This is a genomic window from Rhizomonospora bruguierae (assembly GCF_018397995.1).
GTDB classification, from domain to species: Bacteria; Actinomycetota; Actinomycetes; order Mycobacteriales; family Micromonosporaceae; genus Rhizomonospora; species Rhizomonospora bruguierae.
In genome coordinates this window covers 1-56,054 of the sequence record NZ_BBQH01000025.1, presented here as the reverse complement: position 1 = coordinate 56,054, position 56,054 = coordinate 1, and the positions used below count along the sequence as shown (strand labels likewise).

The 56,054-nt window shown below is 73.2% G+C and carries 55 protein-coding genes and 2 tRNA genes (1 of these 57 running past the window's edge); 34 read left to right on the top strand and 23 right to left on the bottom strand.

Going from position 1 to position 56,054, the window contains the following annotated elements:
• On the top strand, positions 1 to 357 hold the 3' portion of the coding sequence (locus KJS59_RS14470) for an ATP-dependent DNA ligase (RefSeq protein WP_213453388.1). 1,272 nt of this gene lie to the left of the window's left edge; the window shows 357 of its 1,629 coding nt (coding positions 1,273-1,629); its start codon lies off the left edge, out of view; its stop codon occupies positions 355 to 357.
• On the opposite strand, the gene KJS59_RS14465 is transcribed toward KJS59_RS14470, so the two are convergent.
• On the bottom strand, positions 340 to 684 hold the full coding sequence (locus tag KJS59_RS14465) for a hypothetical protein (protein ID WP_249714122.1): 345 nt from the start codon (positions 682 to 684) through the stop codon (positions 340 to 342). The two genes, KJS59_RS14470 and KJS59_RS14465, sit on opposite strands and share 18 nt — an antisense overlap.
• A 573-nt stretch (positions 685 to 1,257) precedes the next feature.
• Positions 1,258 to 2,091, bottom strand: coding sequence for an SURF1 family cytochrome oxidase biogenesis protein (locus tag KJS59_RS14460; RefSeq protein WP_249714120.1), 834 nt, complete (start codon positions 2,089 to 2,091; stop codon positions 1,258 to 1,260).
• A gap of 152 nt (positions 2,092 to 2,243) precedes the next feature.
• Here KJS59_RS14460 and KJS59_RS14455 point away from each other — a divergent pair, with 152 nt between their 5' ends.
• Both KJS59_RS14455 and KJS59_RS14450 read left to right on the top strand, forming a co-directional pair.
• Positions 2,244 to 3,749 (top strand): cobyrinate a,c-diamide synthase, encoded by a 1,506-nt coding sequence (locus KJS59_RS14455; protein ID WP_213453387.1) that lies wholly within the window; start codon positions 2,244 to 2,246, stop codon positions 3,747 to 3,749.
• Entirely contained in the window at positions 3,749 to 4,318 is a 570-nt protein-coding gene (locus tag KJS59_RS14450) for a GNAT family N-acetyltransferase (protein ID WP_213453386.1), read from the top strand. Before KJS59_RS14455 ends, KJS59_RS14450 begins: the two co-directional genes overlap by 1 nt.
• A gap of 186 nt (positions 4,319 to 4,504) precedes the next feature.
• Here the strand turns inward: KJS59_RS14450 and KJS59_RS14445 are convergent, their stop codons facing one another.
• Positions 4,505 to 6,571 (bottom strand): transglycosylase domain-containing protein, encoded by a 2,067-nt coding sequence (locus KJS59_RS14445; protein ID WP_213453385.1) that lies wholly within the window; start codon positions 6,569 to 6,571, stop codon positions 4,505 to 4,507.
• A gap of 146 nt (positions 6,572 to 6,717) precedes the next feature.
• Here KJS59_RS14445 and cobC point away from each other — a divergent pair, with 146 nt between their 5' ends.
• Genes cobC through cobA form a run of 3 tightly spaced genes read left to right on the top strand, consistent with a single transcriptional unit; the run spans position 6,718 to position 10,138 of the window.
• A complete protein-coding gene (gene cobC, locus KJS59_RS14440; RefSeq protein WP_283775781.1) occupies positions 6,718 to 7,842 on the top strand; it encodes an Rv2231c family pyridoxal phosphate-dependent protein CobC in 1,125 nt (374 codons plus the stop codon).
• Between the two features lie 2 nt (positions 7,843 to 7,844).
• Positions 7,845 to 8,891, top strand: a complete 1,047-nt coding sequence (cobT, locus tag KJS59_RS14435) for a nicotinate-nucleotide--dimethylbenzimidazole phosphoribosyltransferase (RefSeq protein WP_376771177.1) — start codon at positions 7,845 to 7,847, stop codon at positions 8,889 to 8,891.
• Between the two features lie 23 nt (positions 8,892 to 8,914).
• Positions 8,915 to 10,138 (top strand): uroporphyrinogen-III C-methyltransferase, encoded by a 1,224-nt coding sequence (gene cobA, locus KJS59_RS14430; RefSeq protein WP_213453446.1) that lies wholly within the window; start codon positions 8,915 to 8,917, stop codon positions 10,136 to 10,138.
• Here cobA and otsB read toward each other — a convergent pair.
• Entirely contained in the window at positions 10,107 to 12,662 is a 2,556-nt protein-coding gene (otsB, locus tag KJS59_RS14425; protein ID WP_213453382.1) for a trehalose-phosphatase, read from the bottom strand. The genes cobA and otsB overlap by 32 nt on opposite strands.
• Positions 12,663 to 14,057, bottom strand: a complete 1,395-nt coding sequence (locus KJS59_RS14420; protein WP_213453381.1) for an alpha,alpha-trehalose-phosphate synthase (UDP-forming) — start codon at positions 14,055 to 14,057, stop codon at positions 12,663 to 12,665. It abuts the gene before it with no gap.
• 236 nt (positions 14,058 to 14,293) lie between these two features.
• On the opposite strand from KJS59_RS14420, the gene ettA reads away from it, so the two are divergent.
• The 4 genes from ettA (at position 14,294) to KJS59_RS14400 (ending at position 17,927) form a co-directional block, all read left to right on the top strand.
• Entirely contained in the window at positions 14,294 to 15,970 is a 1,677-nt protein-coding gene (gene ettA / locus KJS59_RS14415) for an energy-dependent translational throttle protein EttA (protein ID WP_213453380.1), read from the top strand.
• Positions 15,971 to 16,062: 92 nt separating this feature from the next.
• On the top strand, positions 16,063 to 16,470 hold the full coding sequence (locus KJS59_RS14410; RefSeq protein WP_213453445.1) for an acyl-CoA thioesterase: 408 nt from the start codon (positions 16,063 to 16,065) through the stop codon (positions 16,468 to 16,470).
• Positions 16,467 to 17,129 carry a hypothetical protein gene (locus tag KJS59_RS14405; RefSeq protein WP_213453379.1) on the top strand — a complete coding sequence of 221 codons (663 nt, stop codon included), beginning with the start codon at positions 16,467 to 16,469 and terminating at the stop codon, positions 17,127 to 17,129. Before KJS59_RS14410 ends, KJS59_RS14405 begins: the two co-directional genes overlap by 4 nt.
• A 177-nt stretch (positions 17,130 to 17,306) precedes the next feature.
• A complete protein-coding gene (locus KJS59_RS14400; RefSeq protein WP_249714118.1) occupies positions 17,307 to 17,927 on the top strand; it encodes a type III secretion system chaperone family protein in 621 nt (206 codons plus the stop codon).
• A gap of 78 nt (positions 17,928 to 18,005) precedes the next feature.
• Here the strand turns inward: KJS59_RS14400 and KJS59_RS14395 are convergent, their stop codons facing one another.
• The 4 genes from KJS59_RS14395 to KJS59_RS14380 form a co-directional block, all read right to left on the bottom strand.
• Positions 18,006 to 19,346, bottom strand: coding sequence for a PKD domain containing protein (locus tag KJS59_RS14395; protein WP_213453377.1), 1,341 nt, complete (start codon positions 19,344 to 19,346; stop codon positions 18,006 to 18,008).
• A gap of 138 nt (positions 19,347 to 19,484) precedes the next feature.
• Entirely contained in the window at positions 19,485 to 19,886 is a 402-nt protein-coding gene (locus tag KJS59_RS14390; protein ID WP_213453376.1) for a globin, read from the bottom strand.
• A gap of 18 nt (positions 19,887 to 19,904) precedes the next feature.
• Entirely contained in the window at positions 19,905 to 21,299 is a 1,395-nt protein-coding gene (locus KJS59_RS14385; RefSeq protein ID WP_376771175.1) for an MFS transporter, read from the bottom strand.
• A gap of 273 nt (positions 21,300 to 21,572) precedes the next feature.
• Positions 21,573 to 22,640 (bottom strand): mechanosensitive ion channel family protein, encoded by a 1,068-nt coding sequence (locus tag KJS59_RS14380; protein WP_376771174.1) that lies wholly within the window; start codon positions 22,638 to 22,640, stop codon positions 21,573 to 21,575.
• A 279-nt stretch (positions 22,641 to 22,919) separates the two neighbouring features.
• On the opposite strand from KJS59_RS14380, the gene KJS59_RS14375 reads away from it, so the two are divergent.
• Complete coding sequence (locus KJS59_RS14375; protein WP_213453374.1) at positions 22,920 to 23,447, top strand: HNH endonuclease; 528 nt, start codon at positions 22,920 to 22,922, stop codon at positions 23,445 to 23,447.
• A gap of 12 nt (positions 23,448 to 23,459) precedes the next feature.
• On the opposite strand, the gene KJS59_RS14370 is transcribed toward KJS59_RS14375, so the two are convergent.
• Positions 23,460 to 24,713 (bottom strand): kynureninase, encoded by a 1,254-nt coding sequence (locus KJS59_RS14370; RefSeq protein WP_213453373.1) that lies wholly within the window; start codon positions 24,711 to 24,713, stop codon positions 23,460 to 23,462.
• Positions 24,714 to 24,839: 126 nt separating this feature from the next.
• Here KJS59_RS14370 and ctaJ point away from each other — a divergent pair, with 126 nt between their 5' ends.
• The gene (gene ctaJ, locus KJS59_RS14365) at positions 24,840 to 25,133 is read left to right on the top strand and encodes an aa3-type cytochrome oxidase subunit CtaJ (RefSeq protein ID WP_213453372.1); all 294 of its coding nucleotides are present in this window, start codon (positions 24,840 to 24,842) and stop codon (positions 25,131 to 25,133) included.
• Positions 25,120 to 25,533 carry a DUF5130 family protein gene (locus KJS59_RS14360; RefSeq protein WP_213453371.1) on the top strand — a complete coding sequence of 138 codons (414 nt, stop codon included), beginning with the start codon at positions 25,120 to 25,122 and terminating at the stop codon, positions 25,531 to 25,533. The genes ctaJ and KJS59_RS14360 overlap by 14 nt, the downstream gene beginning before the upstream one ends.
• A gap of 177 nt (positions 25,534 to 25,710) precedes the next feature.
• Here KJS59_RS14360 and pepN read toward each other — a convergent pair whose 3' ends face one another.
• On the bottom strand, positions 25,711 to 28,257 hold the full coding sequence (pepN, locus tag KJS59_RS14355) for an aminopeptidase N (RefSeq protein ID WP_213453443.1): 2,547 nt from the start codon (positions 28,255 to 28,257) through the stop codon (positions 25,711 to 25,713).
• 260 nt (positions 28,258 to 28,517) lie between these two features.
• On the opposite strand from pepN, the gene KJS59_RS14350 reads away from it, so the two are divergent.
• From KJS59_RS14350 to KJS59_RS14335, 4 genes are all read left to right on the top strand, one after another.
• Positions 28,518 to 29,123, top strand: a complete 606-nt coding sequence (locus KJS59_RS14350; protein WP_213453442.1) for a mycothiol-dependent nitroreductase Rv2466c family protein — start codon at positions 28,518 to 28,520, stop codon at positions 29,121 to 29,123.
• Positions 29,124 to 29,228: 105 nt separating this feature from the next.
• Positions 29,229 to 29,420 carry a hypothetical protein gene (locus KJS59_RS14345; protein ID WP_213453370.1) on the top strand — a complete coding sequence of 64 codons (192 nt, stop codon included), beginning with the start codon at positions 29,229 to 29,231 and terminating at the stop codon, positions 29,418 to 29,420.
• Between the two features lie 122 nt (positions 29,421 to 29,542).
• Positions 29,543 to 30,745 (top strand): DUF1015 family protein, encoded by a 1,203-nt coding sequence (locus KJS59_RS14340; RefSeq protein ID WP_213453369.1) that lies wholly within the window; start codon positions 29,543 to 29,545, stop codon positions 30,743 to 30,745.
• A gap of 20 nt (positions 30,746 to 30,765) precedes the next feature.
• Positions 30,766 to 31,233, top strand: a complete 468-nt coding sequence (locus KJS59_RS14335; RefSeq protein WP_213453368.1) for a ribose-5-phosphate isomerase — start codon at positions 30,766 to 30,768, stop codon at positions 31,231 to 31,233.
• A 14-nt stretch (positions 31,234 to 31,247) separates the two neighbouring features.
• Here the strand turns inward: KJS59_RS14335 and KJS59_RS14330 are convergent, their stop codons facing one another.
• Together KJS59_RS14330 and KJS59_RS14325 are read right to left on the bottom strand one after the other, a co-directional pair.
• The gene (locus tag KJS59_RS14330; RefSeq protein ID WP_213453367.1) at positions 31,248 to 31,583 is read right to left on the bottom strand and encodes a hypothetical protein; all 336 of its coding nucleotides are present in this window, start codon (positions 31,581 to 31,583) and stop codon (positions 31,248 to 31,250) included.
• A gap of 21 nt (positions 31,584 to 31,604) precedes the next feature.
• Positions 31,605 to 32,876, bottom strand: coding sequence for a GNAT family N-acetyltransferase (locus tag KJS59_RS14325; protein WP_213453366.1), 1,272 nt, complete (start codon positions 32,874 to 32,876; stop codon positions 31,605 to 31,607).
• A gap of 164 nt (positions 32,877 to 33,040) precedes the next feature.
• On the opposite strand from KJS59_RS14325, the gene KJS59_RS14320 reads away from it, so the two are divergent.
• Entirely contained in the window at positions 33,041 to 33,589 is a 549-nt protein-coding gene (locus KJS59_RS14320) for a hypothetical protein (protein WP_213453365.1), read from the top strand.
• A 179-nt stretch (positions 33,590 to 33,768) separates the two neighbouring features.
• Complete coding sequence (locus KJS59_RS14315) at positions 33,769 to 34,086, top strand: hypothetical protein (protein ID WP_213453364.1); 318 nt, start codon at positions 33,769 to 33,771, stop codon at positions 34,084 to 34,086.
• A gap of 39 nt (positions 34,087 to 34,125) precedes the next feature.
• On the opposite strand, the gene KJS59_RS14310 is transcribed toward KJS59_RS14315, so the two are convergent.
• From KJS59_RS14310 to KJS59_RS14300, 3 genes are all read right to left on the bottom strand, one after another.
• Positions 34,126 to 34,638: a DUF1990 family protein gene (locus KJS59_RS14310; RefSeq protein WP_249714116.1), complete on the bottom strand. Its 513-nt coding sequence runs from the start codon at positions 34,636 to 34,638 to the stop codon at positions 34,126 to 34,128.
• A gap of 245 nt (positions 34,639 to 34,883) precedes the next feature.
• On the bottom strand, positions 34,884 to 35,045 hold the full coding sequence (locus tag KJS59_RS14305) for a hypothetical protein (protein ID WP_213453362.1): 162 nt from the start codon (positions 35,043 to 35,045) through the stop codon (positions 34,884 to 34,886).
• A 59-nt stretch (positions 35,046 to 35,104) separates the two neighbouring features.
• Positions 35,105 to 36,103 (bottom strand): hypothetical protein, encoded by a 999-nt coding sequence (locus tag KJS59_RS14300; protein ID WP_213453361.1) that lies wholly within the window; start codon positions 36,101 to 36,103, stop codon positions 35,105 to 35,107.
• A gap of 102 nt (positions 36,104 to 36,205) precedes the next feature.
• Between KJS59_RS14300 and KJS59_RS14295 the strand changes: the two genes are divergently transcribed.
• Entirely contained in the window at positions 36,206 to 36,859 is a 654-nt protein-coding gene (locus tag KJS59_RS14295) for a MerR family transcriptional regulator (RefSeq protein ID WP_213453360.1), read from the top strand.
• A gap of 91 nt (positions 36,860 to 36,950) precedes the next feature.
• Here KJS59_RS14295 and KJS59_RS14290 read toward each other — a convergent pair whose 3' ends face one another.
• Complete coding sequence (locus KJS59_RS14290; protein WP_213453359.1) at positions 36,951 to 37,772, bottom strand: GNAT family N-acetyltransferase; 822 nt, start codon at positions 37,770 to 37,772, stop codon at positions 36,951 to 36,953.
• Between the two features lie 104 nt (positions 37,773 to 37,876).
• Between KJS59_RS14290 and KJS59_RS14285 the strand changes: the two genes are divergently transcribed.
• Both KJS59_RS14285 and KJS59_RS14280 read left to right on the top strand, forming a co-directional pair.
• Positions 37,877 to 40,978, top strand: coding sequence for a putative bifunctional diguanylate cyclase/phosphodiesterase (locus KJS59_RS14285; protein ID WP_213453358.1), 3,102 nt, complete (start codon positions 37,877 to 37,879; stop codon positions 40,976 to 40,978).
• A 17-nt stretch (positions 40,979 to 40,995) separates the two neighbouring features.
• Positions 40,996 to 42,252, top strand: coding sequence for an aminotransferase class I/II-fold pyridoxal phosphate-dependent enzyme (locus KJS59_RS14280; RefSeq protein ID WP_249714114.1), 1,257 nt, complete (start codon positions 40,996 to 40,998; stop codon positions 42,250 to 42,252).
• 154 nt (positions 42,253 to 42,406) lie between these two features.
• Here KJS59_RS14280 and KJS59_RS14275 read toward each other — a convergent pair whose 3' ends face one another.
• Positions 42,407 to 42,667 carry a Rho termination factor N-terminal domain-containing protein gene (locus KJS59_RS14275; RefSeq protein WP_213453357.1) on the bottom strand — a complete coding sequence of 87 codons (261 nt, stop codon included), beginning with the start codon at positions 42,665 to 42,667 and terminating at the stop codon, positions 42,407 to 42,409.
• A gap of 210 nt (positions 42,668 to 42,877) precedes the next feature.
• Here KJS59_RS14275 and KJS59_RS14270 point away from each other — a divergent pair, with 210 nt between their 5' ends.
• From KJS59_RS14270 to KJS59_RS14260, 3 genes are read left to right on the top strand one after another with little or no spacing between them, the layout of a single operon-like run.
• Positions 42,878 to 43,309, top strand: a complete 432-nt coding sequence (locus tag KJS59_RS14270) for a hypothetical protein (protein ID WP_213453356.1) — start codon at positions 42,878 to 42,880, stop codon at positions 43,307 to 43,309.
• Between the two features lie 41 nt (positions 43,310 to 43,350).
• On the top strand, positions 43,351 to 43,887 hold the full coding sequence (locus KJS59_RS14265) for a DUF6886 family protein (RefSeq protein ID WP_213453355.1): 537 nt from the start codon (positions 43,351 to 43,353) through the stop codon (positions 43,885 to 43,887).
• A gap of 60 nt (positions 43,888 to 43,947) precedes the next feature.
• Entirely contained in the window at positions 43,948 to 44,640 is a 693-nt protein-coding gene (locus tag KJS59_RS14260) for a M23 family metallopeptidase (RefSeq protein WP_213453354.1), read from the top strand.
• Between the two features lie 76 nt (positions 44,641 to 44,716).
• Here the strand turns inward: KJS59_RS14260 and KJS59_RS14255 are convergent, their stop codons facing one another.
• Positions 44,717 to 45,151, bottom strand: a complete 435-nt coding sequence (locus KJS59_RS14255; RefSeq protein ID WP_213453353.1) for a PASTA domain-containing protein — start codon at positions 45,149 to 45,151, stop codon at positions 44,717 to 44,719.
• Positions 45,152 to 45,612: 461 nt separating this feature from the next.
• Between KJS59_RS14255 and KJS59_RS32500 the strand changes: the two genes are divergently transcribed.
• The gene (locus KJS59_RS32500) at positions 45,613 to 46,029 is read left to right on the top strand and encodes a MerR family transcriptional regulator (protein ID WP_249714112.1); all 417 of its coding nucleotides are present in this window, start codon (positions 45,613 to 45,615) and stop codon (positions 46,027 to 46,029) included.
• Between the two features lie 360 nt (positions 46,030 to 46,389).
• Here KJS59_RS32500 and KJS59_RS14240 read toward each other — a convergent pair.
• A tRNA-Gly gene (locus KJS59_RS14240) sits at positions 46,390 to 46,463 on the bottom strand.
• Positions 46,464 to 46,563: 100 nt separating this feature from the next.
• On the opposite strand from KJS59_RS14240, the gene KJS59_RS14235 reads away from it, so the two are divergent.
• From KJS59_RS14235 to KJS59_RS14210, 6 genes are all read left to right on the top strand, one after another.
• A tRNA-Pro gene (locus KJS59_RS14235) sits at positions 46,564 to 46,637 on the top strand.
• Positions 46,638 to 46,795: 158 nt separating this feature from the next.
• Positions 46,796 to 48,142 (top strand): trigger factor, encoded by a 1,347-nt coding sequence (gene tig, locus KJS59_RS14230; protein ID WP_213453352.1) that lies wholly within the window; start codon positions 46,796 to 46,798, stop codon positions 48,140 to 48,142.
• A 113-nt stretch (positions 48,143 to 48,255) separates the two neighbouring features.
• Positions 48,256 to 48,894, top strand: coding sequence for a ClpP family protease (locus tag KJS59_RS14225; protein ID WP_213453351.1), 639 nt, complete (start codon positions 48,256 to 48,258; stop codon positions 48,892 to 48,894).
• A gap of 11 nt (positions 48,895 to 48,905) precedes the next feature.
• On the top strand, positions 48,906 to 49,571 hold the full coding sequence (locus KJS59_RS14220) for an ATP-dependent Clp protease proteolytic subunit (protein ID WP_213453350.1): 666 nt from the start codon (positions 48,906 to 48,908) through the stop codon (positions 49,569 to 49,571).
• 257 nt (positions 49,572 to 49,828) lie between these two features.
• On the top strand, positions 49,829 to 51,127 hold the full coding sequence (clpX, locus tag KJS59_RS14215; protein WP_213453349.1) for an ATP-dependent Clp protease ATP-binding subunit ClpX: 1,299 nt from the start codon (positions 49,829 to 49,831) through the stop codon (positions 51,125 to 51,127).
• On the top strand, positions 51,124 to 51,747 hold the full coding sequence (locus KJS59_RS14210) for a GNAT family N-acetyltransferase (RefSeq protein WP_213453348.1): 624 nt from the start codon (positions 51,124 to 51,126) through the stop codon (positions 51,745 to 51,747). Before clpX ends, KJS59_RS14210 begins: the two co-directional genes overlap by 4 nt.
• Here KJS59_RS14210 and KJS59_RS14205 read toward each other — a convergent pair.
• Positions 51,744 to 52,433 (bottom strand): helix-turn-helix domain-containing protein, encoded by a 690-nt coding sequence (locus tag KJS59_RS14205; RefSeq protein WP_249714110.1) that lies wholly within the window; start codon positions 52,431 to 52,433, stop codon positions 51,744 to 51,746. The genes KJS59_RS14210 and KJS59_RS14205 overlap by 4 nt on opposite strands.
• A 41-nt stretch (positions 52,434 to 52,474) precedes the next feature.
• Here KJS59_RS14205 and KJS59_RS14200 point away from each other — a divergent pair, with 41 nt between their 5' ends.
• Together KJS59_RS14200 and KJS59_RS14195 are read left to right on the top strand one after the other, a co-directional pair.
• Positions 52,475 to 53,305: an EamA family transporter gene (locus tag KJS59_RS14200; protein WP_213453346.1), complete on the top strand. Its 831-nt coding sequence runs from the start codon at positions 52,475 to 52,477 to the stop codon at positions 53,303 to 53,305.
• Between the two features lie 133 nt (positions 53,306 to 53,438).
• Positions 53,439 to 54,236, top strand: coding sequence for a carbon-nitrogen hydrolase family protein (locus KJS59_RS14195; RefSeq protein WP_213453345.1), 798 nt, complete (start codon positions 53,439 to 53,441; stop codon positions 54,234 to 54,236).
• On the opposite strand, the gene KJS59_RS14190 is transcribed toward KJS59_RS14195, so the two are convergent.
• Both KJS59_RS14190 and KJS59_RS14185 read right to left on the bottom strand, forming a co-directional pair.
• Positions 54,233 to 55,129: a GNAT family N-acetyltransferase gene (locus tag KJS59_RS14190; protein ID WP_213453344.1), complete on the bottom strand. Its 897-nt coding sequence runs from the start codon at positions 55,127 to 55,129 to the stop codon at positions 54,233 to 54,235. The genes KJS59_RS14195 and KJS59_RS14190 overlap by 4 nt on opposite strands.
• Positions 55,130 to 55,281: 152 nt before the next feature.
• On the bottom strand, positions 55,282 to 55,500 hold the full coding sequence (locus KJS59_RS14185; RefSeq protein WP_213453343.1) for a hypothetical protein: 219 nt from the start codon (positions 55,498 to 55,500) through the stop codon (positions 55,282 to 55,284).
• Positions 55,501 to 56,054 lie beyond the last annotated feature (554 nt).

The following is a 56,054-nucleotide window of genomic DNA, read 5'->3' as shown; positions in this document are numbered from 1 at the left end:
GGCTTCGTCATGCTCGGCAAGACGTTCAAGGGGCTCACCGACGAACTGCTGCGCTGGCAGACCGAGCGGTTCCTGGGGTTGGCCGTCGAGCGGAACGAGTGGCTGGTCAAGGTCCGGCCGGAGCAGGTCGTCGAGGTCGCCTTCGACGGCGTGCAGAGCAGCCCCCGCTACCCCGGCGGCGTGGCGCTGCGGTTCGCCCGGGTCATCCGCTACCGGCACGACAAGAGCGCCGCCGAGGCGGACACGATCGACATGGTGCACGCGATCCACCGCGGCCGGCCCTCCGAGGCGGCCGAGGGCGGCTCACCCGGCGGGCCGGAGAGCAGACCACACGGTGGCTCACAGGGCGGCGAGTGACCGCACATAGTTCACCTGCTGGTGGACCTGCTGCACTCCGGCCGGCGCGGCGACAGGGATCCGCGCCACGTACTGGCGCTGGCCGTTGGTGAGCACCACCTGCACGGTTCCGCGGTAGGTGCTCTGCCTCACGAGCAGGAACAGGAGGCTGAACGGGCCAACCACGCAGAAACCGAGGATCGCCACGACAACCGCCCAGGTCGCCGTCTTCTGCTCGGTCATCCATTGGTCGCTGACCTGCCACGTCGAGCCGGCCAGGGGAATCGGGCCGGCCGGCGTGTACACCGTGGACGAGGTGACCGCGAGTTCGCCGATCCGGGCAATCACCGGGCCGTCACCCGCCGGAGGCGCGGACGCGGCGCCGCCAGGCGCGCCCGCGGCCCCGGGCACGCTTCGGGGTCCAGGCACGCTTGGAGCCCCGGGCACGCCCGCGGCGCTGGGCGCGCCCGCGGCCCCGGGCCCGCCCAAAGTGCTCGGAAGCACGGCCGGGGCCGGCACCACCGGGGCGGGCGGGATCGGGGGCGCGTCCCACAGGGGGCCACCGGGCAGAGCTCCGGGGTCGGGCGCCAGAGCGCTTCTCGGCTCGGGTGGGGCGGCGGGCCAGTCGCCGAACGGCGACGAGGGCCCGGCAGCGGTCGGCGCCGCCTCCGATGTCGCGTCGCGGGGCTCGGGGGCCGGGGTGCCGCTGGCGTCCGCGTCCGTCATGCGGGCACCCTAACCCGATCGGGTGCCACCGTCCTCGCGGGCGCACCGGGGCGTCAAACCTCAATGCTGCTTGGGTAGTGCTGCCGCCTTCGCGGCACGCACGCCAGGGCTGGTGCCGTAGCCGCCCGCCCAGGCAACCCTCGGGCGCGGGGCGGCAACCCGCGCGGGCGGGGCGGACCTCGGGTGCGAGTGGGCCTACACGGGTGGCGCTGCCTCCGAGTGCGCGCGGGCATCCGCGGGTGCGGGGGAGAGGCGGTCACGGGGCGGTGCCAGGCGGTCCGGTGGGCCGCCGTGCGCCTTCTGCCGGGCCACGTACCAGAAGCCCACCGGCACCAGCAGCGCGAACAGCCACCACTGGAATACGTACGCGGCGTTCTGCCAGTCGTTCTCGTGGCCGATCGGAATCGCGGTGAAACCCTTTTCCACCGGCTCGGCCAGCAGGTACGCCGAGTAGAGCGGGTAGGGCAGCTTCTCGGCGAGTTGAGGGACACCGATCCGGCGCACCTCGATGCGGCCGTCGCGGACGTCCACGCGCCCCGGGCGGCTCTCCGACGGGTGCACGCGCCCGACGACGGTGACCTGCCCCGCCGGGGCGGGCGGGACCGTGGGCACGGCCATCGCGTCCCCGGTGGACGGGACGGGCACCCACCCCCGGTCCACGAGGATCGCGGAGCCGTCCCCGAGGACCAGCGGCGTCACGATCTCGAAGCCCACCTGCCCGTCGACCGTGCGGGCGCGGACCAGGATCTGGTGGCTCTCGTCGTACCGGCCGGTGGCGCTGACCTTCTGCCAGGCGGCGCTCGGCGACGGTGGCGGCGCGACGGTGCCGGGGTCGCGGCCCGGCGGCGGCAGGGGGCCGGGCAGCGGGGCCGGCGCACCGGCGCTGGCCGCGTCGATCCGCTCGTTGATCGCGTGGCGGGCCTGGTACCGGTCCAGTTGCCAGAGGCCGAGCAGCACCATCACGCCCACCGCGACGAGCGACAGCAGCGCGCCGCCGAGCCAGCGGGCGGACAGCAGAAACCGGTACACGCTCGAAGGCTACCCGCGGCGGGTCCCCGGACCGCCGGCCACCCGGTCGGCCGATCCCCCGAACGGGGGCGGCACGGTGCCCGGCGGGTGTCGTAAGGTCCGGGTAATGTCGCGGCGGCGAGCAGAACTGGAGTCCGCCCGAGGAGCAGCCGATGACCGCCGTCCCACGCATCGTGGTGAGCGCGCCGTCGGCCGGGCACGGCAAGAGCGCGGTCGCCATCGGCCTGCTCGCCGCGTTCACCGCGCGCGGGCTCGCCGCGGCCGGCTGCAAGGTGGGTCCCGACCACACCGACGCCGCCTACCTGGGCCTGGCGGCGCAGCGTCGGGCGCGCAATCTCGACCCCCGGCTGCTGGGGCAGCGCCGCATCGCGCCGCTGTTCGCGCACGCCGCCGCCGGCGCGGACGTCGCGGTGGTCGAGGGCACCATGGGCCTGTACGACGCGCTGGCCGAGGAGTCGGATGCGGACTCCACCGCCGGCGTGGCCACGGCGCTGCGGGCACCCGTGGTGCTGGTCATCGACGTGGCGGCCATGGGGCAGTCGGTGGCCGCGATGGTGCACGGCTTCCGCGCCTTCGACGAGCTTGTCTGGCTCGGCGGCGTGGTGCTCAACCGGGTGACGTCCGAGCGGCACGAGGAACTGCTGCGGGACGCGATGGACGACATCGGCGTGCCGGTGCTCGGCGTCCTGCACCGGGATCTGGTGGCCGAGGCGGCGCAGGCCGGGCTGCCCGGCCGACACCTCGGCGTGGAGCCGGTGGCGCGGCGGGCGGCCGACGCGGCGCGGGCGGTGCGGCGGCTCGGGGAGATCATCGAGGGGTCGGTGGACGTCGAGCGGGTGCTGGGGCTGGCGCGATCGGCGCCGCGGCTGGCGGTCGAGGCGTGGAGCCCGCACGGCGCCCGCGCCGAGGAGGAGACCCTCGACGTCGTGGCCCGGCCACCGGTGCTGGCCGTCGCGGGCGGCCCGGACCTGGAGTACGGGTATCCGGAGACCGCCGAACTGCTCGCCGCGGCGGGCGCCCGGATCATGCCGGTGGACCCGCTGCGCGACGAGGCGCTGCCGCCGGGCACCGCGGGGCTGATCATCGGGGACGCGCTGCCCGAGGCATACGCGGCCGAACTGTCGGCCAACGTGCGGCTGCGCCGGTCGGTCGCGGAGCTGGCCGGCTCCGGGGCGCCGGTGGTCGCCGAGGGCGCCGGGCTGCTGTGGCTCGCCCGCGAACTGGACGGGCTGCCCATGTGCGGGGTGCTCGACGCCACCGCGCACAACACCGACCACCTGGTCGTCGGGTACCGGGAGGCGACCGCGCACGGCCCGTCACCGGTCGCGCCGGCCGGAACGCGGCTGGTCGGGTACAAGCATCACCGGGCGGTCGTGGCGCCCCGCGCGGGCGCGCAGCCGGCGTGGACGTGGGCCGGCGGCCCGCCGGAGGGCTTCATCGAGCGCCGGGTGTACGCGTCGCAGCTCCGGTTGCACTGGGTGGCGGTGCCGGGGCTGGCGCAGCGGGTCGTCGTGGCCGCCCGGCAGGCGGCCCGGCAGGCGGCGTCGCCCGAGAGCGCCCGACACGCCGTCGAGAGCGTGCCCACCACGATCATCCCGATCGCCCGGCGCGCGACCGGCCGCGCCCCGGTCGGCGGCCACCCCACCGAGGTGGCGTGATGAGCGGCGCCGTCCCGGTCCGGCCGTTCCCGGCGCTGACCGTCGGGACGCCCCGGCTGCATGTGCGCCGGGTCGAGCCGGCCGACACCAAGCTCGTCACCGAGATCTTCGCGGACCGGCAGACCCGCCGCTGGCTGCCGGTGCCGCCCGAGCACGGCGACGTCGATGCCAGGGCGTGGTGCACCGAACTGGCCGCCGAGCGGCGGGACAGCGGAGCCGGCGACCACTACGAGATCGTCCGGCGGGAGGACGACCGGCTGATCGGCTGCGTCTGGACCAAGCGCACGGACCGGGTCGCCCGGGTCACCGAGATCGGGTGCGCGGTGGCGGCGGAGGTACGCGGGTACGGGCTGGCCGCCGAGGCGGTGGTGGTCGTGGCGATCGCGCTGCTCGGCGAGCACGGCTTCCAGCGCGTCGAACTGCGGGTGGCGCCGGGCAACACGGCGTCCCGGCGGGTCGCGGAGAAGGCCGGCTTCACCTACGAGGGGCTGCTGCGCAACGCCGGTCACGTGCTGAGCGGCCGCACCGACCTGGAGGTCTGGTCCTTCGTCACCGCCGACCTGCGCTGACCCACGACGGCGCAGGCCGCCCCGGCCCACAGGGCGCGGCCCACGGCCCACGGCGCGTGGCCCACAGCGGCGCGGGGCCACAGCGGCGCGGGGCCACAGCGGCGCGGGGCCACAGCGGCGCGGGGCCACAGCGGCGCGGGGCCACAGCGGCGCGGGGCCTGCAGCGCCGGGCTGGCGGTGCGGGGGTCAGCGGGAGACGAGACGCCCGGGGGGTGGTTTGAAGTCGTGGGCGGGGGTTCCGGCGGAGGCGCCGCGGAGGGTTTCCGCGACCGCGACGCCCGGTGCCTCCGTCGCGCCGCCGACGGTGCTGTTGGGGTTGTCGGGGTCGGCGATGAAGCCGGCGGCGGCCAGGTCCGGGGTGTAGCCGACGAACCAGGCGGAGCGGTCGTTGTCGGTGGTGCCGGTCTTGCCGGCGACGGGGCGGCCGACGGCGCGGTAGATGCCGGTTCCGGTGGACCAGCTGCCGCAGCCGCCGGCGGCGGCGCCGTAGCCGGTGACGCAGCGGGCGGCGTCGGTGGCGGCGCGGGCGACGCCGGAGGAAACGACCTGCTGGCACTGGGGTTGGCCGGCGGAGACCGGGCGGCCGTCGGGTCCGGTGATGGACACGACGGGGGTCGCCGCGCAGTAGCGGCCGTCGGCGGCCACGGCGGCGTACGCGTTCGCCATCTCCAGGGGGGTGGTGCTGGAGACGCCGAGCGTGAAGGAGCCCCAGTTCTTGGCGTGACGCGGCTCGGCGAGCCGGGAGTCGACGTCCGTGCGCCACCGCAGCCCCAGGCGTTCGGCCATCTTGACCGCGTTGTCCGCGCCGACCTTCTCCTCCAGTTGGACGAAGTAGGTGTTCACCGACTCGCCGAAGCCGCTCCACATGTTGCGGTCGCCGGTCATCTCCTTGCTGGCGTTCTTCGGGCACCAGTAGCTGCCGCAGGTGTTGTACTGGCCCCAACCTATCCGGTACTTGGATCGGTACTGCATCGGCGAGTTGTACGAGGTGGACAGCGGCATCCCGTGCTCCAGCGCCGCGAGCATCGTGAACATCTTGAAGGTGGAGCCCGCCTGGTACCCGGGGATGTCGCCGCCGCCGAGCAGCGGGTTGACGGTGTTGGCGCGCCCGGGCTCCAGCGAATAGACCCGGTTGAGGGCGGCGGCGCGGATGCGTCCGGTGCCGGGTTCGACGACGACCACGCCCATGGCGAGGTTGCTGTCGCTGGCCTGCTGGCGCTGCACGGCGGCGGTGGCGGCGGCCTGGGCCTTCGCGTCGATCGAGGTGACGACGCGGTACCCGCCCCGGCGCAGTTGCTCCTCGCGTTCGAGGGAGTTCTTCCCGAACGCGGGCTGGCGCAGCCACCAGTTGCGGAAGATGTCGCAGAAGTAGCCGTAGTCGCGCAGCCCGCCGGGGATCGAGACGCAGTCGTTGGGCGGGCTGCTCAGGCGCAGGCGGATGGGCTCGCGCTTGGCCTGGTCGGCCTGGGCGGGGCTGATGTACTTCAGTTCGGCCATCTTGTCGATGATGTAGTTGCGGCGGTCCCGCGCCGGGCCCTGGTCCTGGCTGGCGGGGTCGAAGTCGGTGGGCGCCTTGACCAGGCCGGCGAGCGTGGCCGACTCGGCGATGGTGAGGTCGCTGGGTGGCTTGGAGAAGAAGACCTGCGAGGCGGCGTAGATGCCGTACGCGCGGTGGCCGAAGTAGGCGGCGTTGAGGTAGCGGGAGAGGATCTCGGCCTTGGAGGTGTGCTTCTCCAGTTCGATGGCGAGCCGCATCTCCCGGGCCTTGCGGGGGGCGGTCTGCTGCGTCGCGGCGGTGATCTCGGCCGGGGTGCGGGCGCTGTTCTGCAGCGCCAGCCGCACGTACTGCATGGTCAGGGTCGAACCGCCCTGGGAGACGCCGCCGGATTTCTGGTTCGCCACGAACGCGCGGGCCACGCCGCGGGCGTCGACGCCGTGGTGCTGGTAGAAGCGGGCGTCCTCGGCGGCGATGATGGCGTGCTGCATGTCCTGGGCGACCGCGTCCAGCGGCACGTCGTGCCGGTTCTCCTCGTAGAACGCGGTGAGCAGGGTGCGGCCGTCGGCGGCGTACACGTAGCTGGTCTGCGCGGGCGGGGAGACGGTCAGTTCGGTGGGGATGCCGTTGAGTCCGCGGCCGGTGTCCACGATCCCGATGCCGGCCAGGGCGGCCAGCGGGAACGCCAGCGCCGCGACGAGGACGCCGGCGATCAGGCCGATCCGCACCGCCGGTCCGAGCCGCCGTATGCGTGCCATGTCCTGAAGGTAGGCTTTGCCCCAAAACGCGCGCAGCGGTTCGGCCACCCGTCGCCCGTCACTCACCCCGCGCGGGGGAGGATCAGCGGCTGGGCCTTCCCCGCCGGTGGACCGGCACACCCCGGAAGGCTGAACTCCAGCCGGGCCTGTCCCGGCCGGAGGCTGAGCCGTCCAGGCCGGCGAGCCGTCCAGGCCGGCGAACCGGCACCTCGCGGGGAGTGTTCATGGTCGACCTGAACCACCACGGCGACGTCGAGGCCGCGCCCGGCCTGGTGGACCTCGCGGTGAACGTGCGCGCCGACCCGCCGCCGCCCTGGCTGGCCGGGCCGGTCGCGGCCTCCCTCGCCGCGCTGGCCCGGTACCCCGACCCGGCGCCGGCAACCGCGGCCGTCGCGGCCCGCCACGCCCGCCCGGCCGACGAGGTGCTGCTCACCGCCGGCGCGGCCGAGGCGTTCGTGCTGCTGGCGCGGGCGCTGCCGGCCAACCGGCCGGTGGTCGTCCACCCGCAGTTCACCGAGCCGGAGGCCGCCCTGCGTCGCGCGGGGCGGGCCGTCGAGCGGGTCATCCTCCGCGCGGCCGACGGCTTCCGGCTCGACCCTGCCGCGGTACCCGGGGACGCCGACCTCGTGGTGCTGGGCAACCCCACGAACCCGACGTCCGTCCTGCACCCGGCGGCGGCGGTCGCCTCGCTCGCCCGGCCGGGCCGGGTCCTCGTGGTGGACGAGGCGTTCGCCGACACCGTGCCCGGCGAACCCGAGTCGCTCGCCGGCCGGCGGGACCTGCCCGGCCTGCTGGTCGTCCGCAGCCTCACCAAGACGTGGGGGCTGGCCGGCCTCCGGGTCGGCTACGTGCTCGGTGCGGCCGACCTGCTGGCGCGGCTGAGGGCGGTCCAACCGCTGTGGGCCGTGTCGACGCCGGCGCTGGCGGCCGCGCGGGCGTGCGCCAGCCCGGCGGCGGTCGCGGCCGAGCGGGAGATCGCCCACCGCCTGGCCGCCGACCGCGACCACCTGGTGAAGCGGCTGCGCGCGCAGGGTGTCGCCGTCGCCGGCCGGCCCGCCAGTTCGTTCGTCCTGGTCCGGCTGGCGGGTGCCGCGCGGGTCCGGGAGCGGTTGCGGGAGCGGGGGTACGCGGTGCGCCGCGGTGACACGTTCCCCGGGTTGGGCCCGGACTGGCTCCGGATTGCGGTGCGGGACACAGCGACCACGGATGATTTCGTGCAGACTCTGGCCGACGTCCGGCGCGAATCGCCGGCCCCACCGGGAGCGGAGTGAGCGTGCAGGCGACGATCGGGGCCATCCGCCCGCTGGACGACGACGCGATGGCCGCGGCCCGCGCGCACCAGGCGCGGCTCACCAAGCCGGCCGGCTCGCTCGGCGCGCTGGAGGGGCTGTCGGCCCGGCTGGCGGGGCTGGCCGGCGTGTTCCCGCCGCCGCTGCCCGAGCCGGCCGCGGTCGTGGTGTTCGCCGGCGACCACGGGGTGCACGCCCGGGGCGTGACCCCCTGGCCGGTCGAGGTGACCGCGCAGATGGTGGCGAACTTCCTGGCCGGGGGCGCGGTGGTGAACGCGTTCGCCCGGCAGGTGGGCGCGCGGGTGACGGTCGTGGACGTGGGGGTGGCGTCGCCCCTCGCCGAGGCGCCGGGGCTGGTGGACGCGAAGGTGCGCACCGGTACCCGGGACATGACCGCCGAGCCGGCGCTGACCCGGGGCGAGACGACGGCCGCGGTCCAGGCGGGCATCGATGTCGCCGGGCGGCTGCTGGAGCAGGGCGCGCGGGCGCTCGTCACCGGGGACATGGGCATCGCCAACAGCACCCCGGCGGCCGCGCTGATCTCGGCGTTCACCGGGGCGGATCCGGCGACCACCACCGGCCGGGGCACCGGCGTGGACGACGCGACGTTCGCCCGCAAGGCCGCCGTCGTGGGCGCCGCCCTCGACCGGCACCGCCCCGATCCGGCGGACCCGGTGGGCGTGCTGGCCGCGGTCGGCGGGCTGGAGCACGCCGCCCTGGCGGGGCTGATCCTCGCCGGCGCGGCCCATCGGGTGCCGGTGATCGTGGACGGGGTCAGCGCCCTCGCCGCCGCGCTCGCCGCCGCCGCGCTCGCCCCGCACAGCGTCGGCGCGATGGTCGCCGGTCACCGGTCGACCGAGCCGGGTGCCGGGGTGGCCCTGGCGCACCTGGGGCTGGAGCCGCTGCTGGATCTTGGCATGCGGCTCGGCGAGGGCACCGGCGCGCTGCTGGCGCTGCCGCTGGTGGCCGCCTCCGTCCGGGTCCTGCACGAGGTCGCGACGTTCGACAGCGCCGGGGTGGCCGAGAAGTGAACACCCGGAGCGAGCTCTACCCGATGGCGCTGCGGCTGGACGGGCGGCGGGTGCTCGTCGTCGGCGGGGGCGCCGTCGCCACCCGGCGGGTGCCGGCCCTGCTCGCCGCGGGTGCACGGGTCGACCTGGTCTCCCCGGTGCTCACCCCGGCGCTGCGGGGGCTGGTCGACGCCGGGCGGGTGCACTGGTCCGAGCGTGGCTTCCAGCCCTCCGATGTGGACGGTGCCTGGCTGGTGCAGGTGGCCGTGGACGACCCGGCCGCGGCGGCCGAGGTGAGCGCGGCGGCCGAGGAGCGGCGGGTGTTCTGCGTGCGCGCCGACGACCGGCACGAGGCGACAGCCTGGACCCCGGCGGTGGCCCGGCACGGCGCGGTCACGGTCGCCGTGCTCAGCGGGGACCCGCGCCGCTCCGCCGCGATCCGCGACGCCGTCCGGGACGCGCTGGCCGGCGGCGCGATCGGCCACCCGGGCGCCCCGGCGCGCGAGCACCGGCCCGCGGCCGGGAACGGGGCCGGTTGGGTTGCACTCGTCGGTGCCGGCCCGGGCGACCCCGAACTGATCACCGTGCGGGGCCGGCGCCTGCTCGCGGCGGCGGAGGTGGTGGTCGCCGACCGCCTGGTCCCCGGCCTGCTCCTGGACGAGCTGGGCCCGGACGTGGAACTGATCGACGCCTCCAAGATCCCGTACGGGCCGCAGCGGGCCCAGGAGGAGATCAACCGGATCCTGGTGGACCGGGCGCTGGCCGGCCGCGCGGTGGTCCGGCTCAAGGGCGGCGACCCGTACGTGTTCGGCCGGGGCGGCGAGGAGGCCGTGGCCTGCGCGGCGGCCGGCGTGCCGGTGACCGTGGTGCCGGGCGTCACCAGCGCGATCGCGGTACCCGCCGCGGCCGGCATCCCGGTCACGCACCGCGGCGTGGCGCACGAGTTCGTCGTGGTCTCCGGCCACGTCGCCCCGGACGACCCGGCGTCGCTGGTCGACTGGCCGGCCCTGGCCCGGCTGCGCGGCACGCTCGTCGTGCTGATGGGGCTGCGGCACCTGCCCGCGATCGCCGCCAAGCTGCTGGCGCACGGCCGCGACCCGGCCACCCCGGCAGCCGTGGTCCAGGAGGGCACGACCGCGCACCAGCGCACGGTGCGCGCCCCCCTGGGCGAGGTGGCCGCGGCGGTCGCCGCGGCCGGCCTGCGGCCCCCGGTGATCGTGGTGATCGGCGGGGTGGTCAGCTCCGGGACAGCCGCACCGCGCAGCTGATCAACCCCAGGTGCGAGTACGCGTGCGGGTGGTTGCCCAGCCCGCGCTCGGCGACCGGGTCGTACTGCTCGGGCAGCAGCCCGGTGGGGCCGGCGGTGAGCACCATCTGCTCGAACAGTTCCTCCGCGTCGAGCCGCCGCCCGGTGCGCAGGTACGCCTCGATCAGCCACGTCGTGCAGATGTGGTAGCCGCCCTCCACGCCGGGCAGTCCGTCGTCCCAGTGGTACCGGTAGACGACCGGCCCGGAACGCAGCTCCGACTCGACCTTGAGCACGGTCGCCAGGAACCGCGGATCGTCGTCCGGCAGCAACCCGGACAGGCCGACCCACAGCGCGGAGGCGTCGACGTCCTCCTCCCCGTACGCGACCGTGAACGCGCCGGCCCGCTCGTTCCAGCCGTGCTCCAGCACGTCGGTGCCGATCTGGTCCCGCAGCTCCTTCCACTGCGGCTCCTGCGCCCGGAGTCGGTCCGGCCCGCCGTGCGCGGCCAGCACCCGCAGCGCGCGGTCGACCGTCAGCCAGCACATGATCTTGGAGTACACGTGGTGCCGGGGCGCCAGGCGGGCCTCCCACGGGCCCTGGTCCGGCTCGTGCCAGCGGCGCTCCACCGCCTGCACCATCGCCTCCAGTACCCGCAGCTCGCGGGGCAGCGCGGTGCCGCGGGCGCCCGCCACCGCCGCGATCAGGTCGGCCACCTGGCCGAACACGTCCAGCTGGAGCTGGCGGTTGGCGAGGTTGCCGACCCGCACCGGCCGGGAGCCCGCGTACCCGGGCAGGATCTCGATGACCGCCTCGGGGCCCAGTTCGTTGCCGTCCAGCGTGTAGAGCGGGTGCAGCCGCTCCGGGTGGCCGTCGGTGCGCTCGACGCGCGCCTCCACCCAGCGCAGGAACGCCTCCGCCTCGCCCACCGAGCCCAGCTCCACCAGGGCGCGGGCGGTCATCGCCGCGTCACGCAGCCAGCAGTACCGGTAGTCCCAGTTGCGGACGCCGCCCAGCTCCTCGGGCAGTGACGTGGTGGCGGCGGCGAGGATGCCGCCGGTCTCCCGGTGGCACAGCCCGCGCAGCGTGAGGGCGCTGCGGATGACCTGCTCCCGGCCGACGGACGGCAGCCGCAGCGACCCCGCCCACTCCCGCCAGCCGCGCTCCGTGCGGATGCGGCGGTCGGCGGCCGGGACCGGGGCCGGCGTCAGGTCGTGCGTGCCGAACCGCAGCTCCAGGGTCAGCGTGCCGCCGCAGACGGACAGGTCGACCAGCGCCCGGGCGGAGTGCGTCTCGCCATCGGTGACGATCTCCCACGCGACGCCCGGGGAGTGCAGGGCGACCGGCTCGTTGGAGCCGAGCACCACCAGCCCGTCCGCGCCGTCCTGGTGGCGGGCCTCCAGGCTGATGGCCACCTGCCCGTACTCGGGGCGCGGCGCGAACTCCACCCAGGCCCGCCCGCTGCCGGTGAGCGTGCGGACCAGCACCGAGTCGTTGCCCAGGGTGTCCAGCCAGTCGGTCACGGTCAGCCCGGACCAGCGGGTCTCCACGGTCATCGTGTGCTGCCGGTAACGCTGGCCGAGCGGCAGCGCCTCCCGCTCCGGGGTCACCGAGAAGTGCCCGGCCGGGGTGCCGCCGAGCAGGTCCGCGAAGATCGCCGACGAGTCCGGGCGGGGGTGGCACAGCCAGCTGATCCGGCCGGCGGGGGTCACCAGGGCGACCGTGCGGCGGTTGGCGAGCATCGAGTGCCGCTCGATCGACACCGCGTGCTCCCCGTACAGCCACTTGCGCCGGGTCTCCAGCAGCAGCCCGAGCACCCGGGCCGCCTCGATCGGCTCGGCCACCCGGAACTGCGCCCGGGTGTCGCCCGGTCCGATCTTGATGCCGATGTCCGGCCCGTGCAGGCTGGCGAAGCCGTTCTCGTCGGTCACGTCGTCGCCGATGAACAGCACCGCGCTCGCACCCACCTGCTGGCGCAGCGCGTCGAGCGCGGTGCCCTTGTGGGTGCGGATCGCGGACAGCTCGATGACCATCTTGCCCTGGGTGACGTGCACCTCGGGCCAGGCCGCCGGGCCGGTCAGGACCGCCTCGTTGACCTCGGCGGCCACCTGCGGCTCGGCGGTCCGGGTGTGCACCGCGACGCTGGCCGGCTTGTGCTCCAGCCGCACGCCGGGCCGCCCCCGCACGATGTCCTCGAGGGTGGCCTGGAGCCGGGCCCGCAGGTCGATCTCGTCCGGGCCGAGGCGCTCGACGAAGCCGATGTCGAACTCCGAGCCGTGGCTGCCCACCAGGTAGATCTCGCTGGGCAGCCGGGACAGGGTGGCCAGGTCGCGCAGGGCGCGGCCGGACACCACCGCCGCGGAGGTCTGCGGGAGCGTGGCGAGCGCGCGCAGGGCCGCCACCGACTCCGGCAGCGGCCGGGCGGTGGTGGGGTCGGGGACGATGGGCGCCAGGGTGCCGTCGTAGTCGCAGGCGACCAGCAGGTTCGGCACGCGGGCGGCCCGCCCGACGGCGGCGCGCAGGGCGGGGTCGAGTTGATCTGTCACTTATTCGTTCTCCGGTACACCCAGGGTGGAAAGGAAGGACTTGGCCCACTGCCGCACGTCATGGCTGCGTAGGTGGCGCTGCATTATCCGCATACGGCGCCGGGCCTCCACCGGTTCGACGTGCACGGCACGGATCAGCGCGTCCTTGACACCGTCCGGATCGTGCGGGTTGCACAGGAACGATTGACGCAACTCCGTGGCGGCGCCGGCGAACTCGCTGAGTACCAGGGCGCCGCCGGTGTCGGCGCGGGCGGCGACGTACTCCTTGGCGACGAGATTCATCCCGTCGCGCAGTGGCGTCACCATCATGACATCGGCGGCCAGGTAGAGCGCCGCCAGTTCGCTGCGGCTGTAGGACTGGTGCAGATAGTGCACCGCCGGGACGCCGACCTTGGCGAACTCGCCGTTGATCCGCCCCACCTCGCGTTCGACCTTGACCCGCAGCGCCTGGTAGTGCTCGACCCGCTCCCGGCTCGGGGTGGCGACCTGCACCATGACCGCCTCCGGCACGGTCAGCTTCCGGTCGGCCAGCAGTTCGCGGAACGCCTTGAGGCGCAGCTCGATGCCCTTGGTGTAGTCCAGCCGGTCCACGCCCAGGATGATCGTCTTCGGGTTGCCCAGCTCCTCGCGGATCTGTTTGGCGCGCGCCTGCACCTCCGGGGTGGCGACCATCGCCTCCATCTCCTTGACGTCGATGGAGATGGGGAACGCACCGGCCCGCACCGGTCGCCCGTCCACGTCGATGACCTGGCCCTCGTACCGCAGGCCGAGCAGGTGCCGGGCGAGCCGGACGAAGTTCTGGGCGGCCAGCCGCTGCTGGAAGCCGACCAGGTCGGCGCCGAGCAGGCCGCGCAGGATCTCCGCCCGCACCGGCATCTGCATGAACAGCTCGATCGGCGGGAACGGGATGTGCAGGAAGAACCCGATCCGCAGGTCCGGGCGCTGCTCGCGGAGCATCGCGGGCACCAGTTGGAGCTGGTAGTCCTGCACCCAGACGGTGGCGCCCTCCGCGGCCACCTCCGCCGCCGCGTCGGCGAAGCGCTGGTTCACCATCCGGTACGCCTCGCGCCAGCGCCGCTTGAACACCGGGGTCTCGACCGCGTCGTGGTACAGCGGCCAGATCGTCGCGTTGGACGAGCCCTCGTAGTACCGCTCCAGCTCCTCGGCCGACAGCGGCACCGGGTGCAGGCGGATGCCGTCCAGCTCGAACGGCTCGGGAGCGTCGCCGGTGCCGCCGGCCCAGCCGACCCACGTGCCGCGGTGCTCGACCAGCACGGGGTGCAGCGCGGTCACCAGGCCGCCCGGGCTGCGCCGCCATTCACGCCCCTGGGAGGTCGTCACCTCGTCCACCGGTAGACGGTTGGCGACGACGACGAACGAGCTGCGTACGGTCATGCATGCCTCCGGCCGACGAGCGGGTTCACCAGCGAGGGTACTGAACCGTGGGTGCCGGCCGGTACTTGAGGGCCGCCAGGGAATGTGGCAACCCGGGGTGACCTTGTGATTCTGTGGTCCCTGGCACACCGGAGTGCGGGGGCGGGCCGACCGGCCGACCACCCGCCTGGGAGGATTGACCGGACGGCGGCCCGAGCCGCACGACTTTCTGCGAATTACCGGAGGTAGGCCGCACCGTGGCCCAGTACATCTACGTCTTGGAGAAGGCGCGCAAGGCGCACGGCGACAAGGTCGTGCTGGACAACGTGACGCTGAGCTTCCTGCCCGGTGCGAAGATCGGCGTCGTCGGCCCGAACGGGGCCGGCAAGTCCAGCCTGCTCAAGATCATGGCGGGGTTGGACCGGCCCAGCAACGGCGAGGCCCGGCTGATGCCCGGCTACACCGCCGGCCTGCTGGCGCAGGAGCCGCCGCTGAACGAGGAGAAGACCGTTCTCGGCAACATCGAGGAGGCGGTCGCCGAGACGAAGGCGAAGCTGGAGCGGTTCAACAAGATCGCCGAGCAGATGGCGACGGACTACTCCGACGAGCTGATGGAGGAGATGGGCCGGCTTCAGGAGGAGCTGGACCACGCCGACGCGTGGGACATCGACTCCAAGCTCGAACTGGCGATGGACGCGCTGCGCTGCCCGCCGCCGGACGCCGAGGTCGGCCAGCTCTCCGGTGGCGAGCGGCGCCGGGTGGCGCTGTGCAAGCTGCTGCTGGAGGCGCCGGACCTGCTGCTGCTGGACGAGCCCACCAACCACCTGGACGCGGAGAGCGTGCAGTGGCTGGAGCAGCACCTGGCCAAGTACGCCGGCACCGTGCTGGCGATCACCCACGACCGGTACTTCCTGGACAACGTGGCCGGCTGGATCCTCGAGCTGGACCGCGGCCGGGCCATCGGCTACGAGGGCAACTACTCCACGTACCTGGAGAAGAAGGCGCAGCGGCTGTCCGTGGAGGGCCGCCGGGACGCCAAGCTGAAGAAGCGGCTGTCCGACGAGCTGGAGTGGGTGCGGTCCAACGCCAAGGCGCGGCAGACCAAGTCGCGCGCCCGGCTGGACCGGTACGAGGAGATGGCCACCGAGGCGGAGAAGACCCGCAAGCTGGACTTCGAGGAGATCCAGATCCCGCCGGGCCCGCGCCTGGGCAACACGGTCATCGAGGTCAGCCACCTGAAGAAGGGCTTCGGCGACCGGGTCCTCATCGACGACCTGAGCTTCTCGCTGCCGCGCAACGGCATCGTCGGCATCATCGGCCCGAACGGCGTCGGTAAGACCACGCTGTTCAAGACGATCGTGGGCCTGGAGCAGCCGGACGCCGGCGCGGTGAAGGTCGGCGAGACGGTCCAACTGTCCTACGTCGACCAGAACCGCGAGGGCCTGCACGGCGACAAGACCGTCTGGGAGATCGTCTCCGACGGGCTGGACCACCTGATGGTCGGCAAGGTCGAGATGCCGTCCCGGGCCTACGTGGCCGCGTTCGGCTTCAAGGGCCCGGACCAGCAGAAGCCCACGAAGGTGCTCTCCGGTGGCGAGCGCAACCGGCTCAACCTGGCGCTCACGCTGAAGATCGGCGGGAACGTGATCCTGCTCGACGAGCCCACCAACGACCTGGACGTGGAGACCCTGTCCAGCCTGGAGAACGCGCTGCTGGAGTTCCCCGGCTGCGCCGTGGTGATCTCCCACGACCGGATGTTCCTGGACCGGGTCGCCACGCACATCCTGGCCTGGGAGGGCACCGAAGAGGACCCGGACCGCTGGTTCTGGTTCGAGGGCAACTTCGAGGCGTACGAGAAGAACAAGATCGACCGGCTGGGCGCCGAGGCGGCCCGGCCGCACCGGGTGACGTACCGGAAGTTGACCCGAGACTGAGATCACCCGTGCGCGGGTAGCGGCCGGATCGGCGGCATGTGGGACGCTGTCCCCATGCTGCCGACCGCCTCCCGCGGTGGGGTGTGACCGGTTTGCGGTACATCCACCACGTCGCCGTCCGCTGGTCCGACATGGACGCCTACGGCCACGTCAACAACGCCCGCTTCCTCACCCTGTACGAGGAGGCGCGGGTCGCCCTGATGTTCATCGGTGCGCGCGCGGCGGGGCTCACCTCGCTGGAGCGGGGCGTGGTGATCGTCCGCCACGAGGTCGACTACCTGCGCCCGGTCGACTTCGACGACAAGGTCCGCATCGAGTTGTGGATCGAGCAGATTCGACCGTCCCGGTTCGACGTCGGGTACGAGTTGTTCGACGGCGACGCGGTGGCCAGCCGGGCCCGCTCGGTCTGCGCGCCGTACGACCTGGCGGCGCAGCGTCCCCGCCGGCTCACCGCCGAGGAGGCCGAGTTTCTGGGCCGGTACCGGGAGGAGCAGCCATGAGCGCGACCGGGCTGACCCACGGCCTGGCCGGCGTGTCGGACGCCGGGGCCTTCCTGGCCCGGCTGGCCCGCCTGAACCCGGCGGCCCCGGTGCGCCTGTGCCGGGCCGGCGCCGGTGTCGAACTGTGGGCGATGCTGCCGTGGAACGTGCTGGTCACCCGCACGGTCCGGGGCGGGGGCTGCGGTGACGTGACGGTCTCCGCCGGTGCCCTGCTGGCGGAACTGGCCAAGGGGGGCACGATTCTGCCGCCGGCCCGCGACGGGGACTGGCGCTGGCCGCTGCCGCCGAACGCGGTCGAGCAGGTCGAGCGGGTGCCCGCGTCCCGGCTGCGCCGGATCGGGGCGGCCGCCGCCGGTACGCTGCGCGAGGCCGCCGAGAGCGGGGTGCGCGGCCGCCCGGTGGGGCAGCGGGTCCTGCGCGACGCGCTCCTCGACCACGTGGCGATCACCGTGACCACCCCGTCCGGCCCGCCGATCGAGGTGCCGCAGCGGCTCGTGCAGGCCGTCCTCCAGATGGGCTTCCTGGGCGCCGCCGACGCCGCCGGGCAGGAGGCGCCGGTGGGGGTCAGGAGCGGCGGTGACTGGGTCGGGCTGGCCGCACCGTTTGGCACCGCGTGGCTGCGCACGGCCCACACCCTGTCGCTGCGCCCCCGGGGGTAGGTTTCCCGGCTTCCGCCCGGGATGGGCCTAGTCATCCATTCGGCTGACCCGTTATGGTCCGTGAAGACAACGCAGGCCGTTGGGGGGATGACCTGAGCCGGCTGTACGGGTAGCGTCGTGCCTCGGGTCCGACGCACAGTACTCAGCCGGATCCGCTGGGGAGCGAGGTGCACGACTATGCCGTGGTGGTCATGGCGCCCCGGGCAGCCGGGTGGCGGAACGTCCGGTTCGCGGTCAGCGACCGGAGCCGAGCGGGCCGTGCGATTCGGCCCACCGGCCCAGCGCAGCCCCTCGTCGGCGCCTCCGCCGGCGGAACGCCAGGCCGAGCGCCCGATCGAGCGCCAGGTGGAGCGGTCGAGCGTCGAGACCCTTCCGGTGGTCGTCTCCGAGGTCACGCTCCAACGCCTCGGCGAGGCTCTCGACCTGCTGGACGTGAAGTACCTGGCCGACGGCGACGGCAGCCTGCTGGCGATGTGGGAGCGGCACGCCGTGCTGTTCACTTTGGAGGGTCCGGACGACGAGATCCTCGTGGTGCGCGCCCGGCCGCACTCCACCGTCCCGCCGGACTGGGCCGACCACGCGTACCGGGTCGTCAACGAGTGGAACCACACCCGCCGGTTCTGCAAGGCGTACGTGGGCGACCCGACCGAGCGCGGCCAGTTGCCGATCTACGCGGAGATGCAGGTCCCGCTCTCCGCCGGGGCGCACGACGCGCTCCTGGTGGAGTTGCTGGACTGCGGCGCCGCGGTCGCCACGTCCTTTGTGGACTGGCTGCACGACGAGGGCGCGCTGCTCTGACCGGCGCCGGCCGGACCGGGTCTTGTGAGGACGGGCGCCACCACCCTTGACGCCCGTCCTCACCGCACCGGCCGTGCGTCAGCCGACCGGTCGCCGCACCACGCCGGCCGGCTTGATGACGGGCCGGCCGGCATCCCAGGCGCCGGGGCGGCCGGAGCCGCCCGTGGCGCCGGTGGGGAACATGCCGATCCGGCCGTGGTACTCGCGGCCGAGTTGGTCGGTGTCGGAGCCGACCAGCAGCCCCTCGGGGATGGCGACGAACGCTCGCACCCCCACGCCCCGGGTACGGGTGGGGTTCCACGGCAGTGCCTTGCCGGTGCGCGGGTCGATCGCCCCGATCCCCGGTCGGCTCACCGCACCCGGGCCGGCCGTCTTGTGCCCGTACGGGTTGTCCAGCCACTGCTGGTGGCCGCCCACGTAGACGGCGCTGCCGGTCACGGCCACCGCGTACAGGGTGTTCCCGCCCGTGTGGTTCACCCACGTCGGATCGTGCCGCCCCGTGCCGGCCAGGTCGAAGCGCGCCGCCGTATCGCACATCCGGTCCGGTGCCGAGTCGTGCCCGGTGGTGACCACCACGAAGTAGCTGCCGTCCGGGGCGAGGTCCACGCCGCGCACGTACGTCTCGAAGTCGCTGGGGCTGCACACCGGCTGGTAGGCGGTGGTGTACCAGTCGACCGCGGCGCCGTCGCGGGCGTCGAGCACCGCCACCTGGCTGCGCGGCTGCTCGCCGGCGTGGGTCAACCCGCCGATGACCACGAGGCGGGCGCCGTTGGGCGAGAGCGCCATGTCCTCCACTTTGACCCGGGTCAGGCCCCGCGCCGCCAGCCTCGCGTCGAACCCGTGGTCCACGGCGCCGGTCACGGCGTCGATCCGGGCCAGTCCGACGCGGGGCACGCCGGTCATGGCGCTGAACGTGCCGCCCGCGTACACCCGGTCGCCCCGGACGGCGAGCGTGCGCACGTCGCCCCAGTTGATCCGGGCCGCGAAGTCGGGCAGCCGTGCCCCGTCGCTGACCCGCAGCCGCGCGACGCCCCGCTGACTGGCGCCGTTGACCTGCTTGAACGCCCCGCCCACGTAGACGGTGCCGTCGGCGCCCGGTGCCAGCGCGTACACCGGACCGTCGAGGTCCGGGGCGAAGGAGTGCACCTGCCCGTTGTCCAGCCCGAATGCGAACAGGTACGGCCGCTGGTACCGCCAGCGGGCCGGGGCGTCCGTCACCTCGGTGAAGTCGCCGCCGACCACCACCGTCCGGTCCACCACGGTGATCGCCCGGACCGTCCCGTCCAGCACGTGGGGGGTCCAGTCCACCGGGTCGTCGCTCACCACTTCGGGGTGTGCGGTCTGTGCCGTGGCGGGCAGGACCCCGGCGGCCACGGTCGTGGCGATGAGGGCGGTGAAGGCGAGTAGGCGTCGGCGCATGGGGGCGGCTCCCGTGACGGCTCGGGGATGGGGACACACCGTCAACGAAGAAATGCCCTTTTCGTTCTGCCTTGTCCGTGTGTCGTGTGGCCCGGCGCGGTGCGGGAGGGGGCGGAGGCCGCTGTGGCTCGCCGCGCGTCAGGGGGTGGGGGAGGCGTCATCCATGGTGTTGACCATGAACCAGGCGGCGCGCTCCAGGTAGTCCCAGAAGATCTTGTCCTGCTCCGGCGGGAGGTTGAGCGTGGTCAGGGCGCGGCGCATCTGGGCGAGCCAGGCGTCCCGCTCGGCGGGGCCGATGCGGAACGGGGCGTGGCGCATGCGCAGGCGGGGGTGGCCGCGCCGCTCGGAGTAGGTGGTCGGGCCGCCCCAGTACTGCATGAGGAACAGCCGGAACCGCTCGTTGGCCGGGCCCAGATCCTCCTCCGGGTAGAGGGGACGCAGGATCGGGTCGGTGGCGACCCCGGCGTAGAACTCGTCGATCAGCTTGCGGAACGCGGGCTCGCCGCCGATCTCGTCGTAGAAGGTGGAGGGGTCGCTCACCCCTCCATACTGCCAGGTCTACAGGGAGACCCCGCCCGTGGCGGGCCGCGCGGCCTCGCCCGCGGCGGCGCTCGGGATGGCGCCCGTGACGGCGTGCCCGGCGGCCGGCACCGGCTGGGCGGGCGCGGCGGCGGCCTCGTTGAGTTGCGCGTTGGTGGTGATGGCGTGCTCGATGGAACTGGCGGAGGGCCAGTTGAGGGAGGCGGCGAGGATCAGCGCGACCCCGGCGAGGCTCCACAGGCCGACCACCATCGGCAGGCTGAGCCGGTCGGCGAGCAGGCCGGTCGCCATGACGCCCACGCCCTGCATGATCTGCACACCGCTCTGCATGACGCCGAACGCCCGGGCCCGGTAGGCCGCGGGCAGAACCTGCACGAACAGGCCGTTGGCCGCCGGCAGCATGCCGGCGGTGGCGAAGCCGCAGCAGGCGGACATCAGGGCGATGCCGGCCACCGGCGGGTTCAGCACCGCCGGTACCAGGGCCAGCGGCGCCAGCACCGCGAACGGCCGGATCAGGGACCGGCGCATGGCGGGGCGGACGAGACGGCCGATGATCAGGCCGGCGAGGACGTAGCCGACGTGGTGGGCCGCCATGATCACGCTCTGGCTGACGCCGCGCGCACCGTCGCTGCTCACCTCGGCGGCCCAGGCGGCCGCCAGCCCGTCCGGGACGGCGGCGACCAGCATGGAACTGAACACCAGGATCGCGATCGCCCGCAGGATGCGGGTGCCGAAGACGACGCGGAACCCATCGACGGTGTCTCGGAGCAGGTGGCGCTCCTCCTCGGCGGGCAGCAGCGAGGGGTGCTCGCGCAACCCGACGCGCAGCAGTACGGCCGAGATCAGGAACGTGAACCCGTCGACGATCAGCGCCAGCCGGGGGTTCACCGGGACCAGCAGCGAGCCGACCGCGTACCCGGTGAACTGGGCGATTTGGCCGGTGGTGATGTTCAGGGCCAGGCCGACGACGAGCCGGTCGCCGGTGAGCAGGACCGGGATGAGCGCGGAGCGGGCCGCCTGGGCCGGCGGGTTCAGCAGGGCGGTGAGGAACAGCAGGCCGAGCAGCGCCGGGATGGGCAGGAACGGGAGCGCGACCGCCGAGATGAGCAGCATTCGCAAGACATCGCAGAACACCATGACCCGCCGGAACGGCAGCCGCTCGGCGAGCGCCGCGAGGAACGGCCCGCCGACGATCCAGGGTGCGTAACTGAGCGCGAACGTCGCGGCGGACAGCGCGACCGAGGAGGTCTTCTCGTAGACCAGGCCGGTGACGGCGGCGCGCGCGAGGTAGTCGCCGAACCAGGAGATGGCGCTCGCCAGGTACAGTGCCCCGAACTCCCGGCTCGCGAACACCTCGCGAAATGTCGCCGGGCGCTGTGTGGCACGCACCTCGCTGGACACGGGGTCCTCCATCGCTACCGACAGCCACCGCCACGGTGTTTCTCGTCGCGGAACGTAGCCAAACGGTTCGGACTCTTCGACCTATCGGCAAGCTTCGACCGAAGCTTTGTCCGGGATTCTGCCTGAATTGCTTAACCCTGGCTAGGGCGAACGGCGGTGTGGTCGTCTGTCCGACTGAACGAAAGGACGATACCTAAGTCGCCGGCCGGTACGGAACCCTAGGCCGCCCGGTCGAGGCGGCCGATCCGTCCAGGCCACGTTGATAACGCCGGTACCGCCGGGTGGTCAGGTGGCGCTGCCCGCGCCGAGCGCGTCGTCGGGGGGTGCGGCCGGTCGGGGGTACACCCGGCCGGCGGCGATCCGGGCCGTGATGCCGGCGTCGTCCAGCGCCTCGGCGAGCCGGCGGCGCAGTGCGCGGTTGACCCGGAACTGGCCCTCGGCGGTGGTCTTGGCGATCGTGCGGACCACCGCGCCGTCCACCGTGATCTGCTCGACCCCGAGCACCTCCGGCGGGTCGATGAAGTACTCGGCGTACGCCGGGTCCCCGGCGACCGTGGCGGCGGCCTCGCGCAGCACGGTGCCGGCCTCCTCGACGCCGGCGAAGCCGATCGGCATGTCCACGACCACCACCGCCCAGCCCTGGCTCTTGTTGCCGACCCGGACGATCTCGCCGTTGCGGATGTACCAGAGGACGCCCCGGCCGTCCCGGATCGTGGTGACCCGCAGCCCCACCGACTCGACCGTGCCGGTCGCCTCGCCCACGTCCACCGTGTCGCCGACGCCGTACTGGTCCTCCAGCAGCATGAACAGCCCGGCGATCAGATCCTTCACCAGGGACTGCGCGCCGAAGCCCAGGGCCACGCCGACGATGCCGGCGCTGGCCAGCAGCGGGCCGAGGTTGAACCCGAGTTCGCCGAGGACCAGCAGCAGCGCGACCCCGAACACGGTGGCGGTGACGAAGCTGCGCAGCACCGACCCGATCGCCTCGGCGCGCTGGCGGCGGCGTTCGGGAATGGCGGCGGCGTCCTGCTGGAGGGCCGCGTTCATCCGCTCCCGCAGCGGCTTCAGCGCGGTCGGGACGGCGCCGTTGGAAGTGGTCCGGACCAGCCGGCTGATCGCCCGCTGGAGCAGGAACCGCAGCAGCACCGCGACCAGGATGATGCCGAGAATGCGCAGCGGCTTGATCAGAATCCAGTAGCTGCTCTCGGCGAACCAAACGGAGCCCGTGAGGTCGTACATCTGGGTGCACAGCGGATCGTTGGTGCAGGCCGGCCCGATGGTCTCGGTGGGGGCCCCGGGGCTCGGGTCGGGCGGCAGCGCCAGAAGGGCTTCGAGTGGCAGGCGTGCGAGCACGGACCTTTAGTACCGCATTGGGGGCGGGTGTGACAGGCGGGGTCCCGCATGGGCGTCGGTCAATCGGTACGAAACGGGCAACTCACGCAGCGGTGTCAAAGCTTCACTTCCCAGGGGCGTGATCGGGGGGCGATTAGTACGTGCAATTCACTCACCTATCGGGGACTATTGGCGCACAGGCGTCGGCGATCGGTCGGCGCGGCGAGGCCGCATGCGGTGGCCGCGCGGAGTCCGTCGGCAACTGACAGGAGCGGGGCCCAGGACCGGAGGGTGACGGCGATGCCTGACATACGCAGCAGGAGTGCCGCCGCGTTGGTTCTCAACGCGACATACGAGCCCCTGTGCGTGGTGTCCGTCCGCCGAGCGACCATCCTCGTGTTGTCCGCCCGTGCCGTGTGCGTCGCGGACGGCGAGGGCATGCTGCACAGCGTCCGCCGCGAGATGCCCGTCCCGTCCGTGATCCGGCTGACTCGGTACGTGCGCGTGCCGTATCGGACCCACATCGGCCTGTCCCGCCGGGCGATCTTCGCCCGGGACGGCGGCCGGTGCGCGTACTGCCGCGGGCCGGCCGAGACGATCGACCACGTCATGCCGCGCAGCCGGGGCGGCCGGCACGCCTGGGAGAACGTGGTGGCGGCCTGCGCCCGGTGCAACCACACCAAAGGGGATCGCACCGTCGCCGAACTCGGTTGGCGGCTCAACGCCATCCCCGCCGCGCCGAAGGGCGCGGCGTGGCGCGTCTTGGGGCACCGGACGCCCGATCCCCGCTGGGCGGACTGGCTCGACCTGCCCGGGATGGCGGCCTAGCGCCCGGCCCGGTTATGTCACGCGCGTGCGCTGCGCCGGGAACGCCAGGTAGGAGCCGTCCGCGACGATGTCGCGCAGCCGCGCCAGCCCGGTGTACACGTCCTCGTACCGGGTGTACAGCGGGGCGAGGCCGAGGCGCAGGCGGTCCGGGGTGCGGAAGTCGGGGATCACCTTCGCCGCCTTGAGTGCCTGGCACATCCGCCACGCCTGCGGGTGGTGCAGCGTGACGTGGGCGCCCCGGCGGTCGTCGTCGCGTGGCGAGGCGAGCGTCAGGCCGAGCGGGGCCAGCCAGGCGTCGTACAGGTCGCACGCGTACCGGCCGAGCCCGCGTGCCTTGGCGGCGATCCGGTCGATGCCCGCCTCCGCGGTGAGCCGGATGCCCTCCAGCGCCCCGTACGCGCCGAGCACCGGCGGGGTGCCCACCAGGAACCGGTCGATCGAGTCCGCCGGGTCGTAGCCGCCGGCCATGCCGAATTGGTCCCGCTGGCCGAACCAGCCCCAGATGGGTTGGCGCAGTTCGGCCTGGAGCCCGCCGCGCACGTACACGAAGGACGGGGCGCCCGGCCCGCCGTTGAGGTGCTTGTACGTGCAGCCGGCCGCCAGGTCGGCGCCGGCCGCCGCGAGCGGGATCGGCACCGAGCCGACCGAGTGCGACAGGTCCCACAGGGTCAGCGCCCCGGCGGCGTGCGCGTCGGCGGTGATGCCGGGCAGGTCGGCGACGGCGCCGGACCGGTACGCGACGTGCGACAGGCTGACCAGGGCCACATCGTCGTCCAGGGCGTCCCGGACCGCGGCCGCGTCCACGCCCCGGTCCGGGTCGGTCGCGAGGACCCGCAGGTCCAGGCCCCGCGCGGCGGCGAGGCCCTGGAGCACGTACCGGTCGGTGGGGAAGTTGTCGTCGTCCGTGACGATGACGCGGCGCCCGGGGCGGGCGTCGAGCGCGGCGGCGGCGAGCTTGTAGAGGTTGACCGTGGTGGAGTCGGCGAGTACCAGCTCCTCGGGCGCGGCGTCCAGGACCCGGCCGGCGAGCGCGGCGCCGGCCTCGCGGGCCAGCCCGATCCACTCCGACCAGCCGTCGATGAGCCGCTCGCCCCACTCCGTCTCGACGACGGTGCGGAGCCGGTCCCGGGTGGCCAGCGGGAGCCTGCCCAGGGAATTTCCGTCCAGATAGATCAGATCGTCATCGACGATGATAAATCGGCTCCGGAATCCGGCGAGGTCGTCGCGGGCATCGAGCGCGCGGGCGGCGGCGAGGAGATCGTCCACGGCGCCACGGTAGACACCGCGATAGATCGCCCCCGGCTCGGGTATCCCCTGGTGGCTCCGCTACCGTGAGACCGTCCGAAGTCGTTGCGACGCCGGGGGGCGGAGGCATTGGCCGTTAGCAGTACGGTGCTCATCTATGTCATCGTGCCCGCGGTGATCTTCGCGGTCGTCGCCGCCCTGGCGATGCTCGGCGGGAGCCGGCGCCGTGGCCGCCGGTACCGGCCGGGGCGGCCGTACGAGTTCACCCCGGTCTGGTTCCTGTCCAACGCGGCGGGCGGCGCCGAGCCCGGCGGTGGCCGGGAGCTCGCCGCGGGCGGCACCTACCGCGCCCTGCCGGCCACCTCGGCCGCGGCCGGGCTGACGGTGCAGGAGCGGCCGGCCGGGCCGCGCGGTACGGGAGGCGCAAGTGACCGCTGGTAGCCACACCCAGGGCGAGGTGAACCCGGTCGCGGACCCCGTCGACTCGCCGTTCACCACCCGCCAGCTGCTCCGCCTCGACGAGGCGCTGCGGATCGCCGACGAGTCCACCGGGCTGACCTACAGCCTGTACGTGGGCGAACTGGACGAGCCGGTCCGCGGGCACGCCGAGAAGCTGCTCGCCGAACTGCCCGCCCCGGACGACTCGGTCCTGCTGGCGGTCTCGCCCGGCCAGCGCGTCCTGGAGATCGTGACCGGGGCGAACGCCCGCAAGCGGATCACCGACCGGGACGCCAAGCTGGCCGCCCTGTCGATGGCGGCCGCGTTCACCGGCGGCGACCTGGCCGGCGGTGTGATCAGCGGCCTGGCGCAGCTGGCCGACCGGGGCGGCCGGAGCCGCTGACCCGCCGCCGCGGCGGCGCACCCGGCGGCGGTACGACCACGACCTCTTCCGGTGGGTCTCCAAACGGCGTCATGGCCGATCGGACGCGCCGCGTTCCCGGGTGGTTCCCGCCCGGCGCCACCCATGCGACGACAAGGGGGCCGGCGCCCAGACGGGCCGGCCCCCTTCGCACGCCCCTCAGGCCGCCGCGTCCCGCTCCCGCGCCCGCAGCGCCCGCACCACGCCGTCCTTGCCCTCCGCGACCAGCCGGCGCAGCGACGCCGGGCGCCCGGCCTCGGCCAGCCACGCGTCGGTCTCGGCGACCGTCTCGCCGCTGATCTGGAACGTCGGGTAGGCCAGCAGCACGAACTCGTGCGCCGGGCCGCTGTCCAGCCTCGCCCAGGCGGCGTCCACCACCTCGTGGTACCGCCGCGCGTACGGCGCGGTCAGCCCCACCTGCACCGGGTGCTGGAAGCCCTCCAGCAGCGACCGGTGCAGCCAGTTCGGCAGCGCCTCGTCGCCGGTCAGGCGGCGCCACACCTCGGCCTTGGCCGCCTCGGTCGGCACCAGCGCCAGCACCCGGGCGGCCTCCCGCTCGCCGCTGGCGGTGCGGTCCCGCTCCAGCTCCGCCTCGATCTCCTGCTCGTCGGCCGCCCCGTTCGCCACCAGCGTGGCCAGCAGCGCCCAGCGCAGCTCGGTGTCGATCGCCAGGCCCTCCGGCACGCCGTCGCCGGCCAGCCAGCCGCGCAGCACGGCCAGCTCCGCCGCGGACCGGGCCGCGCCGACGAACGCCCGGGCCCACTGCAACTGGGCCCCGCTGCCCGGCTCGGCGCCCGCCGCGGTGGCCCGCGCGACCCGGGCGAACTCCGCCCAGCCGGTCGGCGCCCACGCCGGGTCCGCGTAGTACGACAGCGCCCCCGCGACCTGGCGCAGCACGCCGGTGACCAGGCTCATGTCCCGCTCGGCGGGCAGGCCGGCCAGGACCAGCGCCACGAAGTCGCGGGCCGGAAGTTCCGCGTCCCGGACCATGTCCCAGGCCGCCGTCCAGAGCAGCGAGCGGGCCAGCGACGACTCCATGCCGGCGATGTGCCGCACCACCGCCGCCATCGACCGCTCGTCCAGGCGCACCTTGGCGTAGGTCAGGTCGTCGTCATTGAGCAGCAGCACGTCCGCCGCCGGGCGGCCGGCCAGCGCCGGCACCTCGGTGCGCTCGCCGGCCACGTCCACCTCGACGCGCTCCCGGCGGACCAGCGCGCCGTCCTTCAGGTCGTACAGGCCGATCGCGAGCCGGTGGGTGCGCAGCGTCGGGTACTGCGCCGGCGCCTCCTGGAGTACCGCCACCGAGGCGTACGTGCCGTCGCCCGCCAGCTCGAACGACGGGTGCAGCGTGTTGACCTGCGCCGTCTGCAACCACTGCGCCGAGAAGTCCCGCAGTTCCCGGCCGGAGGCCGCCTCCAGGGCGCTCAGCAGGTCCGTGAACGTCGCGTTGCCCCACGCGTGCTTCGCGAAGTACGAGCGCAGCCCCGCCAGGAACGCCTCCTCGCCCACGTACGCGACCAGCTGCTTGAGCACGCTGGCGCCCTTGGCGTACGTGATGCCGTCGAAGTTGACCTCGACGGCGGCGACGTCCGGCATCTCGGTGTAGACCGGGTGGGTGGAGGAGAGTTGGTCCTGCCGGTAGCCCCAGTTCTTGCGGATCGCCAGGAACGTGGTCCAGGCGTCGGAGAACCGGGTGGCGTTGGCGTTGCACCAGTGGCTGGCCCACTCCGCGAACGACTCGTTCAGCCACAGGTCGTCCCACCAGCGCATGGTCACCAGGTCGCCGAACCACATGTGCGCCAGTTCGTGCAGGATGGTGTTGGCGCGGTTCTCGTGCTCGTAGTCGGTCACCTGGGACCGGAAGATGTAGCGCTGCTCGGCGTGCACCACGCAGCCGAAGTTCTCCATCGCGCCGGCGTTGAAGTCGGGCACCCACAGCTGGTCGTACTTGGGGAGCGGGTAGCGCACCCCGAACTTCTCGTGGAAGTAGTCGAAGCCCTGCTTGGTGACCAGGAACAGGTCGTCCGCGTCGGTGTACCGGGCCATGCTGCGCCGCGCGTAGACGCCGAGGTCGATGCCGTCGTGGTGGTCGGTGAACTCCTGGTACGGGCCGGCGCACAGCGCGGTCACGTAGGTGCTCATCCGCACCGAGGGGACGAAGTGGACCGTCTTGGCGCCCGCGTCCGCCGGCTCCTCCCGCTCCACCGGCATGTTGGACACCACCCGCCAGTGCCCCGGCACGGTCGCCCGCCAGGTGTACTGGCTCTTCAGGTCCGGCTGGTCGAAGCAGGCGAAGACGCGCTGGGCGTCGTTCGTCTCGAACTGGCTGTAGAGGTAGACCTCCTTGTCCACCGGGTCCACGCTGCGGTGCAGGCCCTGGCCGCTGGAGGAGTACGGGAAGTCGGCGTCCACCACCAGCACGTTCTCCTCGGCCAGGTCGGGCACCGGCAGCCCGCCCTCCGGGCTCCAGCCCGACCCGTCCAGCGGCTCGCCGTTGAGCGTGGCCGACCGCAGCCGCTCCGCCGCCACCTCCACGAACGTGCCCGCGCCGGGCTGGGCGCAGCGGAACCGCACCTCGGTGACCGAGCGGAAGGTGCCCTCGCCGGGGCCACCGGTGCCATCCGTCAGATCCAGGCTGATGTCGTACCCCGTCACGTCGAGCAGGCGGGCCCGCTCGATCGCCTCCACCTGGGTCAGGTTGTGCACTCCGGCCACGGCCAACTCTCCATCCACAAGGTCGATCCGGCCGTCGTCGTTGGCGGCGGACCCGGTACGGCGCCCCGTCCCTGCGCCGAGTTTTGCATGCCACCCTAGCCGGGCCGGCGTGCCCCAGGTCACTTGCTGAGCGCCGTGCAGGGTGGGGGCAAGGGGTACAGGATGCGTAAGGAGCGTCATGATGGACACTCCACACTCCGGTCCGATTTCAGGGGAGGCTCGGCGTGGCCGACGAGCGCAACACCGCAGACATGTGGTTCGACCCCATCTGTCCCTGGGCGTGGATGACGTCCCGGTGGCTGCTGGAGGTCGAGAAGGTCCGGGAGATGGCCATCCGGTTCCACGTGATGAGCCTGTCCGTGCTGAACGAGGGCCGTGCCGAACTGCCCGAGCAGTACCGCGAACTGATGGCGAAGGGCTGGGGGCCGGTACGGGTCTGCATCGCCGTCGAGCAGAAGTACGGGCCGGAGAAGCTGCGGGACCTCTACACCGCGCTCGGCACCCGCATCCACCTCGGCAAGCAGGATCTGGGCCCCGACCTGTACCGTGCCGCCCTGGCGGAGGTCGGTGCCGACCCGGCGCTGGCCGCCGTCGCCGACTCCACCGAGTACGACGGGGCGCTGCGCGCCAGCCACAACGCCGGCATGAAGCCGGTCGGCACCGACGTGGGCACCCCGGTCATCCACGCGCCCGGCCCGGTGCCCGGCGAGCGGATCGCCTTCTTCGGTCCGGTCGTCACCCCCGCGCCCAAGGGCGACGCCGCCGCCCGCCTCTGGGACGGCGTCCTGCTGGTCGCCGGCACCCCCGGCTTCTACGAGCTGAAGCGCACCCGGGAGTTGGGTCCGATCTTCGACTGAACCGCTGTCCGCCACCCGCCAGAGGGGTGCCGCCGGCGTGACCCGGGCGCGACGCTGGTCGTTGCCCACAGTGACACGGCACCCTTCTGACGGAGGCGACTTTCGGTGGCCGAGAACAACCCGACCCCCTGGCGGCGCCGCGCCGCCCGGTCCGAGGTCGAGGCCAGCACCGGCACCAGCTACTGGACCGTCGACCCGCCACCCCCGGCCGCCTCCGGCCCGCCCGCCGACCTGGTCGCGCCGCCGATCCTGGTCGGCGCGTTCCCGGTCCGCCCCGAGCCCGCCCTGGTCCCGTAACACGTCCTGCGGGGCGGGTGCCGGGCCCGGCGCAGAGCAGGGATCGGAAGGCAGAACCACTGGGTGGAACGGGCGGTGGGGGGAGGCCGGGCGGCGCCGGCGACGCCGGTAGCGTCCGAGGTATGACGGTGGTGCATCCGATCGACCGGGCCTGGATCACGACGGGCGGGACCGGCGCGCAGAACTACGACGAGTTCGCCGACGACGCGGAGATTACCGCGATCATCGCCGACAACCCGCGCAGCGCGCTCGGCATCGAGATGCCGCACCGGGCCCCGGAGAGCCTGGGCGAGTCGTTCCTGGACGCGCTGCCCGCGGCCGTGCGGCGGCTGGGCGAGGCCAAGGCGGACGGCAGCTACACGCCGGCGCAGGGCGTGGCGGTGCTGTACCGGATCACCGAGCCGGCCAGCGAGGCGGCCGCGTACGGGCTGTGGTGCACGGTGGACACGGACCAGATCTCCACCAGCGCGGACGAGCCGGGGCTGGTGATCCGCAACGAGGACGTGTTCATCGCCAAGGTGCGGGAGCGGGTGGCGCTGGCCGAGGCGACGGGGCACCTGCTCTCGCCGGTGCTGCTGCTGCAGACCGGGCGGGGCGAGGAACTGCACGCGGCGCTGGCGGCGGCGACCGAGGCGGCGGGGGCGCCCGCGGCGACGGACGTCGACGGTGCCGGGCGCACCCACGCGATCTGGCCGGTGCCGCCGGGGTCGCTGCAGGCGAAGTTGCTGGCGCTGGCCGGCGGCGGCGAGCTGGTGGTGGCGGACGGGAACCACCGCAGCCTCGCGGCGCAGACCGGCGGCCTGCCGCGCTTCCTCGCGGTGGTGACGACGCCCGCGTCGGTGGCGATCCAGCCGTACAACCGGCTGGTGAGCGAGTTGCCGACGACCGTCGACGAGTTGCTGGACCGGCTGCGGGCGGCCGGCGCGGCCGTTGGCGCGGTCGAGGAGGTGCCCAGGGTGCCCGGCGGGGGCGGCATGATCCGCCTGTACGCGGGGGGCGGACGGCTGTACGACGTGCGGCTGCCGGGGGACCCCGGCGGCGACGTGGTGGAGAACCTGGACCACGCGCTGGTGGAGCGGGTGGTGCTGCGGGACGCGCTGGGGCTGGACCCGGGCGACAAGCGGATCACCTACGTCGGCGGGGACTACCCGGCGACGTGGCTGGCCGCGGAGGTGGACGCGGGCCGGGCGGAACTGGCGGTGCTGATCGCGCCGGTGACCGTGGACGAGTTCGTGGCGGTGAACCTGGCCCGCCGGAAGATGCCGCGCAAGAGCACCTGGTTCACGCCGAAGGCGCGGGCTGGCCTGGTGCTCGCCCAGTTGTGATCGGCTGCCAGACTGCCTCCATGCGCGTCTACCTGGGATCCGACCACGCCGGCTACGAACTCAAGGTTCACCTGGCCACCTACCTGTCCAACCAGGGGTACGAGGTGGTCGACGTGGGGCCGCACCAGTTCGACCCGGACGACGACTACCCGGCGTTCTGCCTGCACACGGGTGCCCGGGTGGTGGCCGACCCGGGCAGCCTGGGCGTGGTGATCGGCGGCTCGGGCAACGGCGAGCAGATCGCCGCGAACAAGGTCGTCGGGGTGCGGGCTGCGCTGGCCTGGAGCGTGGAGACGGCGCGGCTGTGCCGGGAGCACAACGACGCGAACGTGGTGGGCATCGGCGCCCGCCAGCACACGCTGGACGACGCCACCGCGATCGTCGAGGCGTTCCTGGCCACGTCGTTCTCGCAGGCGGAGCGGCACAGCCGGCGCATCGCGCAGGTCGCCGACTATGAGCGGGCGCGCCAGCTGCCGCCGCTGCCGTAGCCGGAGCGGGCGGCTCACCGGCCGCCGCGGGGCAGCTCCTCCCGGGGCACCCAGCCGCGGCGGACGATGTGCAGGTGCGCCTCGGCGTCGACCAGGTGCGCCTCGGTGGGGCGGGCGGCGTCCCGGGCGCGGAGGGCGGCGCCGACGCTCACCTGGGAGGAGCCGGCCCCGACGAGCCCGCGCAGCCCGCGTTCGGTGTCGTCGCCCCGGCCGCCGCGCTCCCGCCCGGACTCCGGCTCCGGGTCGAGCACCGCGGACGTGTCGGCGACGGGCTCGCCGGGCGCCGGGGGCCCGGCAGCGGCGCCCGAGGTGTGCCGGTGCCGCCGCCGGCGCCGCTCGCTGTCAGGCATGCCACGACCGTACCCGCAGCGTCAGAACACCTCTACCGCCTGTGGCGCGGTGTGCCAACCGAACGCGGCGGTCGCGGCGGCCAGCGCGCCGGGGCGCAGTTCGCGCACCCGGCCGGCGCCGGCCAGCCCGGCCAGCGGGGTGGCGCCGAGGTACGCCGCGCCCAGGTCGTTGACGCTGAGCGCCAGGTCGGCGGGGGCGTCGGTGGGGTCGCAGGCGGCGCCGTCCGGCCCGGCGGACAGCCGCCACCGGCGGGCGTTGGCGGGCAGCAGGGGGTCCGCCACGTCGAGTACCACGTCCACGGGCGTGGCGTACCGGCGGGCGGCCAGCGCGGCGGGCACGTCCACGACCCGGATCCAGAGGCTGTCGTTGAGCCGGGCGCCCAGCCGGTTCGGCTCGTTGACCAGGTACTGGAGCGGCTCGTCGGGGGCCGCGTAGGCGTAGTCGACCCGGCGGGCCAGGTCGATGCCGAACAGGAACCCCCACAGGTCCCGGTATGCGCCGGGGTCGGCGGCGGCGACGAGGTCGACCTTCACCGTGGCGCACGGGCCGAGGTGGTCCCACCCCCGCTGGACCCGCCACAGGGCGTACCCGTCCACGCCGCCCGGGCCCTCGTGCAGCACGGCCCGGCGCTTGGTCTGGCCCGGATGGCGGGCGGCGATGTCCGCCAGGTTGTACGCCCACCAGGCGTCGTCGCGGCTGGACCAGCCGACCCGGCCGGGGCGCAACCGCTCGTACACCTTCGCCAGTTCGGCGGCGACGGCGTCGGGCTCGGCGGTGCGCAGCGTGCCGGTGGCGGGGGCCGGCGCGATCGCCGCCTCGCGGAGGTCGATCTCGTAGGTGACGTGCCGGGCGGCGCTGTCGTAGCCGAAGCGCGGGTAGATGCGCCCCTCGCTGGCCCAGAGCACCGCGATCGGCTCGTGGCCGGCGTCGCGTACCTCGCGGAGCTGGCGCTCCATCATCCGGCGTAGCAGGCCGCGCCGGCGGTGGGTGGCGGCCACCCCGACCATGGTCACGTGTGCGGCGGGGACCACCTGCCCGGGCACCGTGAGGTCCCGGGTGAACGCCGCCGCGTGCGCCACCACTTCGCCGCCGTCCGTGGCCAGCAGCGCGCGCTCCGGCTCGTAGGTACGGCGTTCGATCCGGTCCAGTTCCTCGTCGGGCGTCTCGTGGAAGCTGGCGTTCACCAGCCGGGACACGCCCGGCCAGTCGTCGGGGGTCGCCGCGCGCAGGGGAAGGTCCGTGGCTGCCGGGTCGGTGCTGAGCTGAGCGGTGGTGGCCTGATCCGTGGTCATGTGTCGTGTGTAACGGATCCGCGGCGGAGCGGCGAACGGTTTGTCGCGCGGTGGTTCCGCCTCGCTAGGCTCGAACCCGGAGCAACTACGCAGAGGCATCCCGGGAACCATTCGCGGGATCAACTCCGCGGCAACGCTCGCAGGGGAAGCCGGCAGGGGGAGCGATGGCAGACCGCACGCCGCCGTGGGTGGAGCCGTGGTCGGAGCCGACCGTGGAGACGAAGCCGGGCATGGCGGGTTCGCCCGCGTTCTCCCGGGGCGTTGCCCAGGTGAACCCGAACCGCCCCGGCCAGCCGGAGCCGTACGCGACCGTGGACGAGCGGACCGCCGAGGCACGGTGGGAGCCGCGGCCGGAGCCGGTGCCGTACCGGTTCGACCGGCGCCAACTGCGCCGCGGCGGCGGGTGGACGTGGGCCGGTGGGCTCTGGGCGTTCATCTGCTGGGGCATCTGGGCGGTTTCGGTGCGCGGCGCCGATCTGGTGGTCCCGACCATCGCCTTCGCGCTCGTGCTGTCGGTGGCGGCCGGCGTGTTCGTGCTCTCCCGGCTGGTCGGCCGGGTGGTGCTGGAGCGCACGCTGGGCCGGCGGCGGCGCAGCGCCTGGGTCGCGCACCTGCTCACCGGGCTGTTCCTGGTCGGCGCCGGCCTGGCGTACCTGCGCCAGACGCAGTGGGTGGTGGAGGTCTGGACCTGGCTGCGCGGCTTCCGGGCCTGACCGCCCCGCCTGACCGCCCCGGCCTGACCGCCCCCGCCTGATCGATGTCCACCGAACGGGTGGTTCCCGCCGCGCCGCCGCGTGGCAGCGATCCCCGGCGCTTGCCTCACCCCGGTACCGATCGAACAATCGCCGGTATCCGTCGCTACAGGCGCGGCCTTTCCGGGGGGTGGTGGCCGATGACGCGGTGGGAGTACGCCCTGCTGGTCCGGCGCCGGCGGCTGCGCCCGTCAACCGGGGGCCTGGAGATCACGTACGCCTGGTACGGCCCGGACGGTTCGATCACCGAGCTGGACCCCCGGGTGAAGACGGCGCTGGCCTATCTCAACGAGGTGGGGAAGCTGGGGTGGGAGCTGGCGTCGGTCAGCGAGGAGCGGATGGTGCACGAGGCGATGGAGATCCACCGCTACCACCTGAAGCGGCCGCTGCCCCGGTCGTCGATACCGCGCCAGTTGCCGCGGAACCCGGCGCCGCGTTCACGGCGCTCCGCCTCCTGACCGTCGGCACTCCCGGCGCCGCCGATGCGCGTGGCGCCGTCAGCGGGGGCGGCCGGCGGCGAGATTGCGCAGGGTGGCGGCGAGGCGGCGCGCGTACAACTGCTGGAACGCGACCGTGCCGGGGCCGGCGAGCCGGGTGAACCACCGGTCGGCGCGGCTGAACGAGGTGACCGTGAACCACACCCGGCCCTTGCCGTCCCGGGTGACCAGGAACGACTCCTCGCCCCGCTCGGGGTGCCCGGACAGGGTTCCGTAGGCGAAACCGGCCTCGTCCGGCTCATCGACGCTCCACACCACCTCGCACGGCGCCGACAGGCGCAGCGGGCCCACGCCGAGGCCGGTGGTGACGTGCACCCCGGGGCCAGCCCGCTCGGCGGAGGCGTCCATGCGCATGCCCGCGGCGCGGTGCACCCGCCAGGTCAGGACCGCCTCGGCGGCGGCGCCGAACGCCTCCCGGTCGGCCACGTACCGCCGGTACCGCAGGTGGTGGTAGCCGGCCGGTAGCCGGCCGTCCCGGGTCGCGCCGACCTCGGGGTAGGTGAACTCCGACACGGATCGCCTCCTCGCTGCCGACCGTACCGGCACCGGGTTGAACCGTGCGCCCGCGCCGGCCGTACCAGGTGGCGGAACGGCAAGGGAGGGTGCTGATGCGGTGGCGGCCGGTCGGTGCGGCGCCCCTGGGCGCGGGCCTACTCGGGATGGTCGCGTACCGCTGGGCGCCGGCGGCGGGCTTCGCGGCGAACGGCAGCGCCGCGAAGCCCGGTCCGTCGCGCGCCGGTGAGCCGGCCGCCACCGCGTCATCCGCCGGCGTTCCCGGCCGTCCGGACGTTCCCGCCGCCGGCCGGTCCGCCGGGTAGGGCAACCGGCTCGCGGCCGGCGGAGGGCGCCGGCTCCCGGGCGAACGCCCGCACCGCCAGGTAGGTCAGCAGCCCGAACGGGGACAGCAGGATGGTCAGCACCAGGGTCGGCGCCCCGAACGGCGCCGCCGTCGGGACGGCCAGCGCGAACCGGCTCCCGGTCAGGCCGGAACCGCTACCCGTTCGGGGTGCTCGGCGATCGGCTCGACCATCGGGGGCCCGGCGGTGGGGGCGGGGGCGTCCGCGCGGCTGGCCAGGGCCCAGGCGACCCCGAGCGCGACCGCGGCGACGATCCCGCCGAGGGCGGCCAGGGTCAACCCGTCCGGGTGGATGAGCGGCTGGCCGCGCAGGGCCTGCCAGGTCACCAGGGCGGTGACGCCGGCATACCCGCCCGCCACCACACCGATCAACCGGGTGCACACGCGCTCCGCGCGCAGCCGGCGGTACCGGCGGCCGGCCGCGGTCAGGGCGAACGCCAGCAGCGGCAGGGCCTGGAGGGCGTGCATGCCGACGAAGTGACCGATCCGCAGGTCCCCGCCGGTGGTGCTCCAGCCGATCAGCGGCAGGCCGGGTCCACCGTCCGGCACGCCGACGCTGTGCGCGCCGACGAGCGTCGGCGCCGCGTCGCGCATCGCGTCCACCTGAGCGGCGGTGGGTCCGGTCATGAGGAAGCCGACGCCCATGCCGGCGAGCGCGACCGCCAGGCCGAGCCGGACGGCGACCGCGAGCGGGCGCTCGGCCACCCGCTCGATCAGCAGCAGGATCCCGAGCCAGGCGGTGGCCAGCCAGACCACCATGATGGTGGCGCCCATGGCGGCGAACAGGCCGGCGTCCAGCGGGGTGGCCACGTTGAAGTGGCTCTGCCGGCCGCGGACCACCTGGGTGACGATGGCGACCATCTCCAGGGCCATACTCACAGCGACCACCGCGCCGAGCCACCAGCCGAGCCGCCGGCGGTGGCGCAGCAGTGAGATGAGCAGGGTGAGGGTGGTGGCGTAGACGGCGACGGAGATCGTGAACTTGAGCGGCTTGAGCCAGATGGGGGCGCCGACGAGCATCCGGTCGTCGGCGACCAGCCCGCCGACGCAGATGCCGGCGAGGGCCACCATCAGCGCGGCGCAGGCGATCAGCGGGGGGTGGGCTCGGAACAACTTGGGCATGGGAGTCCCTCCGTAACGGATAGCGTCACTCTCCACTATTAGAGAGTTACACTATCCATGTTGCGGGCGGGGCGCGCAAGGGCCTTGTCGAGAGGGAGATGGATGCGCATCGCGGAACTGAGCCGGCGGTCGGCCGTGCCGGTGGCGACGATCAAGTACTACCAGCGCGAGGGCCTGCTGCCGCCGGGCGAACTGACCAGCCCGAACCAGGCCCGCTACGATGAGCGGCACCTCGACCGGCTGCGGCTGGTGCGCGCGCTGATCGAGGTCGGTCGGCTGCCCGTGGCGACCGTCCGGGAACTGCTCGCCTTCCTCGACCAGTCCGAGATGAACCCGCACTACAAGCTCGGCAAGGTGCTCCGGACGGTCACCGCCGCCCGGTCCGGGAGTCCCGGCGAGGCCGACGAGGCGGTCGCCGCCGGTACCAAGGAGGTCGAGGCGCTGATCGAGCGGCGGGGCTGGCAGGTCGCGCCCGGCGCCCCGGCCCGGCGCACCCTCGCCGAGGCGCTCGCCGCGCTGCGCCGGGTCGGCGGGGACGATATCGCGGACCTGATCGATGAGTACGCCGCGCTCGCCGAGCGGGTCGCCGCGATCGACCTGAGGCTGGTCCGGAGCCGGGCGACGCCCGAGGCGATGGTCTACGGCGCGCTGCTGGGCGAAACCCTCGGGGACACGATGTTCACCGCGCTGCGCTGGCTGGCCCAGGAGGACGCCTCCGCCCGCGCCCTTGACACCGGAGCGCCGCGGGTGCCGTAGCCGGGACGCCGCCGTGACGAAGCCGGCGGGACTGAAGCCGGCGGGACTATCGCCTTCGGGACGCGATGACGCTTGAATGCGGTGATGAGTATCATTCGTCGATGGTCCCGCCTAATGTGGTCGGCCGGCTCACCCGCAAGACGGGCGAACCGCCCACGGCGTTGGATCCTGGCACTGAATGAGTAAGCCAGACATTCGGCTCGACGTACACCGCGCGGTCCTCATCGGGCACGCAGTGGACGGGTACCAGCGCGCCCGGCACCGTCACCGCCCCGGGTGCGTCGAAGGGCAGCCCGGTCCACGCGCGCCACTGGGCGAGCGTGCCGGTCACCGTCATCGAGCACGGCGCCACCTCCCGCAGGACGCCGCCGGCCCGCACGTGGGTGCGCAGCCACGGGTCGGCGGGCAGCCCGTCCGGCCGGGTGCGGTGGGCGTACGTGCCCATCGGCTCCTCCGGTACCAGGTGCTTGCCGGTGGGTCGGACGGGTGCCAGCAGTTCCCGGTACCCCCGGCGGGCGGCGACCCGGCGCAGCGCGTCCAGCAGCCCGGCGGAGAGCCCGCGGCCCCGGCGGTCCGCCCGCACCACGATCTCCACGGCGGAGATCCGGGTACCGCGCCGGCCGGCGAGGCGGTCCGCCGCCGCACCGAGCAGCACCGCGTCGTACCCGGTGGCGGGGAGCGCGCCATCGCCCGGGGTGAACGGCAGTGCGCAGCCCTTGCCGACCGGGCGGTCCGGTTCGCCCTCCTCCAGCGCGAGCACGCACAGGTCGGGGTGGGCCGCGACCAGGCCGGCGTAGAGGGCCTCGGCGACGGCGTCGTGGAAGAGGAACTCCGGCCAGGCGCCCGGGAAGTCGTCCCAGCGGTCGGCCAGGTCGGAGCGCTCGGCGAGGGTCGTCAGGGTCAGGGACGGCATGACCGACATTCTCCGGCGCGCGGGCGCGGGGCGCTCAACCGCGCCCGATACCGGCCGATAGGGCGCGTATGAGCCTGGCGGTGCGGCGCTCGCAACGGCGCGCGATGGACCTCGTCCATGGCGTGCCGCTCGGCCCGTCCCGGTGGCCGGGCAGCACCCTCCTGGCCGGCTACGGCCTTTGGATGGCCCTGCTGACGGTGGTCATGTTCGCGCTACCCCGGTGGCAGGTGGTCACCTGGGCGCTCATCGGGCTCAGCGCCGCCGCCGCGGTCGCCACCGGCGCCTGGCGCAACCGGCCACGGCTCCCGCTGCCCTGGGCACTGATGTCGGCCGGCCTGTTCGCCTTCATCGCCGGGGACACCGCCTACAGCGTGATCGAGATGCTCGGCCGGAAGAATCCCTTCCCGTCCGTCGCCGACGGCATCTACCTGCTGGTGTTCGCGCCGCTGCTGGTCGGTTCGCTGCTGCTGCTGAACCGGTACGCCGGGTCGGGCATGAGCCGGGCCAGCACGATCGAGGCGCTGATCCTCACCGCCGGCCTCGCCCTGCTGTCCTGGATTTACCTGGTCACCCCGTACGTCAGCGACCCGCGCCTCACCGCCGGGCAGAAGCTGATCTCCGCCGCGTACCCGCTGATCGACGTGCTCAACCTGGCGGTGATCCTCCGCCTGCTGACCGCGGTGCGGGTCACCCCGGCCGTGGCCCTGCTCGGCCTGGGCGGCGCGGGCCTGCTCGCGGCCGACGTGGTCTACGCCGCCGGCCAGCTCTCCGGCGAGTGGGAGACCGGCCGGCTGGTGGATCTGCTCTGGATCGCCTTCTACGCCGGCGTGGGGGCGGCGGCCCTGCACCCGTCGATGGTCGAGCTGACCGATCCGCGGGTGGTCCGCGTGCGGGAGCTGTCCCGCGCCCGGCTGCTGGCGCTGACCGCGTCCACGCTGATCGCACCGGCGCTGCTGGGGGTGCAGGCGCTGCGCGGCGAGGTGCGCAACGGCGGCGTGATCGCGCTGTTCTCCGCCGCCATGTTCCTGCTGGTGCTGACCCGGCTCTCGGGGGTGCTCGCGGTGCACCGGCAGGCGCTGTCGCGCGAGCGCGCCCTGCGCCGGGCGGGTGCCGCCCTGCTCACCTCCACTGACGTGGAGCAGGTGGAGGCCGCGGTGCGGGACGCCGTCGCCCGGTTGCTGCCGGCCCACGGCGGGCACCGGGTACACCAGCTCGAGGTGGACCAGCTCGGCGGGGCCGTCCCGGCCGACGCCGCGGACGCTCCACACCTGGTCTACACCCGGGCGCTGCCCGCGCCGCTCGCCGCCGAACTGGCCGGGTTCGAGCTGGCCCTGGTCTGCCCGCAGGCCGGCGGCGGCGGCCCCACCGGGGCGCTGCTGGTCGCCGCCGCCGAGCGGGACCTGACCGCGTTACAGGACGCGCTGGAGGTGCTCGCCGGCCAGGCCGCGCTGGCCCGCCACCGGATCGCCCTGACCACCGAGATCAACCGCCAGCGCAGCGAGGAGTACTTCCGCACCCTGGTGCACAACACCGCCGACGTCATCCTGATCCTCGACGAGCAGGACCGGATCCGGTACGCCAGCCCGTCCGCGGCGGCGGTGTTCGACGCGGCGCTGGTCGGCCGGCCGGTGGTGGACCTGGTCGAGGCGGCGGGCCGGGTACCGGCGCAGGAGTACCTGGACACCGTGCGCTGGACGGACCCGGTCAGCGCGGCGGTGTCGAGCGGCGCGGACCCGGCCGAGCCGGCGCAGCGGGAGCGGCAGGACTGGACGATGGTCCGCGCCGACGGGCGCAAGCTACAGGCCGAGGTCTCCTGCCGGGATCTACGCGCCGACGAGACCGTCGGCGGGCTGGTGCTGACCCTGCACGACGTGACGGAGCGGCGCAGCCTGGAACGCGAACTGGTGCACCGGGCCTTCTACGATTCGCTGACCGGTCTGGCGAACCGGGCGCTGTTCGCCGAGCGGCTCGAGCAGGCGGTGACCCGGGCGGGCCGGACCGGCGCCATCGTCGGCGTGCTCTTCATGGACCTGGACGACTTCAAGGTCGTCAACGACACGCTCGGTCACGAGGCCGGGGACCGGCTGCTGGTCGCCGCCGCCCGCCGGCTGAGCGCCATCGTGGTACCGGACGGCAGCGTGGCCCGGCTCGGCGGCGACGAGTTCGCGGTGCTGGTGGAGGACGTGGCCGACCCGGCGGCGGTGGAGCGGGTGGCGCAGCGGATCTCCGAGGCGTTCGGCGAGCCGTTCGAGCTGGGCGACCGGGCGGTCGGCGGGGCGGTCAGCGTGGGCGTGGCCACCACCGGCGAGGCGATCGACTCCGATGACCTGCTGCGCCAGGCCGACCTGGCGCTGTACCTGGCGAAGGCGGATGGCAAGGGCGGCTGGCGCCGCTTCCAGACCGCCCTGCACACCGCCGTGCGCGAGCGGATGGAGTTGCGCGCCGCGCTGGACCGGGCGCTGGCCGAGGACCAGTTCCAGGTGCATTACCAGCCGATCGTGGACCTGGCTACCGGGTCGCCGGCCGGCTTCGAGGCGCTGCTGCGCTGGCCGCACCGGGACCGCGGTCTCGTCCCGCCGGACCAGTTCATTCCCATCGCCGAGGAGAGCGGGTTGATCGTGCCGCTCGGCGCCTGGGTGCTGGGGCAGGCGCTGGACGCCGCCGCACGCTGGCGGGACGCGACCGGCGAGCGGGTGCCGTACCTGAGCGTCAACGTCTCGGCCCGGCAGTTCCGCTCCCCGGGTTTCATCGACTCGGTGCTCGGTCAGCTCGCCGAGCGGGGCCTGCCGGCGGCCAGCCTCATGCTGGAGATCACGGAGAGCCTGCTGCTGCGGGACGAGGACGACGTCTGGACCGGGCTGGCCCGGCTGCGCGAGCGCGGCGTGCGGATCGCGATCGACGACTTCGGCACCGGGTACTCGTCGCTGAGCTACCTGCGCCAGGTGCCGGCGGACGTGCTGAAGATTGACAAGACCTTTGTGGACACCATGACCACCTCGGTCCGGCAGCGGGCGCTGGTGGAGGCGATCGTGAGCATGGCGCACACGCTCGGACTGTCCGTCGTGGCCGAAGGTGTCGAGCAGTCGCAGGACCGGGAACTGCTCGCCGCGGTGGGCTGCGAGGCGGGGCAGGGCTACCTGTTCGCCCGCCCGATGGCGTATCGCGACGCGACTCGCTGGCTTTTGGACGAGCAGATCGCGGCATAAGATCAGACAATTAAAGTGTGACCGATCTCCACGCCCTCCGCAGCCTGCCCATGCTCGACGCGGTGATCGACGAGGTCGCCGGCCGGGCCATCCGGATCGGCGACCACTGGCTGGTCGACTTCGCCTCCTGCAACTACCTCGGCCTCGACCTGGACCCGTGCGTCGCGGCCGCGATAGACCACGCGGTGCGCCGCTGGGGCACCCACCCCAGCTGGTCCCGGCTGCTGGGCAGCCCCCGCGCGTACGTGTCCATCGAGGAGCGCCTGGCCGACCTGCTCGGGGCGCCCGACACCCTGCTCCTGCCCACCATCACGCACATCCACCTGTCCGTGATCCCGGTCCTGGCCGGTCGCGGGACCGTGCTGGTGGACCGCCACGCCCACCGCACCATCTACGACGGCGCCGTCCACGCCCGGGGCCTGGGCGCCACGCTGCTGCGCTTCCGCGTCGAGGACCCCGACGAACTGGACCGCCTGCTGCGCGCCGCCCCCGCCGACGAGCCCCGCCTGGTCTGCCTCGACGGCGTCAACAGCATGACCGGCAACCTGCCCGATCTGTCCCGGCTGGCCGCGATCTGCGCGCGGCACGGCGCACTGCTCTACGTGGACGACGCCCACGGCTTCGGCGTGATCGGGGAGCGGCACCCGGACGAGTCCTCGCCCTACGGCCGGCGCGGCAACGGCGCGATCCGCTACGCCGGTCTCGGGTACGACGGCCTGGTGCTCGTCGGCGGCTTCTCCAAGGCGTACTCGTCGCTGCTGGCGTTCCTCGCCCTGCCGACCACGCTGAAAGAGCACCTCAAGTTCGCCGCCGCCCCGTACCTCTACAGTGGGCCATCGCCGACCGCCTCGCTGGCCAGCGCCCTCGCCGGCCTGGACATCAACGATCGGCGCGGCGACGACCTGCGGGCCACCCTCTACCGGCACACCGCCCGGCTGCTGGACCGCTGTCGATCGCTGCGGCTGGACACGCCGAACGTGCTCGGCACTCCCATCGTGGAGCTGCCCCTGGCCGCCGAGCAGCACCTGCCGGAGGTGACCATGGAACTGTGGCGCCGCGGCATCTACGTGACGGTCGCCGGCTACCCGCTGGTACCCCGCTCGGAGGTCGGCTTCCGGGTCCAGCTCACCGCCGCGCACACCGACGACCAGGTCGACCGGTTGCTCGCCGCGCTGGACGACCTGGCCGCCGGCGGCTGCCTCAGGCGGGCCCCGGACGCGCCACGGATACCGGCGCAGACACGAGGCCGGGCGGGCGTGCGAGCCAGCGGGTGACCCCGGTCCGGGCGGGAGGAGCCAACGCCCCTCCCGCCCGGGATGATCATGGCCGGCTGCACGAGGAGCGGGCGACCACCCGCCCCCGGCCAGCACGGTCCGGTATGCGGATGGGGGGTGGTGCCGCCCGCTGGGGGAGGCGGGCGGCGGAAGGTCAGCTCTGGTTGCCCGGAATGTTCTTCCACTCCTGCGGGCTCGAGCCCTTCGGCGGCGGCCGGTCACCGCGCCCACCATTGCGCCCCGGCTGGGACGAGTTCGCGCCCCCACCGCCGAGCGCCTGGATCAGCTGATCCTTGTTCATCTTCTCCGGATTCCTGATCCCCGCCTGCCGGGCGACCTCGACGATCTCGCCGGTCTTCATCGCGCGAAGCTGCTCGGGCCTGACCTTGGTCTGCTGAGAGGACTTCTTGGCCATCAGGCCACTCCCTTCTCTGCTTTCCGCTGTCACGGTTGGACTACCCGCGGTCAATGCCGCAAAACCGGGGCCGCCCGAACCGTTGGATCGCGCTGCCACGGGTATCGGCCCGTACCACGGTGCCCCGGCTCACCAGCCAGCTCACCGGCCGATCTACCGGCCTGACCCGCGGGGCGCACGGCACCGGTGCCCGCGAAGCGGAGGAACATCATGAGACTGTCCGTCACGCCCGAGCAGGTGCCGCCGCGCGTGGCGACCGGCGCCTACATCCTGAGCACCGGCCTGGAGAAATGGCGGGCCGGCGAGGAGCAGGCGACCGGCCTCCAGGGCGCCGCGGCGCAGGCTTTCCCACAGCTCAAGGCGCTCCCGCCGCGGCGGTTCCTGCGCCTGCTCGCCACCGCCGAGATCACCCTCGGCGGCGCGCTGCTGGCGCCCGTCGTCCCCGGCCTGCTCGCCGGTACCGGGCTCGCCGCGTTCGCCGGCGGCCTCCTGACCATGTACCTGCGCACGCCCGCGCTGCGCCGACCGGGCAGCGTGAAGCCGTCCGAGCAGGGCATCGCGATCAGCAAGGACGTCTGGATGCTCGGGATCGGCATCGGTCTGATCCTCGACGACCTCCTCGCCGGCCGGCGCCGCCGCTGACCCGCCCGCCGCCGCGCCCGGCCGGGGTGTAGACAGGGGCGATGCGTCCCGCGCCCGGCCAGGTCCTGCACTTCTCAGAGGACCCGGCGATCACACGTTTCGTGCCGCACGTGGCGGCCACGGCGCGACAGTCCGAGGCGTACGTGTGGGCGGTGGACCACACCCGCGCACCGGACTACTGGTTTCCGCGGGAGTGCCCGCGGGCCATGGCGTGGGCGACCGGAACGTCGTCGGCGGCGGACCAGGCACGCATTATCGGCCCGGGTGGCGGCACGCGGGTGCATGCGATCGAGTACAAGTGGCTGGCGGCGATGCGGACGGTGCGGCTGTTCGCCTACCGGTTGCCGGCCGACCGGTTCACGCCGATCGGAAGCCCGGTTCCCCACGCCGTTGTCGCGACGGAGCCGGTCGAGCCGCTGGGCCCGCCCGAACGGGTAGGGGACCTCTTCGCGTTGCACGAGCAGGCCGGCATCCAGCTTCGGGTACTGCCGACCCTCTGGCCGCTGTGGGACGCGGTGGTGCGCAGCACCCTCGGCTTCAGCGGGATCCGGCTCGCCAACGCAACGCCGCGCCGGTGACGCCCGCCAGGCACCGGTCACAGGGGAGATCCGCCAAACCCATTCGCCTAGGCTGGTCCCATGGCTGGCGGCCCGACCCGGATGATCGTCCTTTCGCTCCCGTTCGCCGGCCGGTGGCTAGCCCGGAACAGCCCGGCGCGGCGGGTCCCGAGCCACGGGTCGGACCTGTTCGGCGAGCGCTACGCCATCGACTTCATCGGGGTGGACGATCGCCGGCGGACCGCGCCGCACCGGGACTGGCGCACCTTCCTGGCCACCGAACCGCCCGAACGGTTCTTCTCCTTCGGCCGGCCGATCCTGGCACCCGCGGACGGCGTGGTCGTCCGGGCACACGACGGCGAGATCGACCACGAAGCGCGGCGGTCCCAGCTCGCCCTGGTGCCGTACATGCTGGGCCAGGCGGCGCGGGCCCGGCAGGGCCCGAGCGCGATCGCCGGCAACCATCTGATCATCAAGCTGCGGGACAGCGACGCATTCGCCGCCCTCGTGCACCTGCGAGCCGGCTCCATCCGGGTGGCTCCCGGCGAGCGGGTGACGGCGGGCCAGCACATTGCGGCCTGCGGAAACTCCGGCAACTCCACCCAGCCGCACCTGCATGTACAGGTCATGGACAGCCTGGATCTGTCGGTCGCGGTCGGCATCCCGATGGCGTTTCGACGTTTCCGGGAATGGCCCGCCGGCACCGACCGGTTCCGGATCCGGGAATCCGGGATTCCCGGGGAGAACGCGGTGGTCGAACCGTTGCCCGGATGAGCTGACCGGAGCGGGGACCGCGGTGCTTCCCCGCAGCCATCGTGAACGGGGCTTCGGGGACCGTTCAGATCGCTGTTCAGCGCTTTTTCGTACAGGTGAGCACGATGAGGGTGTCCAGCGGCACTCGCTCACCGGCACCCGTCGACTGTTTCGTGACCGTCCAGTTGGCCGCCAGGATGACGACGGTGTCGTGCTCGTCCTGCGACCCGAGCTGAATCTTGGTGAAGCCGAGCCGGCGGAGTTCATCCTCCGCCACGGCGGCGTTCTGACCGACGACGTCCGGCATCACGGCCGACGCCGCCGCGGTTGTGGACGGCGGTGTCGGCGGGGTGGTGGCCGTGGGCGTCGGAGCCGGTGGCTCCGCGACGACCGCCGGTGCCTCGGTAGTCGCCTCGGCCGTCGACGCGGTGGCCTTCTCCGCGGGCTTGTCCTTCAGGCTCGAGCCGATGCCAATGCCGCCGCAGCAGCCGACGACAAGCCCCGCGACACCGGCAAGTATGCCGATCAGCAAAGGTTTGTTCGACCTCGATGCCGGTGGGGCCGGGTGAACCGCAGGAGCCGGCGGCGGGTACGAGGGGCCGCGCTGGGGGTCAGAATCAGAAGGGTATTGCGGGTAAGTCACCCTGGCATCCTCCTCATCGGTGGTAGCCGTAGGTAACCGTCCGTCCGGGCGATAACGACGAACGATCACGCGGAAAGGGGCACCAGCCGCCGCCGAAGTTGAGCGCCACGTCGGTGCCTCCAACCACACCGGCTGACCACCCAGCTCGGCTACCGGGGCGCTGATAGGCCCGGATACTTCCCGGAACCGCATCCTGCGTCTCGTGCCCGCTCGTGCCCGCTATGCACCACGGTTACTGGCCCGTGGATGGCCCATGGCCTTGGAGTAGAAGCAAGATCGGGGATGGCTGATCAGAGTTAGAGCCTGCAAGTCCTTGACTCTCGCGTTGCCCGAGACCCGATGCTGTTGCGGTGAGCACGGATCACCTGTTGAGCATCGGCGGCTTCGCCATCGTCTCTGGCCTGTCCATCACGGCACTGCGGCACTACGACGAGGTCGGCATCCTGCTGCCCGCCTGCGTCGACCCAGTTACCGGGTACCGCCGCTACCGACCGGAGCAGGTTGAACAGGCCCGACTGATCCGCGCACTGCGCCAGCTTGAAATGCCCGTCGAGTCCAGCGGTTCGGCCTACTCGTTGAGGATGTCGATTCAGCACATCAGCGGGCGCTCGATGCCGGGGCGAACGAGGTATACCCGCCCGTCGAGCGGCCGTGGAAGCCGCGATCGTCCTGCCTGCTCGACCCGAGCGGCAACTACATCGACCTCGATCAGAGCTGAACCGCAAGAACCGCCGTTAGGTAGAAAGGCGGCAGATCCTGAAAGCTGAGCGGATCTCCTCGTCGGGCAGTCGTAGACCGTCCGGGGAGGCTGGTAGCCCTTGTGGTGCCCGGCGAGGTGATCCGCCCCGGCATCTCTGAGGAGGGCCGGGGTTCGGGCGGAGCCCTGAGGTCTTCTGATCGTGTCGTCCCCAAGCGTGGCCGGCCGGCCCGGCCGATGCCGGTCGGAGGTCGGCAGCAGGCCGGGACCGGGCCGGCGCGGCCCGCTTGCGGGCCGCCTCGGCTATGGACCGGCGGATCGCCCGGCAGGCGCGGCGCAGGGGCGGGCAGAGCCGCTAATGGCCCGCAAGACCGGAGCGGGGGAGGCCCAGGATCGGGGGATGCAACCTCTGACCTGGGCCGGAGGCCGTTGGAGCGGGCGACGGGAATCGAACCCGCACCGTCAGTTTGGAAGACTGAAGCTCTGCCATTGAGCTACGCCCGCGTACGCCGACACCCGGCCGGCGTCACACTAGCCTACTGAATGTCGTGCCCGTGGGTGGCTCGGCACCCCGGGACGGTAGCGCTTACACTGACCGTCGCGGCGGGGTGTGGCGCAGCTTGGTAGCGCACTCGCTTTGGGAGCGAGGGGCCGTGGGTTCAAATCCCGCCACCCCGACAACAGCGCGCCGGCGTGCTGCCGGGCCGTGGGCGAGTGGCGTCCTGACGTCGCTCCGCTCGCGGCCCCGGCGGGTCGGCGGCGCTCTGCGCCTTTTACACTCAACCGGGCTTTGCTGCCCGCCGACATCGTTGGACATTGTTCTGAGGAGTACGCCTGTGAAGAGCACCGTCGAGACCCTGAGCCCGACTCGGGTCCGGCTCGCCATCGAGGTGCCGTTCGCCGAGCTCGAGCCGAGCCTCCGCAAGGCGTACCGCGAGATCGGCGCGCAGGTGACGATCCCGGGCTTCCGGCGGGGCAAGGTGCCGGCGGCCGTGATCGACCAGCGGGTCGGCCGGGGCGCGGTGCTGAACGAGGCGGTGCAGGAGGCGATCCCGCAGCAGATCCTCGCGGCCGTGCGGGAGCACGAGGTCAAGACGCTGGGCCGGCCCGAGGTGGAGATCAGCGAGTTCACCGACGGGGAGCCGTTGAAGTTCACCGCCGAGGTGGACGTGCGCCCCGAGATCACGCTGCCCGACCTGTCGGCGATCGAGGTCCAGGTGGACGCGGTCGAGCTGGCCGAGACCGAGGTGGACGAGCAGCTCAACGGGTTGCGGGAGCGCTTCGCCACGCTGAAGACGGCGGAGCGGGCCGCGATGGTCGGCGACTACGTGCAGCTGGACCTGGCGGCGACCGTGGACGGCGAGGAGGTGCCGGGCGGTTCGGCGACGAACATCTCGCACGAGGTGGGGTCGCAGCAGCTACTGCCGGGCCTGGACGACGTGCTGGTGGGCATGTCGGCGGGCGACGCGACGACGTTCACCACCCAGCTCGTCGGCGGTGACTTCGCCGGCCGGGACGCCGAGGTCGCGGTGACGGTGCGCAGCGTCAAGGACAAGCAGCTGCCGGAGCTGAACGACGAGTTCGCCCAGCTCGCCAGCGAGTTCGACACGCTGGAGGAGCTGCGCGCCGACCTGCGCGAGCGGCTGGGCCGGGCCAAGCGGGCGGAGCAACTCTACGCGGCCCGGGACAAGGCGTTGGAGGCGCTGGTCAAGGCGGCGGACGTGCCGACGCCCGAGGGTGTGGTGCGCGAGGAGGTTGAGCACCGCCGGGAGGCGATGACCGACCAGTTGGAGCGGATCGGCGCCTCGCTGGACGACTATCTACAGGCCGAGGGGAAGACCGAGGAGGAGATCAACGCCGAGCTGACCGACGCGGCCGCGGAGGGCGTGCGGATCCAGCTCGTGCTCGACACCCTGGCCGACGCCGAGGAGGTGCAGGTCTCCGACGACGAGTTCGGGCACGAGATCGTGCACCGGGCGCAGCGCGCCGGGGTGGCCCCGCAGCAGTACTACGACCAGCTGATGCGCTCGGGCACGGCGGCCGCGGTCTTCGGGGACGTGCGGCGCGGCAAGGCGCTCGCGCTGGTCCTGGAGCAGGTCAAGATCACTGACTCGGACGGTACCCCGCTGAGCCTGGACGACCTTCGCGGCGCGGAGCAGGACGCGCACGACCACGAGCACTGATCACCGCTGCCGGGAATCGGTGCGCTCAGAGCGAACACGTTCCCGAGAACGGGATGGGTGTCGGTCCCGGCGGATAGGGTTTTGCTAGGTAGTACACAGGCGAAGGGCTGGCCATGAGTGATCTGCATGTTCCCGGCATGATCCGGGCGATCGAGGCCCGCGGCGGCGACGCGATGGGCAACCTCGACGACTCGGTCTACAACCGGCTGCTGAAGGAGCGGATCATCTTCCTCGGCAGCGAGGTGACCGACCAGGTGGCCAACCGCATCTGCGCGCAGCTGCTGCTGCTGGCCGCCGAGGATTCCGAGCGCGACATCAACCTGTGGATCAACTCGCCGGGCGGTTCGGTCTACTCCGGCATGGCGATCTACGACACGATGCAGTTCATCGACAACGACGTGGCGACCGTCGCGATGGGCATGGCGGCCTCGATGGGGCAGCTGTTGCTCTGCGCGGGCACCAAGGGCAAGCGTTCCGCGCTGCCGCACGCGCGCATCATGATGCACCAGCCGTCCGGCGGCATGGGCGGCACCGCGGCGGACATCGCCATCCAGGCGGAGCAGATGCTCTACACGAAGCGGATGTTCCAGGAGCGGGTGGCGTTCCACACGGGGCAGGCGCCGGAGCAGATCGAGGCCGATTCGGACCGTGACCGCTGGTTCACGGCCCAGGAGGCGGTCGAGTACGGCTTCATCGACCACGTCGTGACCAGTGCGACGCAGGTTCCGGCCGGCGCGGGCACGCTCAACTGAGGGGACTGGGGATGTCTCAGCTTTTCGAGCCGGCGGGCGTCGTCCAGCCGGTACACAACCGGTACATCATCCCGTCGTTCGTCGAGCGCACGTCGTACGGGGTGAAGGAGTCCAACCCGTACACGAAGATGTTCGAGGACCGGATCATCTTCCTCGGCGTGCAGATCGACGACACGTCCGCGAACGACGTGATGGCCCAGCTGCTGACGCTGGAGTCCACGGACCCGGACCGCGACATCATCATGTACATCAACTCGCCCGGCGGCTCCTTCACCGCGATGACGGCGATCTACGACACGATGCAGTACGTCCGGCCCGACATCCAGACGGTCTGCCTCGGTCAGGCGGCCAGTGCGGCGGCGATCCTGCTGGCCGGCGGGTCCCCGGGCAAGCGGATGGCGCTGCCGAACTCGCGGATCATCATTCACCAGCCGGCCACCGAGGGTGGGTACGGCCAGGGCTCCGACATCGAGATCCAGGCGCGCGAGATCCTGCGGATGCGCGCGCAGATGGAGGAGATCGTCGCCCGGCACTCCGGCCAGCCGGTGGAGAAGGTTCGGCGCGACATCGACCGGGACAAGATCATGACAGCCGACGAGGCCAAGGACTACGGCCTCGTGGACACCGTTCTGACCAGCCGGAAGAAGAACGCCCTGGCGGCCGCCGCGCGCGGCTGAGCCAAGCCGGAACGGGTTCCGATCCGGGCCGGCCGGGGCGCTTGCTTCCCCGGACCGGTCCGGACACACCCGATTTGGGGGTCGGAGAAACCGTTCTTACCGGGTACCGTCGAGGCTGTACGGTCGGCGGGCCCGGTTGACCCCGCGATCCGGGGCGGTTGGAGTGTCCGGCCGGCGGCAAGGTAACTGAGAGGCAACACCGTCCTCAGGCCGGGGTCGGCGTGGACGACCGGCCAAGAGTGCAGGGAGATACGTAGGTGGCACGGATCGGCGACGGCGGCGACCTACTCAAGTGCTCCTTCTGTGGTAAGTCGCAGAAGCAGGTCAAAAAGCTCATCGCGGGCCCCGGTGTGTACATCTGTGACGAGTGCATCGACCTGTGCAACGAGATCATCGAGGAGGAGCTGGCCGAGTCCGGCGAGGTGAAGTGGGAAGAGCTTCCCAAGCCGATGGAGATCTGCCAGTTCCTCGACCAGTACGTGGTGGGCCAGGACCAGGCCAAGAAGGCGCTGTCCGTGGCCGTCTACAACCACTACAAGCGGATCCAGGCCGAGGTGGGCGGCGCGTCCTCCGGTGCCGACGCCGTTGAGGTCGCCAAGTCCAACATCCTGCTGATCGGGCCCACCGGCTGCGGTAAGACGCACCTGGCGCAGACGCTCGCGCGGATGCTGAACGTCCCCTTCGCCATCGCGGACGCCACCGCCCTCACCGAGGCCGGGTATGTCGGCGAGGACGTCGAGAACATCCTGCTCAAACTGATCCAGGCGGCCGACTACGACATCAAGCGGGCCGAGACGGGGATCATCTATATCGACGAGGTCGACAAGATCGCCCGCAAGTCGGAGAACCCGTCGATCACCCGGGACGTCTCCGGCGAGGGCGTGCAGCAGGCGCTGCTGAAGATCCTGGAGGGCACGGTCGCGAACGTGCCGCCGCAGGGCGGGCGCAAGCACCCGCACCAGGAGTTCATCCAGATCGACACCACCAACGTGCTGTTCATCCTCGGCGGGGCGTTCGCCGGGCTGGACCGGATCATCGAGTCCCGCACCGGGCAGGGCGGGCTCGGCTTCGGCGCCCACCTCCGCTCGATCTCCGAGCGCTCGACGGATGACGTGTTCGCCCAGGTGATGCCGGAGGACATGCTCAAGTTCGGGCTGATCCCCGAGTTCATCGGCCGGCTCCCCGTGATCACGAACGTGCGCAGCCTGGACCGGGAGGCGCTGGTGCGCATCCTCACCCAGCCGCGCAACGCGCTGGTCCGGCAGTACCAGCGGCTGTTCGAGCTGGACGGCGTGGAGCTGGAGTTCGAGCCGCCGGCGCTGGAGGCGATCGCCGACCAGGCGATGCTGCGCGGCACCGGCGCGCGCGGCCTGCGCGCCATCATGGAGGAGGTTCTGCTCTCCGTGATGTACGAGGTACCCAGCAACCCGGACGCCGCCCGCGTGTTGATCACCCGTGAGGTCGTCCTGGAGAACGTCAACCCGACGATCGTGCCGCGCGACTTCGGCGGCCGGCGTCGCGCCTCCCGCGGTGACCGCGAAGAGAAGTCGGCTTGAGCGCACCCGCGACGCTCGCCGCGATCCTGGCGCGCGTCGAGGCGGGCGAGCGGCTGCCCACCGAACCGTGGCTGGCGGTCGTCCCGCAGCCGGGTCCGCGCGCCGCGGCGGTCGTCGCGTTCCCCGGGTTCATCGTGGTGGCCGCGGACGTCGACCCGGTGTGGGTCCGTGACCTGGTGCCCGACGGTGACCTTTCCGCCGCGCTCAACCCGCCGTTCCTGACGGCGCTGTGCGAGAAGCTCGGCCATCGCGTCAACAACATCGACATGGTGTTGACGGCGTCGCCGGTGTCGCCGGTGTCGCTCCCCGCCGTCGACGTCGACCACCCGCGGGTACGCCGGGCCCGCCGCTACCGGGACGACATCACCGTGTACGAGGTGTCCGGCGGCGTCCTGATCCTCGGTCGCGGGCTGGCGGGGCGGTGGGAGGCGGCGATCGAGGTCGACGAGGATGCCCGCAACGCGGGCGTCGGCCGCTCCCTGGCGGCGGCGGCGCGCGGCCTGGTGCCCGATGGCCGCCCCGTCTGGGCGCAGGTGGCGCCGGACAACGCGGCCAGCGTGCGCGCCTTCCTCGCGGCCGGGTACCGCCCGGTCGGCGCCGAGGCGCTGCTCGTTCCCTAGCGGTCCGGCCCCGTTGCCGGGTCCCGGGCGGATCGGCGGTCCCACTCGTCGGCCGGCGGTGCCACCACCATGATCAGGCGGGCCGTGCCCGTGCCGTCGTTGCGGTAGGTGTGCGTGCGGTCCGCCGCGAAGTCGATCGTCTGGCCGGTCCGGACCCGGTGATCCGCACCGTCCACGGTGACCGTCAGTTGGCCCGCCAGCACGTGCAGCATCTCGCGCGTCCCGGGTGCGTGCCCGTCCGACCGGTGGCGCTCGCCGGGCGCGAAGCGCCACTCCCACAGCTCCAGGCACGCCGGCTCGGCCAGCCCGGCGAGCAGCCGCCCGAAGCCGTCCCGCTCGCCGCGCCACAGCGTCGGCGCGTCCGCCAGGTCGGTGAGGCGTACCCGACGCTCCGGTGCCGCCTCGACGAGCCGCGCGATGGTGACGCCGAACGCGTCCGCGAGCCGGCACAGGGTGCCGATGCTGGGGTTGGTGCGCCCCGCCTCAATCTGCACCACCATGCCCTTGCTCACCCCGGATCGGGCGGCCAGTTCGTCCAGCGACCAGGAGCGGGCGACCCGCAGGGCGCGCACGTGGTCGGCGACGCAGGCGGTCACCTCGGCCACGTGGTTGGCGGTGTCGGCACGGGGTGTGCCGGCGGCGGGAGCGCCGGCACGGGGTGCGCCGGTGCGAGGTGTGTCGGTCAACACGCTGTCCTTCGCGGTCAACATTTTGGTACAACGGTGCGGTGCTCCCCATTGTGCTCGCCGGACTCGCCGCCCTCGTGTGGGGGAGCGCCGACTTCAGCGGTGGCAAGGCGAGCCAGCGCGCCAACCCGCTGGCCGTGACGGTCCTGTCCCAGGTGTACGGGCTGCCCGTCCTGCTGGTCTGCCTGCTCCTGGTACCGGGCAGCCTGCGCCTGAACGATCTGGCCTGGGGCGCCGGGGCCGGCGCGAGCGGACTGGTGGGCATCGTGCTGCTGTACCGCGCCCTGTCTGGCGGCGCGATGGCGGTGGCCGCGCCGACGACGGCCGTCACCGCCGCGGTGGTCGCGATCGGCGTCGGCCTGCTCACCGACGACGCACCCGGCGTGCCGGCGCTGCTGGGCATTGCCGCGGCCGTCGCCGCGATCGCGCTGGTGAGCATGGGCGGTGGCGGTGGCGGCCGGGTCGCCAGGGAGACGGTCGTCTACGCGGTCGGATCCGGCGTGTTCTTCGGGGCGTTCTTCGCGCTGCTCGGCCAGGCGACCACCGGCGGCGGCATGTGGCCGCTCGTGACGGCCCGGGTCGCGTCGATCGGCGTCGGGGCGCTGTGGATGCTCGCCACCCGCACCCCGCCGAAGATCGGCCTGCGCGGCACCCTCTGGTCACTGCCCGCCGGCGGCCTGGACATCGCCGCCAACGCCCTCTACCTCGCCGCCGCCGGTCGCGGCCAGCTCAGCGTGGTGGCCGCGATCGCCTCGCTGTACCCGGCGAGCACGGTCCTGCTGGCGCTCATCGTGGACCGGGAGCGGCTGCGGGCGATCCAGCTCGCGGGCCTGGGCTTCGCCGCCACGGCGCTCGTCCTGGCCTCGTCCTGAGCCGGTGCCAACCGTATTCCCTGGTCTGGCCGTCGCCGCGGGGTTCGCGACGCTGGTCCGGCCCGAGCGACGGCGTGGCCGACCGCGTTGCGTGGTCTGGCCGTCGCCGCGGGTGGGGCAATAGGCTACCGGCATGAGGGTCGCCGTCTGCCAACTGAACTCCCGCGACGACCGCGCCGCGAACCTCGCGGCCGCGCGCTCGCTGCTCGAGCAGGCCGCCGCGCGCGGCGCCGACCTCGCCGTGCTGCCCGAGTACGTGGACCACCTCGGCCCGGCCGCGACCGCCCCGAAGCCCGAGTCCGCGGACGGCGAGTTCGCCGCCTTCTTCGCGGACGCGGCCCGCGAGCTGGAGATGTGGGTGCTGGCCGGCTCCTTCCACGAGACCGGCCCCGACCCCGAGCGGATCTACAACACCGCGCTGGTGTTCGACCGCGCCGGCGAGCTGGCCGCCAGCTACCGCAAGATCCACCTGTACGACGTGGAGATCCCCGGCCGGGTCTCCTTCCACGAGTCGCGGGCGGTGGCGCCCGGCGCCGCGGCGGTGACCGTGGACGTCGAGGGCGTCCGCGTCGGCCTCACCATCTGCTACGACCTGCGCTTCCCCGAGCTGTACCGGCAACTGGCCATCGCCGGCGCCCAGGTGCTCGCGGTGCCGGCCGCGTTCATGGCGCATACCGGCCGCGACCACTGGGAGGTTCTGCTGCGGGCCCGGGCGATCGAGAACCAGTGCTACGTGGCGGCCGCCGGCCAGATCGGCGACCACGACCCGGGCCGCACCTGCTTCGGGCGCAGCATGGTCGTGGACCCGTGGGGCACGGTGGTGGCACAGCAGCCCGACACGGCCGGTGTCACCGTCGCCGACCTGGACCTCGACCGGCTCGCCACGATCCGCGCCGAGGTGCCGAGCCTCGCCAATCGCCGGCTGGTCTAGCGCCAGTTTCTCGACCGGGCCGGATCGGGTCGCGGCGAGGCCCAGGCGGCGATCCGGTGCTGTATGCGGGGATCCGGTCGTCGCCTGGGGCCGGCGCCACCGACCGTGCCTTCCGAGGCGCCCCAGCGGCTGGCCGCCTCGCTGAACGCCCAGTTTTCGGTGTCCATGACCGGCCGGTACCCGGTGGCCTGGTAGATCTTGTTGCTGGCGGGGTTGGCCAGGTCGGTGAACAGCACGCAGGTGTGCCCTTCGACCGCCACGCGCCCGCTGACCGCCGCCACGCAGGCGCTCGCGTACCCGCGTCCGCGCAGGTCGGGCGGGGTGTAGACGGCGCTCACCCGGACCACCCCGGAGACCGGTGGGCTGATCCAGAGCATCGACACCGGCCGACCGTCGTCCACCCAGGTCCAGACCGTCCCGGTCGCCAGTCGTGCGTCGATCATTGGGCGGGCGTCCGGGGGCGGCTGGTCCGGTATCGCCTCCGCCGAAAACGCCGAGGTCCAGGCCGCGAGCAGGTCCCGATCCTCTGTGGACCCGGGCCGCAGCCCGCCGCGGACGCCGGTCGGTGGGGTCGGTTCGCCCAGGCGGAAAAGCCGGTGTGCCGTCACCCCGCTCCGCCCGGCCCACCGCCGCGCGAACGCGCCGCTCGCCGCCGTCGGCCCGTTGACACCGGGAAGAACCATCTCGGACGCGATGAGCAGGTCGCAAACGGCCTCCGCCGCCGGTACAGGCATGGCCGTGAGCAGCAGTGATCGGGGCGGTGTGCGGATCGCCAGGCCGACCGGAGGCGCTCCCGCGACAGAGTCGTCGACGACGCGGACCCACAGCGCCTCCGGTCCCGGATCGCCGTCGAGGGACTGGCGGATGATCGTCCCGGCCACGGTGTTCCGCACGGGGTCCGCGGCGATGACGGCTTCAGTGACAGTGGCGAAACGCGGGGAGGTCGCGGTCGAGGATGGCCTTCATGGCGAGAGTCTCGCCGCAGCCCGCGGTCGGGGCCGGCCCTGGCGTTCGGCTGCGACGCCGACGACGAACTCGGCCCGGGCTACCGGCCTTGGAGCAGGATTCCGATGGTGGCAAGCCCGATCACGGCCGCCGCGGTCACGACCATGGCGGTGGTCATTCGCGACCGTCCGCGCCGCAGCAGGCGCGCGCCGGCGACGACCACCATGACCAGGACCAGCGAACCGATCACGAAGTGCCAGAACGGCAGGAGCAGATCGGTCAGCGCTTCGGCGGCGAGTTGCCGGTGGACGGACGGCACGCGGCCACTGTCCCACGGCCCCGGGTACGCGAGCCACCGAACGACGGCGGGAACACCAAGCCCGGCGAGCGGGGTTGTGCCGCCGGCGGTCGACGGAACGGGCGAACCGGTTCGCCCGTTCCGTCTTCCTGACCAGCCAAGATGTGGCACTATCGATCATGTGACCCGCGCCATGCGGCGCCGATTTGACGTTCGGCGTGCGGCCACGTAACTTTCTCTCTGCCCACGGGGACCCGGACAAAGAGCCGGAAACCACGCGGGCAGCCAGGCCCGGGGCGGCGACGCCGAGCGGGGCTGGGTCGAGCGGGGCAGATCGATCCGGGAAGCCGGACTTGGATTTGCGGAACCGATCGGGTAGAGTAGCTGGGCCGGCAGGAGCCGGGCGGATGGTTCGTCAAGCGAACATCGGCCGGTCTGCGGGTTTCCTACTGAGCTGACGCCGACACCGGCTCGTCCGGTCGCAGTGGCGTGGGTAGGGCTCGGTCGAGGTGCGGTAGCGAGATCCCGAAACTTGGGTCTTGACAGCGCAGCTTGAGCGGGTAAGCTGGAGCAGT

Coding starts and splice junctions, on each gene's coding strand:
- KJS59_RS14455 (WP_213453387.1), top strand. CDS start 2,244: ATGACCGCCGTCCCACGCATCGTGGTGAGCGCGCCGTCGGCCGGGCAC.
- KJS59_RS14450 (WP_213453386.1), top strand. CDS start 3,749: ATGAGCGGCGCCGTCCCGGTCCGGCCGTTCCCGGCGCTGACCGTCGGG.
- KJS59_RS14445 (WP_213453385.1), bottom strand. CDS start 6,571: ATGGCACGCATACGGCGGCTCGGACCGGCGGTGCGGATCGGCCTGATC.
- cobA (WP_213453446.1), top strand. CDS start 8,915: ATGGCGCTGCGGCTGGACGGGCGGCGGGTGCTCGTCGTCGGCGGGGGC.
- KJS59_RS14420 (WP_213453381.1), bottom strand. CDS start 14,057: ATGACCGTACGCAGCTCGTTCGTCGTCGTCGCCAACCGTCTACCGGTG.
- KJS59_RS14405 (WP_213453379.1), top strand. CDS start 16,467: ATGAGCGCGACCGGGCTGACCCACGGCCTGGCCGGCGTGTCGGACGCC.
- KJS59_RS14400 (WP_249714118.1), top strand. CDS start 17,307: ATGCCGTGGTGGTCATGGCGCCCCGGGCAGCCGGGTGGCGGAACGTCC.
- KJS59_RS14395 (WP_213453377.1), bottom strand. CDS start 19,346: ATGCGCCGACGCCTACTCGCCTTCACCGCCCTCATCGCCACGACCGTG.
- KJS59_RS14385 (WP_376771175.1), bottom strand. CDS start 21,299: ATGGAGGACCCCGTGTCCAGCGAGGTGCGTGCCACACAGCGCCCGGCG.
- KJS59_RS14375 (WP_213453374.1), top strand. CDS start 22,920: ATGCCTGACATACGCAGCAGGAGTGCCGCCGCGTTGGTTCTCAACGCG.
- KJS59_RS14350 (WP_213453442.1), top strand. CDS start 28,518: ATGTGGTTCGACCCCATCTGTCCCTGGGCGTGGATGACGTCCCGGTGG.
- KJS59_RS14340 (WP_213453369.1), top strand. CDS start 29,543: ATGACGGTGGTGCATCCGATCGACCGGGCCTGGATCACGACGGGCGGG.
- KJS59_RS14335 (WP_213453368.1), top strand. CDS start 30,766: ATGCGCGTCTACCTGGGATCCGACCACGCCGGCTACGAACTCAAGGTT.
- KJS59_RS14330 (WP_213453367.1), bottom strand. CDS start 31,583: ATGCCTGACAGCGAGCGGCGCCGGCGGCGGCACCGGCACACCTCGGGC.
- KJS59_RS14325 (WP_213453366.1), bottom strand. CDS start 32,876: ATGACCACGGATCAGGCCACCACCGCTCAGCTCAGCACCGACCCGGCA.
- KJS59_RS14320 (WP_213453365.1), top strand. CDS start 33,041: ATGGCAGACCGCACGCCGCCGTGGGTGGAGCCGTGGTCGGAGCCGACC.
- KJS59_RS14315 (WP_213453364.1), top strand. CDS start 33,769: ATGACGCGGTGGGAGTACGCCCTGCTGGTCCGGCGCCGGCGGCTGCGC.
- KJS59_RS14300 (WP_213453361.1), bottom strand. CDS start 36,103: ATGCCCAAGTTGTTCCGAGCCCACCCCCCGCTGATCGCCTGCGCCGCG.
- KJS59_RS14295 (WP_213453360.1), top strand. CDS start 36,206: ATGCGCATCGCGGAACTGAGCCGGCGGTCGGCCGTGCCGGTGGCGACG.
- KJS59_RS14290 (WP_213453359.1), bottom strand. CDS start 37,772: ATGCCGTCCCTGACCCTGACGACCCTCGCCGAGCGCTCCGACCTGGCC.
- KJS59_RS14285 (WP_213453358.1), top strand. CDS start 37,877: ATGGACCTCGTCCATGGCGTGCCGCTCGGCCCGTCCCGGTGGCCGGGC.
- KJS59_RS14275 (WP_213453357.1), bottom strand. CDS start 42,667: ATGGCCAAGAAGTCCTCTCAGCAGACCAAGGTCAGGCCCGAGCAGCTT.
- KJS59_RS14270 (WP_213453356.1), top strand. CDS start 42,878: ATGAGACTGTCCGTCACGCCCGAGCAGGTGCCGCCGCGCGTGGCGACC.
- KJS59_RS14265 (WP_213453355.1), top strand. CDS start 43,351: ATGCGTCCCGCGCCCGGCCAGGTCCTGCACTTCTCAGAGGACCCGGCG.
- KJS59_RS14260 (WP_213453354.1), top strand. CDS start 43,948: ATGGCTGGCGGCCCGACCCGGATGATCGTCCTTTCGCTCCCGTTCGCC.
- KJS59_RS14225 (WP_213453351.1), top strand. CDS start 48,256: ATGAGTGATCTGCATGTTCCCGGCATGATCCGGGCGATCGAGGCCCGC.
- KJS59_RS14220 (WP_213453350.1), top strand. CDS start 48,906: ATGTCTCAGCTTTTCGAGCCGGCGGGCGTCGTCCAGCCGGTACACAAC.
- KJS59_RS14195 (WP_213453345.1), top strand. CDS start 53,439: ATGAGGGTCGCCGTCTGCCAACTGAACTCCCGCGACGACCGCGCCGCG.